Genomic DNA, 57,165 nt, shown 5'->3' with positions numbered 1-57,165 from the left:
CTTGCCGTCGTCGCCGTCCTCCCACTGCACGGACCAGACCTGACCGGGGTGGGCGGCGAGGGCCGCCTTCATCGCCCCTTCGGCGGTGACCTTGGCGGAGACCAGGGCCTTGTTCTCGCCGGCGTTCTCGTCGGTGTCCCGGTTCTGCTCGGTGACGGCGCCGCTCGCGGACACCTCCAGCTCGGCGTGGCCCTTGCCGTCCTTGCTGATCACGTCGACGTGCCAGACGGAGCCGTCCTTGTCGAGGGACTCGATCACGCCCGGGTAGTGCTTCAGGGCGGCCGCGGCAGCACCCTGCGCCGTCACGTCGGCGCGCAGGGCGGGGGCCGCGGTGACGGTTCTCGCCGCGTCGGAGGACATCGCGGCGGCGGCGGTCACCGGACCGCCGACGATCAGGACGACGGACGCGGCCGCAGAGACGTACCGGGTGCGCTTCATGGAAGGACCTCCTCAGGCCGGCCATGGCGCTCACAGTTGCCCGGCGGCGGCCGGCAGCGGGCGGATACCGCCCATTGTCCGGCCTGCCGCCCCGCGGGGCGCGCCGAGCGTCCCCCTCAGACCTTCCCGCGGGTGCCGCGCAGGTGCTCCGCCACCGGCGTCAGCGAGGCGCGAAGCGCCGCCAGGGCCTCCGGCGGCAGCAGGTCGATGAAGTGCTGGCGGACGGACGCCACGTGGTGCGGGGCGACCTTCCGCATCGTCTCCATGCCCTCGTCGGTGAGCACCGCGTACAGGCCGCGGCGGTCGGACTCGCAGTTGACCCGGCGGACCAGGCCCGCCGTCTCCATGCGCGTGATCTGGTGCGACAGCCGGCTCTTGGACTGCAGGGTGGCGGTCGCGAGATCGCTCATCCGCATCCGGTGGTCCTGCGACTCCGAGAGGTTCACGAGGATCTCGTAGTCGTTGTTGGTGAGTCCGAAGGGCTGGAGATCCTTTTCCAGCTGGTGCATGAGCAGCCTGCTGACGTCCAGGTGGGTGCGCCAGGCGCACTGCTCCGCGTCGGTGAGCCAGCGCGTGGCCGTCTCGGTCTCCATGGTCTCCATGAATGAACTCTACCTAAAAAGTTGAATTGCGTACAAAGGTCGAAAGTCCCGGCCGTCCGTCACAGTCCCAGGCGCCGCTGGAGATCACCCAGCTGTCCCGGCATCCGAGGCACGCCCATCTGCCCCAGTGGTCCCTGGCCGGCACCCGGCACGCCCTGTGCGTTGCCCGTGGCCGCCCCGGCGCCCACCGCGCCGACCGACTGCTCCGCCATCAGCATCTCCGAGGACTGCAGGAGCACAGTGCCGGCTCCCACGAACTCGAACTGGTGCTCCTCGCCCGAGGTGCCCCCGATGCCGGTCAGTGAACGCAGTCCGCCCATCACGCCGGACATGTAGCCGTGATCGTAATGGTGACAGGGGGACGGGCAGTCCGCCCAGCCGACGAGCGCCTGGGGGTCCACGCGCAGCGGCGGCTCCATGAACACCACCGGCCCGTTGGAGGCCGCCACGAACTTCCCGGTCCCGATCAGCGTCAGGAAGCCCGGGACGATCGACTGCTTCAGGGCGAGCGAGGGCTGGTACGCCAGCAGGTTGCCCGAGCGGATCGTCAGGTTGCCGTCGTCCAGGTCGTACGAGTTCACGTCGAAGGCCCGGTCGGCCAGCAGCATCTTGCCCTGGCCCTCGGCGACCACCCAGTCGCTGGCGTGCAGCGGCGAGTGGAAGCTGGTGCGCAGCAGGCGGTCGAAGCGTCCGTTGCCGATGCCGTTGAACTCGATGCGCCCGTAGTACGAGATCATCTTGCCCTTCTGCAGGAACCACTGGCTCCCCTTGAGCTCCACGCAGAAGGTGTACGCGTTCACGTTGTCGTCGGACGGCAGCGTGTACGGGTCGAAGACCGTCGGGCCGCCCGGTCCGCCCATCACGGGGCCAAAGTTCACAGCTTCTCCTCGGAGGCCTGTACGTACACCGCGCCCTGACCGGACAGTTCCAGCTGGAACGCCTCGCCCGAGCCGCGCCCCACCATGTCCCGCCACCCGAGGGCGGTGGAGAGCTTGTTCCTGACGTCCCCGTGGTGGGCCACGTAGGCCTGCGGGTCCACGTGGACCGGCCGGTTCGGGGTGATGGGGAGTTCGATGACCCCGCCGTGGGCCATCACGGCGACCGAGCCGTGGCCCTTGAGGGTGGTGGTGAACAGGCCCTGGCCGGTCACCTGGCCGCGGACCATGCCCATGACCCCGCCCTGCGAGCCCATGAACATCGTGCCCTGCTGCAGGGTGCCGTCGAAGGCGAGCAGCCGGTCGGCCTCGACGTAGAGGGTCTCGCCGGTCAGGTTGATCACCTGGATGTGGTGGCCGCCGTGGCCGAACATCACCGTGCCGCTGCCCTCGACCGTCATCAGCGGGGTCTGTTCGTTCGCCACGCGGCGCCCGATCATGCCCATGACCCCGCCCTGACCGCCCGTCAGGCTCGGGGTGAAGGAGACGTCGCCGCGGTACGCGAGCATCGCGCCGCGCTGGCTGAACATCCTCTGGCCCGGGATCACCTGGGCCTCGACCATCTTCGAGTTGATTTCGCGGAACGGCATCAGACGTCGCCCCCGATGGTGTTGCGCTCGCTGGGCTGCACGTAGACCAGGCCCTCGCCCTCGAAGCGGATCTGGAAGGCCTCGCCGGACCCCTCGCCGATCAGTGTGCGGAAGGTCACACCGGACTGGAAGGACTGCTGGAGGTTGCCGGTGTGCGCGATGTACGCCCCCGGGTCGACGGACAGCGGGTACTGGGCGCTCACGCGCAGCACCACGGCCGGACCGTCGGAGATGATGGCCGCCTGGCCCGAGCCCTCGACCGTCGTGGTGAACAGGCCGTTGCCCGTCGAGGCGCCGCGCAGCCCGGTGAAGGTGGTGCCGGTGCGCAGACCGGCGTCGGTGCACAGCAGGTTGCTGGACTCGACGTAGAGCTTCTCGCCGCGCAGATTGACCAGATTGATCTCACTTGCGCGGTCGGCGAAGAAGCAGGTGCCGTGCCCCTGCACTTCCATCACCGTCATCTGTTCGCCGGTCAGCCGGCGGGTCACCATGCCGCGGAGGCCTTCGCCGCCGCCGGTCATCTTCTTGAAGGCCATCTGCCCGTCGTACGCGACCATGGAGCCGTTCTTCGCTTTCACGGCGTCCCCGGTCAGGTCGACGGCCAGCACCTTGCTGCCTTGGAGTCGGAACTGAGCCACGGGAAGACGTTATCGGCAGCGGGCGGACCCGAACAGGGCCCGTGGCCGAGATATGCCACACCTCGGCGGTATGGGCGTGAAACCGGTGCGATCCGGGCCCACTCCGGGCGGGAGGGGCCGGGTCAAGATCCCGTAAAGCGGCTGAGACACTGGAGGCGACCCTGGCCTCCACCCCGAAGGTTCCACGTGGACATCAAGACCGCCTCCGCCCTGCACCGCCTGCGCCTCGTCTCCGTGCCGGAGGCGCTGTCGTTCCCGGCCCTGCTGATCTTCGGCTCGCTGCTGAGCCGGGTCTCGGACATCGACTACCTGTTGCTGCCGCTGGGTCTGCTGCACGCGTTCCTGTTCATGGTCTACGCGGTGCTGCTGCTGGACGTCTGGTACAAGGCGAAGTGGCCCTTCAAGAAGGTCGTGTTGTTCTTCGTCCTCGCGGTGGTGCCCCTGGGCGGCCTCTACGGCGACAAGCTCCTCAAGCGGGAAGAGGCCGACAGCGTGGTGGCGGCCCGTGCCCGTGAGGCGGCCCAGGCGTGATCGTCGCGTTCTCGGTGACCCCGCTGGGTGTCGGTGAAGAGGTCGGGGAGTACGTCGCCGACGCGGTCCGGGTGGTCCGCGAGTCCGGTCTGCCCCATCGCACCGACGCGATGTTCACGACGGTCGAAGGCGAGTGGGACGAGGTCATGGACGTGATCCGGCGTGCGGTCGCCGCCGTCGAGGAGCGGGCGCCGCGCGTCTCCTTCATCCTGAAGGCCGACATCCGACCCGGCGTCACCGACGGAATCACCTCGAAGGTCGAGACGGTGGAACGCCACCTCGGGCAGGGCTGACCCCCGCCCCCCTGTACGTCCCCAGCGCCCCCGGCCCATCCGGCCGGGGGCGCTTTCGCGTGCCATGCCCCTGCGGGGTGCTCGGCGGTGTCCCGGTGTGGGGCGGTGCCCCGTACGAGGGTCTCCTCGGCTCGGCGCGGCCGGGCATGTCGCGGTTGTGCCCGGTGGTTGCGCCTCGTCCTGCGGGGACCCTCCTACGCGTCCCCGCCCCACCGCCCGCCCCGGCCCCCCGGACCGGCCCTGCCGAGCAGCTCGCAGAGCAGGCCGCACCGTTCCAGCCCCGCCGGCGTTTGAGGTGCGGGTCCGGGCAGAGCCCGGCAGCCACCCGCAGGGCGACCTGCAAGGTAAGGGTTGAGCGATCGCTCAAATTCGCCTAGGGTCCGGATTGAGCGATCGCTCAAAAAGGGGGAAGGGGTGGGGCGTGGGCCTGTACGTCGAGACGGTGATCCGGGCCGGGATGGACGAGCTGTGGGAGCGCAGCCAGGATCCCGCCCAGCATCAGCGCTGGGACCTGAGGTTCACCTCCATCCACTACCTCCCGCGGTCCGAGGGCGAGCCGCAGCGGTTCCGGTACGCCACCCGCGTACTGCCCTTCGTCTCCGTCGACGGGACCGGCGTCTCCGCGGGGGAGCGCCGCCGGCCCGACGGGACCCGGGTGTCGGCCCTGCGGTTCGCCTCGGACCATCCGCTCTCGCTGCTCGCCGAGGGCAGCGGGTACTGGCGCTACGTTCCGGACGGCGACGGCGACGGCGCCGGGATCCGCTTCCTCACCGGCTACGACTACCGGCCCCGCTGGGGCCGCTTCGGGGCCCTGGCCGACCGGCTCGTCTTCCGGCCGCTCATGGGCTGGGCCACCGCCTGGTCCTTCGACAGGCTGCGGCTGTGGTGCGAACGCGGAACCCCGCCCGGCCCCGCCCTCGCCCGGGCGGTCGCCGAGAGCGCCCTGCGCGCCCTGCTGTCGGCGGCCGCCCTGCTGTACGCCCCCGCCGCCGTGGCCGTGCTCGTCCTGGCCGCCGCGCTGCTGCTGCCGCCGCTGCCCGGAACCCCGGCCGCGCGCCGCTGCCTGCGCACGCCGCCCGGCCGCACCCCCGTCGCCGCACCCCGTCTGCTCAGCACCCTGGAGCCGTCATGACCTCCATCTTCCGGGCCCACATGGGCTCCGACTTCGACCGTCTGCACCCGCAGATCCAGCGCCGCTTCTCGGTCGGGCTGGACAGCGGGGAGGGCTGTGTCGGCCGCGGGACCATGGAACGGATATGGCACGGCGGCAGCTTCGTGAAGCCCTTCCTCCGGCTCGGCGGGATGCGCAACATCCTGGTGCCGCGCGAGGGACGCGACGTCCCCTTCGTCATCGAGAACCTCCCGTACCTCGACTCCCACGGGCGCGAGACCGTCACCTTCGTACGGACCTTCCAGCTGCCCGGCGGGCCGCACCGGTTCGACGCCACGATGGTCCACAGCCCTGAGCGTGACTGCGTCCTCGACTACCTGGGCACGCACCAGCACCTCGCCAGCGACCTGCACATGAGCGCCGAGGCGGACGGTTCGCTGCTCATCCGCTCCGGTGAGCACCGCTTCCGCGAGGGCCCCGTCGACGTCCGCGTCCCCGAACTCATCGGCGGTGACGCCGAGGTGCGCGAGTCCTTCGACGACGCCACCGGCCGCTTCCGGATCAGGGTGCGGGTGGTCAACCGACGCTTCGGACCGCTCTTCGGCTACGAGGGGTCCTTCACCGCCCAGTACGTCGACGTCCGCACGCACGGGGTCCGCGGAGACCTGCGACCGGTCCGCGAGGAGGCCCGGGCATGAGCGCGGCCACCAAGGACAAGCTCCTCGAAGGAGCCCTGCGCACGCTCGTGGAGCAGGGCATCGCCAAGGCCTCGGCCCGCACCATCGCGGCCACCGCCGGAGTCGGCCAGGGCCTGATCTTCTACCACTTCGGTTCCGTCGACGAACTGCTCGCCGCCGCCTGCCGGTACGGCGCCGAGCAGCGGGTGGACCGCTACCGCGACCGGCTCGCCGCGCTGGGCAGCCTCGCCGAACTGGTGGAGTTCGCCCGCGCGATGCACGCCGAGGAGCGGGAGGCCGGGCACGTCGCCATGCTCGGGCAGCTGCTGGCCGCCGGTCAGACGTCGCCCGCCCTCGCGGCCGCCACCGCGGCCGGACTCGGCCTGTGGATCGAGGAGCTGGAGGAGGTGCTCACCCGGCTGCTCGCGGCGACCCCGCTGGACGGGTTCGCCGACCCCGCGGGGCTCGCCCGGGCCACCGCCGCCTCCTTCGTCGGCATCGAGCTGTACGAGGCGGTGGACCCGCAGGGCGCCGGCAGCGCGTTCGACGCGCTGGAGCAGCTCGCCGGACTGGCCGCGGTACTGGAGGGCCTGGGGCCGCTGAGCCAGCGCGCCGTACGCCACGGACTGCGCCGCGGCACCCGCGGCTGAACCGCGTGCGGCGGCTCAGTCGCGGGCGCGGCGGGCCAGGCCGAGGGCCTGTTCGGGCCACCAGGTGCCGGCCGCCGGGCCGCCGCGGCAGGTCCCGTCGGACTCGCCGGGCCGCTTCACCCAGAGGTACGCGTCGACGAGCGGGTCGCCGGTCCGGTCGGTCGGCGGTGTGCCGAGGGCGCGGCCGGGCGGGTTGCAGGAGGCCCGGATGCGGTCGCCCGGCAGCGGCCCGGCGCCGTTGCGGCCGGTGTCGATGACGAAGTGCCGGCCCTTGGTGGCCCGGGAGAGTTCGGCGCCGTAGGCCCGGACGGCCGCGTCCGGCTGGAAGCCGGAGACGTTGAGGGCGAAGCCGTCGGCGCGGTCGAGGCCCGCCTCGCGGAGGGGGCCGACGAGGTCCGCGGGATCGCGGATCCACGCCGGATCGCCTGCGTCCAGATAGACCTTCGTATTGCGGTTCCGCTTGAGCCGGTCGACGGCCTCGGAGAGCAGCCGGTAGCGCTCGGCGCGCTGCCCGTCGCGCACGCAGCCGTCGACGGCCTGCGCGACGGCGTGCGGCTCCAGCACGACGAGGGCCCGGGCGTCGCCGATCGCGTCGGCGAATGCGCCGATCCAGCCGCGGTAGGCCCGGGCGTCGGCGGCGCCCCCGGCCGGCCGGCGTCCGCAGTCGCGGTGCGGGATGTTGTGCGCGGCCAGCACCAGGGTCCGCCCGGCGGCCTTCGCGCCCGCGCGGGCCCGGCGGATCCCGGGGCCGGGATCGCCCGGCCGTCCCCACAGGGCCACCGGCCGGTCCGCGATCCGGCGCAGCACCTGGGCGTCGTCGTAGCGGCCCCTCGCCTCCCACGCCACGACCTGCCGGGCGGCGTCGCCGTCCGGGTCCACCCAGAAGGCGGACCCGCCGTCGGCGGCGGCCGGGGCCCCGGGGCCGGCGGCGGGCGGGCGCGGCCCGGACTCCGGTGCCGTGGTGCAGGCGGGAGCGGCCGCGAGGAGCAGGAGCAGGCCGAGGACGGCGGCGGGCCGGGGACGGCGCGGCCTGGGACACGGCCTGGGAGCGACGGGGGGCATCCGGTTTCCTCGGGACGAAGGGTCGGGCGGCAGACCGTAAGACCGGAATATGGTGACATGACGGACCGTCGGCTCGGCCGTGCGACACCGCCCGCCCCGGTCAGCCGACGGCGTCCCCCGTGGTGAGGGCGATGGCCAGCGGGGTGCGTTCGTAGAGCACCTGGTGGCCCCGGCGGGCGGAGATGAGCAGCCCCGCCGCGTGCAGGACCCCCAGGTGGGCCGAGACGGTGGACGGAGCCAGGCCCAGGCGGTGGGCCAGGGCCGTGGTGGACGCCGGTTCGTCCAGCGCGCACAGCACGTCCGCCCGGGCCCGGCCCAGCAGCCGGGCCAGCGCGGTCGGCGTGTCCTCGCCCGCCGGGGTCCACAGGGCGCCGACGCCCCGGGCCGGGTAGACGACCGTCGGCTGCCACGGCGGGTCGAAGCCGCCCGCGATCTGCGGCCAGACGAAGGCGCTCGGCATGAGCAGCAGCCCCTGTCCGCCCAGGACGCGGTCGTGGTGGGTGGGCCGCTCGATGGTCAGGGTGAGCGAGGCCGCGTCCCAGGCGAGTTCGGGGTGCAGGCCGTCGAAGAGGGACTCCAGCCCACCCGCGGCGAGGCGGCGCGTGTGGAAGAGGATGTCCGCCTCCAGCAGGGCCCTCAGCCGCGGCCAGTGCGGCTCGACCAGCACGGCCCAGGCCCGCTCCAGCAGGTCCGCCAGCTCGCGCACCGCCCGCGCCGGATCGGCGAGCAGGTACCGCCCCGGGTCGCTGTCGAGCGCACCCGGCGTGCACGCCAGCGACCTGCGCATGTCCTCGCGCGCCGCGGCCGGATCGGCCGCTCGGATCACCGCGAGCTCCTCCTCGAAGGAGACGCCCGGCCCGCTCGGCGGCGGGCTGATGAAGTCCGTACTGTGCCCCCGGCGGGGCATCAGCAGCCACAGCGGCCGCAGGTCCAGCCCGTCGGCGGCGGCCCGGATCCGCTGGAGCCACGGCAGGTGGTAGCCCTGCCGGTCCGGGCGGCTCAGGGTCCGGATCGCCTCCTGCGTCTCCCACGCCGGCGACAGCGCGAACCGGCAGCGCAGCAGGTCCTCGTGCCCGAAACGATGGTGCAATCCCATGCCGCACCCTCCCCGCTCCGCGGACCGTCCCGCCCGACATTCGTCCCAGGCCGAATCTCTACGCCGGCCAGCCTAGGCCCCCGACGCTGCCGTCATGGCAACCGTCACCCCGGCCCCGGCCGAAGCGGGCTCCGCCGGCTACCGCAGCGTCTTCCGGACCCCGGAATTCCCCGCCGTCTTCGCCGCACACCTGATGTCCGTACTCGGCCTGGTCGTCGCCGAGATCTCCCTCTCCGTCCTCGTCTACCGCCTCACCGGATCACCCCTGATGAGCGCGCTCACCTTCGCGCTCGGCTTCCTCCCCTACGCCCTCGGCGGCACCCTGCTCGCCGGGATCGCCGACCGCCTCCCCGCCCGGCGGGTGCTCGTCACGTGCGACCTCGTCTGCGCGGCCTGCGCCGCGGCCATGGTGCTCCCCGCCACCCCCGTCGCCGCGCTCCTCGTCCTGCGCTGCGCGACGGCCTTCGTCGCACCCCTCTTCCAGGGCACGCGCAACGCCTCCCTCCCCGACATCCTCGGCTCCGGCGAGGCGTACGTCCTGGGCCGCTCGCTGCTGCGCCTGGTCGCCCAGAGCGCCCAGCTCATCGGCTTCGGCCTCGGCGGGCTGCTGCTCACCGTGCTCGCCCCGCGCGGCGCCCTCGCGCTGACCGCCGCCGGATTCCTCGGCTCGGCCCTCCTGCTGCGGCTGGGCACCCGCGCCCGCCCCGCACGGACGGCCGTCCGCACCTCACCGCTCGCCGGGATGCGGGCCGTCCTGGGCCGGCGCCGGCTGCGGGCGCTCACCCTGCTGTTCTGGCTGCCGCCCGTCTTCCTCGTCGTCCCCGAGGCCCTGCTCGCCGCGTACGCCGACGGCATCGGCGCGGGGACCGCCGTGCTCGGACTGATGATGTGCGCCATGCCCGTCGGCACCATCGCCGGCGAGCTCTGGGCGGGATCCGCGCTCAGCGCGCGGACGCGTTCGCGGATCGTCGCCCCGCTGGCCGCCGCAGGCCTGCTGCCGTTCCTCCTCTACGCCGGCCGGCCGGGCGTACCCCTCGTCCTGCTCGCGCTGCTGCTCGCCGGGCTGGCCCACGCCCACACCCTGGGCCTGGACCAGTGGTACGTGGAAGCCGTCCCCGACGAGCTGCGCGGCCGGGCGATGACCCTGCTCAGCACCGGCCTGATGACCCTCCAGGGAGTCGGCATGGCCCTGGCCGGGGTCGCCGCGGAGTTCTTCCCGGTGCACGTGGTCGTCACCGGGTCCGGGGTGCTCGGCACCGCCGTCGTGCTGGCGCTCCTGGCCGAACTGCGGTCCGCCGTCCGGCAGGAGGAGCGACTGAGGGATGAGACGGCCCGCGCCGGGAAGTGACCTCCCGGTAGGGTCGGAGGCGTGCCCAAGCCGCTCAGCCTTCCCTTCGACCCCATCGCCCGCGCCGACGAGCTCTGGCAGCAGCGGTGGGGGCCCGTGCCCTCGATGGCCGCGATCACCTCGATCATGCGCGCCCATCAGATCCTGCTCGGCGAGGTCGACGCGGTCGTCAAGCCGTACGGGCTGACCTTCGCGCGCTACGAGGCCCTGGTGCTGCTCACCTTCTCCAAGGCGGGCGAGCTGCCGATGTCGAAGATCGGCGAGAGGCTGATGGTCCACCCGACCTCGGTGACCAACACCGTGGACCGGCTGGTGAAGTCCGGCCTGGTCGCCAAGCGGCCCAACCCGAACGACGGCCGGGGCACCCTCGCCTCCATCACGGAGAAGGGCCGGGAGGTCGTCGAGGCCGCCACCAAGGACCTGATGGCCGTCGACTTCGGCCTGGGCGCCTACGACGCCGAGGAATGCGGGGAGATCTTCGCCCTGCTCCGCCCGCTGCGGGTGGCCGCCGCGGACTTCGAGGAGTCCTAGGTCGTGTCCGCGAAGTCCCGCCTGCGCGCCCGCCCTCCGGGCGGCCGACGCTACTGTGCGGACACTCCCTAGGGGGTGTCCGGGCGGTGTGCCCCCGTTCGGACCCGTCCCGCGATCCCGGGGCCGCGTCAAGATCGAGCAAAACGGACGGTTAGGCTCGTCCGCATGAAACGAAGCGTGCTGACCCGCTACCGCGTCATGGCCTACGTGACCGCGGTCATGCTCCTGATCCTCTGCGCCTGCATGGTGGCGAAGTACGGCTTCGACACCGGCGCCGAGCTGACCTTCTTCGTGTCGCAGGCCCACGGTGTGCTCTTCATGATCTACCTGGTCTTCGCCTTCGACCTGGGCTCCAAGGCCAAGTGGACCTTCGGGAAACTGCTCTGGGTGCTCGTGTCGGGCACGATTCCGCTGGCCGCGTTCTTCGTCGAGCGCAAGGTGCGTGCCGAGGTCGAGCCGCTGGTCAGCGACTCCCTCGCGACCGCCCGGGCCTGATACGAGGCGAGCGTCACCCACCCCCGGGGCGAGTCCCCGGGGGTTTGCCATCGACATTTACTAGGACGTCCTAGTAAATTCGTGGGTATGGACGCTGACGCCATCGAGGAGGGCCGCCGCCGCTGGCAGGCCCGTTATGACAAGGCCCGCAAGCGCGAGGCAGACTTCACCACGCTCTCCGGCGACGAGGTCGAACCGGTCTACGGGCCCCGGCCCGGCGACGCGTACGAGGGCTTCGAGCGGATCGGCTGGCCGGGGGAGTACCCGTACACCCGCGGTCTGCACGCCACCGGCTACCGCGGCCGGACCTGGACCATCCGCCAGTTCGCCGGCTTCGGCAACGCCGAGCAGACGAACGAGCGCTACAAGATGATCCTGGCCGCCGGCGGCGGCGGGCTCTCCGTGGCCTTCGACATGCCGACCCTCATGGGGCGCGACTCCGACGACCCCCGCTCGCTCGGCGAGGTCGGCCACTGCGGCGTCGCCATCGACTCCGCCGCCGACATGGAGGTCCTCTTCAAGGACATCCCCCTCGGTGACGTCACGACCTCCATGACCATCTCGGGCCCCGCCGTGCCCGCCTTCTGCATGTACCTCGTCGCCGCCGAGCGCCAGGGCGTGGACCCCGCCGTCCTGAACGGCACGCTCCAGACGGACATCTTCAAGGAGTACATCGCCCAGAAGGAGTGGCTCTTCGAGCCCGAGCCGCACCTGCGCCTCATCGGCGACCTCATGGAGTACTGCGCGAAGGGCATCCCGGCCTACAAGCCGCTGTCCGTCTCCGGCTACCACATCCGTGAGGCCGGGGCCACGGCCGCGCAGGAGCTGGCCTACACCCTCGCCGACGGCTTCGGCTACGTGGAGCTGGGCCTCTCCCGCGGCCTGGACGTGGACCACTTCGCCTCCGGTCTCTCCTTCTTCTTCGACGCGCACCTCGACTTCTTCGAGGAGATCGCCAAGTTCCGCGCGGCCCGCCGGATCTGGGCGCGCTGGATGAAGGAGGTCTACGGGGCCAAGAGCGAGAAGTCGATGTGGCTGCGCTTCCACACGCAGACCGCCGGCGTCTCCCTCACCGCGCAGCAGCCGTACAACAACGTCGTGCGCACCGCCGTGGAAGCCCTCGCGGCCGTCCTCGGCGGCACCAACTCGCTGCACACCAACGCCCTCGACGAGACGCTCGCGCTGCCGAGCGAGCAGGCGGCCGAGATCGCCCTGCGCACCCAGCAGGTGCTGATGGAGGAGACCGGAGTCGCCAACGTGGCGGACCCGCTGGGCGGCTCCTGGTACGTGGAGCAGCTCACCGACCGCATCGAGGCCGACGCCGAGAAGATCTTCGAGCAGATCAAGGAGCGGGGCCTGCGCGCCCACCCGGACGGCCGGCACCCGATCGGGCCGATCACCTCGGGCATCCTGCGCGGCATCGAGGACGGCTGGTTCACCGGCGAGATCGCCGAGTCGGCCTTCCAGTACCAGCGGTCGCTGGAGAAGGGCGACAAGCGGGTCGTCGGCGTCAACGTCCACCACGGTTCGGTCACCGGCGACCTGGAGATCCTGCGGGTCAGCCACGAGGTGGAGCGCGAGCAGGTCCGCGTGCTCGCCGACCGCAAGGGCCGCCGCGACGACGCCAAGGTCGCCGCGTCCCTGAAGGCCATGCTGGACGCCGCCCGCGACGGGTCGAACATGATCCCCGCCATGCTGGACGCGGTGCGGGCCGAGGCCACGCTGGGCGAGATCTGCAACGCGCTGCGCGAGGAGTGGGGCGTCTACACCGAGCCCCCGGGCTTCTGACCCCGGGACCCCGAGGTCCGCGGCGAAGGCCGGTCATGCCACTCCCATACGCTGGGGGCGTGACCGGCCTTCCCGTTTCCGTGCCCGGGGTCAGCGTCCGTGTGGTGATGCAGACCGGCTGCGGACCGTACGCGTACATCGTCGCGGACTTCGAACCGCCCGGCGCGGACGGCGAGTCGGAGTTCCTGCACACCGTCTCCGACAACCGGCTCCCGCACGAGTTCCTGCCCGCCGTGTGGGAGGGGATCCAGGAGGGGCTGAACGGGGTGGCGGCCGCCGTGGTTCTCACGGACGGGGGCTTCCACGAAGTGGACTCCCGCGACTTCGGCTACCGGCTCGCCGGCCGGTACGCCGGTACGGCGGCACTCGCGGCCGCCGGCCTGGGGGAGCCGCCCGTGGACCGCGGCCGACAGATCCGGGTGGACTGGCCCGGCAGGCGCCGGCCGCATGCCGGGCCCGTGGTGTGAGCGGACCCGCCGGAGGGTCAGGCGGCGGCGGACGGGCCGCGCAGTCCGTGCATCAGCAGCGCGGTGAAGGCGCCCACCCAGAGCTCGTCCACCGGCTCCGAGCTCACCAGGGCGCGGTGCACGACGGTGCCCGCGATCACGTCGAAGATCAGGTCAGTGGTGCGGCCCGCGAGGAACTCGTCCTCCTCGTAGGGGAGTTCGCCGCGGGCCTGGGCCCGTTCGCGACCCAGTACGACGAGACGTTTCTGCCGGTCGACGATCGCCGACCGGATCCGGTCACGCAGGGCCTCGTCCCGGGTGGACTCGGAGACGACCGCCATCAGGGCCGTACGGGCCTCCGGGCGCCGCAGCAGCTCCGCGAAGCGCAGGACCACGTACTCGATGTCGGCTTCCAGGGAGCCTCGGTCCGGCAGTTCGAGGGAGTCGAAGAGCTCCGCGACGGCGTCCACGACCAGCTCGCTCTTGCCCGCCCAGCGCCGGTACAGGGTGGTCTTGGCGACGCCCGCGCGGGCCGAGACGTCGCCCATCGTCAGCTTCGACCAGCCCAGCTCGACCAGCGCGTCCCGGGTGGCGGCGAGGATGGCGGCGTCCGCGGCCGCGCTGCGGGGGCGACCGGTGCGGCCGGGGCTGGGGTTGCGCATGGCCGAGACCATACCCGTCGGTAGCCGAACGGGCCGCTGTGGTTCAGATCACGGGCGCCGCGGGGGCGCGCAGGGCCGCCGGGGGAGTTACGCTACGGCTCGTAGCGTAAGAGCGACAACCACGCGAAGAGCTACTGGCGCCAGGTGGGGACCCGGCGCCGCCCAGCAAGACGATCGCGGCGGATGCGACGGCACGGCCAATTCACGCGATCTTTTTCGTCGGCGCGCGCACACGGGGGAGGATGTACGCATGCAGCCCAGAAACATGTCCATGAGCGGCGTCGTCGACCTCGCCGCTGTGAAGGCGGCCGGCGAGGCCAAGGCCAAGGCCGAGCAGGCCCGCGCCGAGGCGGCCCGCCAGGCGAGCCAGGGCGGCGGGTCCGCCCCGTCCGCCGGCGCCGTCCCGCCGTCCGCGCTCGTCGTCGACGTAGACGAGGCCGGCTTCGAACGTGATGTGCTCCAGCTCTCCGCGGAAGTCCCGGTCGTCCTGGACTTCTGGGCCGAGTGGTGCCAGCCGTGCAAGCAGCTCAGCCCGCTCCTGGAACGCCTGGTCATCGAGGCGAACGGCCGCCTCGTGCTGGCCAAGGTCGACGTCGACGCCAACCAGATGCTGATGCAGCAGTTCCAGATCCAGGGCATCCCGGCCGTTTTCGCCGTGGTCGCCGGTCAGGTGCTGCCGCTCTTCCAGGGCGTCGCCCCCGAGCAGCAGATCCGCGAAACCCTCGCCCAGCTGGTCCAGCTCGCCGAGGAGCGCTTCGGGATCATCGGCATCGAGGTGGACCCGAACGCCGAAGGGGCCGCCGGGCCCGTCGAGACCGAGGCCCCGGCCGGTCCGCACGACGCGCTGCTGGAGGCGGCCGTCGTCGCACTGGACGCCGGTGACCTGGGCGGCGCGGTGCAGGCGTACAAGAACGTACTCGCGGACGACCCGGGCAACACCGAGGCCAAGCTCGGCCTCGCCCAGGCGGAGCTGCTCGCCCGGGTCCAGCACATGAACCCGCAGGAGGTGCGCGCCGCCGCGGCCGAGAACCCGCGCGACCCGGCGGCGCAGATCGCCGCGGCCGACCTCGACCTCGTCGGCGGGCACGTGGAGGACGCCTTCGGCCGCCTGGTGGACACCGTCAAGGTCACGTTCGGTGACGATCGGGATGCGGTGCGGCTGCGGCTGCTGGAACTGTTCGAGGTCATCGGCGCCGACGACCCGAGGGTGACGGCGGCGCGGACGGCGCTGGCGCGCGTGCTCTTCTAGACCGGCTCCCGACCGGCTCCGCAGCCGCTCCGGACCGGTCCCGCGAAGGGTCCCGGACCCCGTCGGGCCGCCGCCGATTTGTTGACACGTAGATAAACAGCGGCCGCACTTTGCCAAAACTTGGCAATTGCGGCCGCTGTTACTCGCAGTAAATCGAACCCCGTGAACTGTCCGGTGTGTTCACCATTTCACCGTTCTGTCATGGCCCCTGGTGGCACCCTGCGTTGCCGACGGACGGTTACCGGCAGCATTCAGGTTATCTGGCCGTTACCCGCCAGTAACGAACCCCCTTGTGCCCCGGCCGGGAATGGACCACGATCGGCGACGCTCGGTCCTTCCCGCAGAGCCGCTCACTCGGAGCCGCGGTGGAGGGTCCCCACCGGGCCGGCCGGTGGCAGTGGCACCGGCCGTGGGACAGGGGGGTCTCTGCCACACGGCGGGGCCTGTCCTCCAGGTTGCGCGAACGCGTGGCCCAGTGGTTGTCGCTCGGGGGTGAACGCCGGTGTATCGGACGTGGCACGGCCGCGGCCCGGCCGCCTGCGCTCCTTCCCGAGGACGTAGCACTTCTCCCATCCCAGGACGGGCACGGCCCGGACCGGAGATGTACGTCCGAGAAGGAGGAACGAAATGAGTTCTCAGGTTCGTGGCGGGACCAGATGGAAGCGCTTCGCGCTCGTCATGGTGCCGAGCATCGCGGCCACGGCCGCGGTCGGTGTGGGTCTGGCGCAGGGTGCCCTCGCGGCGTCCTTCAGCGTCTCCGGCCAGGACTTCAAGGTCTCGGCCGACAAGCTCGACGGTGACAACCTCATCCAGTACGGCGGCATCGCCGAGGGGCACGACCTCAAGGGCAATGCGCAGCACCACCCGGTGACGATCTCCGGGTTCAGCCACGCCGAGATCACCAACATGTGCCAGTCGCTGGTGACCCCGACGCCGCTGGGCAACATCACGCTGCAGCTGCGCACCGGCCACAAGGGCAAGCCGGCCGTCGCCGACAACATCTACCTGGATGTTGCGGAGCTCGACACCGACGCCGAGTTCAAGAACCTGGACATCGGTGTCGCGGTCGGCGACCCGAACCACAAGACCAAGCCGCAGGCCGGCACGGTCAGCAGCCCGTACGCGTTCTCGCAGCGCGCCGACAAGGCGATCCTGACCAACGTGCGCCAGAAGGCGTGGGCGACCACGGCCGGCACGTTCAAGCTGCCCGACCTGAAGCTGCGTCTGCTCGGTGGCGACCAGCCGTGCTACCAGGACATCAAGGACTGATCCGGTCCTGGTGAATGACCGGACGGGCGGGCGTCGGCGGCCGTTGCCGCCCGCCCGTCCGGGCTCCACAGAGTTCTCCGTACCACCGTTTCCAGGGAGCTGTTGTCCATGAACCCCCAGGCCCCGGTTTACGTTCGCGCAGAAGACGACGCCTGGCTCACCGTGGTGTACTACCACTTCCGCGCCTGGCGCGGTCGCCGTCCCTTCTGGGCCGGGCTGTTCACGCTCCTCGGTGGCTTCCCGATCGCGTACTTCCCGTATGCGGACCTCCGGTTGGGCAACGTCAGTCTCGCCATGGCCACCACCGGCGGCGCGGGCGCACTGATCATCGGTGTACTGCTCATCACGCTGGGCCTGGCCCTCTGGTTCCAGCAGACCATCCGTGTCTTCGCCGGCGTCGCCTCGATCCTGCTGGCGCTGGTGTCCCTGCCGGTCTCCAACCTCGGCGGATTCGGGATGGGCTTCATCTGCTCCCTCATCGGCGGCGCCCTGGCGCTGTCCTGGGCCCCCGGACAGCCGGTGGACGAGGAGCCGGCGGACCAGCCGCCGGCCGCGGTCGCCCTGGCCAAGTCGGAGGCGATGGCGGGTGCCCCGGGCATCCCGGGACCCCGTGAGACGGAGACGGCAAACGCGAGCGAGACGACTGCCCACGCCGATGGCGGGAGGAACAGTGCGGGGTGACGAGACGCAGCGGGCAGTGGCCCCGGGCGCAGAGTCCCGTGAGAGGAAGGGCCCGCGCCACGCGGCGCCCAGGAAGTCGCTGCTGAACAAGATCCAGATACCCGTCGGCAAGACCATGGCGCTGGCGGCGATGCCGACGGCCGTGTTCGTCGGGATGGGCATGGCGCCCAAACTGGCCGTGGCCGACGACAAGGAGATCCCCTTCGCGCCCGGCCCGTGCGTGACGCGGTCCGACGAGCCGGCGGAGACCGAGTCGAAGTCCCCGTCCCCCAAGCCCTCGACGACGGCCTCGCCGAGCGCCTCGCCGAGCGCGTCCCCCGCACCGTCCACCGCCGCGAAGCCGAAGGCGAGCGCCTCCCCGGAGGCGGCCAAGTCCCCGTCGGCGAACGCCCCGGCCCCGGCGGCCACCACGCCGGCGCCGACCAAGTCCGCGAACCCGCTGGACCCGCTGGGCGTCGGCGACAAGCTCAAGGACCTCGTCGACGGTCTCGGCCAGCCGCTCAAGGACACCAAGGCGACCCCGACGCCCACGGCCACGCCGTCCACGACGGCCAAGCCGACCACCCCGGCTCCGGACCCGGCCGCCGAGGCGATCCGGGACGCCGCCAAGCAGGCGGGTGCCAAGGTCGAGGAACTGCCCGACGCGGTCAAGGACACCGTCAAGCAGCCCAAGGACGAGACGCCCGAGAACGAGGGCGACGAGGACAAGGCCGACAAGGACGACGCCGACAAGGACGGGGCGAAGAAGGACCCGGACGGGAAGGAGCCCTTCCCCTGCCCGACCTACGACGCCGAGGCCCTCGCCAACGCCGAGCTGGAGCAGGGCATCCCGCTCCTGCCGGACGAGCCCTGGTACCTCGACAGCTCCCTGCTGACCCTCTACGGCCTGGACTACCACGGCATCGTCGAGGTGAAGACCGCCGGCGGCAAGGTCAAGAAGGTCCTGAAGTTCACGGCGGACTCGCTGGACATCAAGGACCTCTACCAGACGGTCGGCAAGGGCGGGAACGTCGCCCACCTGAAGTCCCGTCCGGGCTCCACGTCCAAGATCCGCGGCGGCACGGTGACGATGTACACCGAGAGCCTCAAGGGGAACCTCTTCGGTCTGATCCCGATCGAGTTCACCCCGAACAGCCCGCCGCCGCTGAACGTCCCGTTCGCCTTCTTCACGGACGTCAAGGTCGTCCAGGCGGCGCAGTTCGGCGGGACCCTCACGGTCCCGGGCCTGAAGAACTACATCGGCCCGCCGGAGTAGTCCCCGCAGCGCCGTACACACCGAGGGCGGCACCCCGCATCACTGCGGGGTGCCGCCCTCGGTCTCTGTGCGGCAGAGTCGGGTGCGGCGCGGCGACGTCAGTCGCGCGCGACGCCGCCCAGGTGGTGGACCCGGACCATGTTGGTGGTGCCCGGGACGCCGGGGGGCGAGCCGGCCGTGATGATCATGGTGTCGCCGTCGTTGTAGCGGCCCAGCTTGAGCAGCTCGCCGTCCACCAGGTCGACCATCGCGTCGGTGGTGTCCACGTGCGGGACGATGTACGACTCGACGCCCCAGCTCAGCGTGAGCTGGTTGCGGGTGTTGACGTCGGTGGTGAAGGCCAGGATCTGCTGCGTGGCGCGGTAGCGCGACAGACGGCGGGCGGTGTCGCCGGACTGGGTGAAGGCGATGAGCGCCTGGCCGTCCAGGAAGTCCGCGATCTCGCACGCCGCGCGGGCGACGGAGCCGCCCTGGGTGCGCGGCTTCTTGCCCGGGACCAGCGGCTGGAGGCCCTTGGAGAGGAGCTCCTCCTCGGCCGCCGTGACGATCTTCGACATCGTCTTGACGGTCTCGATCGGGTAGGCGCCGACCGAGGACTCGGCCGACAGCATGACCGCGTCCGCGCCGTCGAGGATCGCGTTGGCGACGTCGGACGCCTCCGCGCGCGTCGGGCGGGAGTTGGTGATCATCGACTCCATCATCTGGGTCGCGACGATCACCGGCTTGGCGTTGCGGCGGCACATCTCGATGAGCCGCTTCTGGACCATCGGGACCTTCTCGAGCGGGTACTCGACGGCCAGGTCGCCGCGGGCCACCATGACCGCGTCGAAGGCGGCGACCACGGCCTCCATGTTCTCGACGGCCTGGGGCTTCTCCACCTTGGCGATGACGGGGACCCGGCGGCCCTCCTCGTCCATCACCTTGTGGACGTCCTTGACGTCGTTGGCGTCGCGGACGAAGGACAGGGCGACCATGTCGCAGCCCATCCGCAGGGCGAAGCGCAGGTCGTCGACGTCCTTCTCCGACAGGGCGGGGACGTTCACGGCGGCACCCGGCAGGTTGATGCCCTTGTGGTCCGAGATGACACCGCCCTCGATGACGATGGTCCTGACCCGCGGGCCGTCGACCTCGGTCACCCGGAGCTCGACGTTGCCGTCGTTGATCAGGATCTGGTCACCCTTGGCGACGTCACCCGGGAGGCCCTTGTAAGTGGTGCCGCAGATGGACTTGTCGCCCGGGACGTCCTCGGTGGTGATGGTGAACTCGTCACCGCGCACCAGCTCGACCGGACCCTCGGCGAAGGTCTCCAGACGGATCTTCGGGCCCTGGAGGTCGGCGAGGACGCCGACGGCGCGCCCGGTGTCCTCGGAGACCTGCCGGACGCGGTCGTACCGCTCCTGGTGTTCTGCCTGGGACCCGTGGCTGAAGTTGAATCGGGCCACGTTCATACCTGCCTCGATGAGCGCTTTCAGCTGCTCATACGAGTCGACGGCGGGGCCCAGCGTGCAGACAATTTTGGAACGGCGCATGACTGGATCCTATCGGTTTGTTTCGCAGCGGAATATTCCGGCTGGTGGAAAGTCCAAGTGACTACTGGGTAACCAGCGCGTACGCCTGGGTGGCGATCTCCAGTTCCTCATCCGTCGGGACCACCGCCACGGCCACCCGGGCATAATCCGCCGAAACCAGGCGCGGCTGCGGGGAACGCGCCGCATTGGCTTCGAGATCCAGCGCCAGGCCCAGCTCGGCCAGGCCGTCGAGCGCGGCCTCCCGGACCTGGTAGGCGTTCTCGCCGACCCCGGCCGTGAACGCCACCGCGTCCACCCGCCCGAGCACCGCCGAGTAGGCCCCGATGTACTTCTTCAGCCGGTGGACGTACGCGTCGAAGGCCAGGCGCGCCGTCGCGTCGCCCTCGCCCGCCCGCCGCAGCACCTCGCGCATGTCGTTGTCGCCGCACATGCCCAGCAGACCGCTCTTCTTGTTCAGGAGCGAATCGATCTCATCCACCGAGAGGCCGCCCACCCGCGCCAGGTGGAAGACGACCGCCGGGTCGAGATCGCCCGAGCGGGTGCCCATGACCAGCCCCTCCAGCGGGGTCATGCCCATGGACGTCTCCACGCAGACCCCGCCGCGCACGGCCGAGGCGGAGGCGCCGTTGCCCAGGTGCAGCACGATCACGTTCACGTCCTCCACCGGCCGGCCGAGCAGGCCGGCCGTCGCCCGGGAGACGTAGGCGTGGGAGGTGCCGTGGAAGCCGTACCGCCGGACGGAGTACGCGTCCGCGGTCGCGGCGTCGATCGCGTACCGCGCCACGTACTCCGGCATGGTCGAGTGGAAGGCGGTGTCGAAGACGGCGATCTGGGGGATGTCCGCGCGCAGCGAGCGCGCCACCTCGATGCCCGTGACGTTCGCCGGGTTGTGCAGCGGCGCCAGGGGGATCAGGTTGCGGATCTCCGTGAGCACCTCGTCGTCGATCACCGTCGGCCGGGTGAACCTCGTCCCGCCGTGAACCACCCGGTGCCCCACCGCGGCCAGCTCGGGGGAGTCCAGACCCGTCCCGTCGGCGGCGAGCTCGGCGGCCACGGCCTTCAGCGCGGCCTCGTGGTCCGCGATCGGGCCGGTCCGCTCGCGCTTGCCGCCGGCCGCCGCCGGGCCGGCGAGCGGCTCGTGCACCAGCCGGGAGGTCTCCTCGCCGATGCGCTCGACCAGGCCGACGGCCAGACGCGACCGGTCCGCCATGTCGAGGAGCTGGTACTTGACGGACGAGGAGCCGGAGTTGAGGACGAGTACGCGCGATGCGGTCACGGTGCGGGTCTTTCCTTGTCGCGGGCGGTGAGGAGGGGAGGGGGAGGGGAAGGGGTCAGGCGGTGGCGGCGGGACCCGGCGCGCCCTGCGCCTGGATGGCGGTGATGGCCACGGTGGTGACGATGTCCTGGACGAGCGCGCCGCGCGAGAGGTCGTTGACCGGCTTGCGCAGACCCTGGAGCACCGGGCCGACCGCGACGGCGCCCGCCGAACGCTGCACGGCCTTGTACGTGTTGTTGCCGGTGTTGAGGTCGGGGAAGATCAGCACCGTCGCCCGGCCGGCCACCTCCGACCCCGGCAGCTTCGTCGCGGCGACCGAGGGCTCCACGGCCGCGTCGTACTGGATCGGGCCCTCGACGGCCAGATCGGGGCGCTGCTCGCGGACGATCTCGGTGGCCTTGCGCACCTTGTCGACGTCCGCGCCCGAACCGGAGGTGCCGGTCGAGTACGAGAGCATCGCGATCCGCGGCTCGACGCCGAAGGCGGCGGCGGTCGCGGCCGACTGGACGGCGATGTCGGCGAGTTGCTCGGCGTTCGGGTCCGGGTTGACCGCGCAGTCGCCGTAGACGAGGACCCGGTCGGCCAGGCACATGAAGAAGACCGAGGAGACGATGGACGCCTCCGGCTTGGTCTTGATGATCTCGAAGGCCGGGCGGATGGTCGCGGCGGTGGAGTGCACCGAGCCGGAGACCATGCCGTCGGCCAGGCCCCGCTGGACCATCAGGGTGCCGAAGTAGTTGACGTCGGTGACGACGTCGTGGGCCAGCTCGACGGTCATGCCCTTGTGGGCGCGGACCTGCGCGTAGTACTCGGCGAAACCTTCCCGCAGCGGGGAGGTCGCCGGGTCGATGAGCTGCGCGCCCGAGATGTCGACGCCGAGGTCGCCGGCCTTCTTCAGGATCGCCTGCTCCTCGCCCAGCAGGGTCAGGTCGCAGACGCCCCGGCGCAGCACCACGTCCGCGGCGCGCAGCACGCGCTCCTCGGCGCCCTCGGGCAGCACGACGCGGCGGCGCTCGGAGCGGGCCCGCTCCAGCAGCTCGTGCTCGAACATCATCGGGGTGACGCGCTCGGAGCGGGCCACCGAGAGCAGGCCGCGCAGCTCGCCGGTGTCCACGTGCCGTTCGAAGAGGCCGAGGGCGGTCTCCAGCTTGCGCGGGGTCGCCGAGTTCAACCGGCTCTGCAGCGAGAACAGTTCGGCGGCGGTCGGGAAGCTGTTGCCGGCCACCGACACCACGGGCGTGCCGGGCGCCAGCTTCGAGGCCAGCGTCAGCACGTCCTTGCTCGGGCGCTCGTTCAGGGTGAGCAGGACGCCGGCGATCGGCGGGGTGCCCGAGGTGTGCGCGGCCAGCGCGCCGACGAGGAGGTCCGAGCGGTCGCCGGGGGTCACGACCAGGCAGCCGGGGGTCAGGGCGTTCAGGAAGTTCGGCAGCATGGCGCCGCCGAAGACGAAGTCCAGGGCGTCGCGGGCCAGGCCCGCCTCGTCGCCGAGCAGCACCTCGCCGCCGAGGGCCCGGGTGATCTGGGCGACGGTCGGGGCGGACAGCGACTTGTCGTCCGGCAGCACGTAGCAGGGCACGGGGAGGCGGGCCGCCAGCCGCTCGGCTATCAGGTCGCGGTCCTCCGCGGCCACCCGGTTGACGACCATCGCGACGACGTGGCAGCCCAGGCTCTCGTACGCGCGGTAGGCGTTGCGGGCCTCGGCGCGCACGGTCTCTGCGGGGTGCTTGGTGCCGCCCACGACGGGGACGACGACCGCGCCCAGCTCGTTGGCGAGGCGGGCGTTGAGCGCCAGCTCGTCGGGGAGGTTGGTGTCGGCGTAGTCGGTGCCGAGGACGAGCACGACCTCGTAGTCGCGGGCCAGCCGGTGGTAGCGGTCGACCAGCTGGGAGACCAGCTCGTCGGCGCCCTTCTCGGCCAGGATCGCCGAGGCCTCGCGGTACTCCATCCCGTAGGCCGTCGAGGCGTCCTGGTCGATCCGGTAGCGGGCCTTGAGGAGGTCGAAGAGGCGGTCGGGTGCGTCGTGGAGCAACGGTCGGTAGACGCCGACCCGGCCCGTCTGCCGGGTCAGGAGTTCCATGATCCCGAGTTCGACGACCTGTCGGCCGTCCCCCCGCTCGATACCGGTCACGTACACGCTGCGCGTCACGCGTGCTCTCCGTCTCTTGGTGTGGTCGATCGACCCGGTTGGGGTGGCTTGCCCTCTTGACAATACCTCTGTCAATGGATAGGGCGCCCGATGGAACAAAGCCCTGGTCCGGGGGGTCGGAAGGCCCTCCGGGGCGAGTGGCGCGGAGCGCGCCCCACCCGGAGCGCATGGAACAATCGGACAGGCGGCACCAATACGCCCTACATATGTACGGGCCGGCGCAGGCACCCTCGCACACGGCCGGGTGCGACCAGGAGCAGGAGACACAGCACGATGCGTATCGGAGTTCTCACCGCGGGCGGCGACTGTCCGGGCCTCAACGCTGTCATCCGTTCGGTCGTACACCGCGCCGTGGTCGGGCACGGCGACGAGGTCATCGGCTTCGAGGACGGCTTCAAGGGCCTCCTCGACGGCCACTTCCGCCCCCTCGACATCAACGCCGTCAGCGGCATCCTCGCCCGCGGCGGCACGATCCTCGGCTCGGCGCGCATGGAGCGGGCCCGGCTCCACGAGGCCGCCGAGAACGCGCAGGAGCTGGCCACCCGCTACGGCATCGACGCCCTCATCCCGATCGGCGGCGAAGGCACCCTGACCGCCTCCCGGATGCTGTCCGACGCCGGGATGCCGGTCGTCGGCGTACCGAAGACCATCGACAACGACATCTCCTCCACCGACCGCACCTTCGGCTTCGACACCGCCGTCATGGTCGCCACCGAGGCCATCGACCGCCTCAAGACCACCGCCGAGTCGCACCAGCGCGTGATGGTCGTCGAGGTCATGGGCCGGCACGCGGGCTGGATCGCCCTGGAGTCCGGCATGGCCGGCGGCGCGCACGGGATCTGCCTGCCGGAACGCCCCTTCGAGGTGGACGCCCTGGTGAAGATGGTGGAGGAACGCTTCTCCCGCGGCAAGAAGTTCGCTGTGATCTGCGTCGCCGAGGGCGCGCATCCGGCCGAGGGCTCCATGCCGTACGAGAAGGGCGCGATCGACGCCTACGGCCACGAGCGCTTCGCCGGCATCGGCAACCGCCTCGCCATCGAGCTGGAGCACCGCCTGGGCAAGGAGGCCCGCCCGGTCATCCTCGGCCACGTCCAGCGCGGCGGCACCCCCACCGCCTACGACCGCGTCCTCGCGACCCGCTTCGGCTGGCACGCCGTGGAGGCCGTCCACCGCGGTGAATTCGGCAACATGACCGCCCTGCGCGGCACCGACATCGTGATGGCCCCCCTCGCCCACGCGGTCACCGAGCTGAAGACGGTCCCCGAGGGCCGCATGTACGAGGCCGAATCGGTCTTCTGACCCGCGCGGCCCGGACCCGCCCGCCCCACCGCCCCACCCGCCGAGCCGGGACTCCGGTCCCTCCCTTCCCGCCGAACGGCCCCCCGACACACCGCTCCGGGCCCCGCCGATTGCTCCGGACCCGCTGGATATCATTCCGGCGGGGGGATGGGTCAGCTGAGTCGTGTGCACGTGTAGGGCCCGCATGTCCGGGGCTCGTCCTCCGTTCGCACGCACTCGATGGAAAGGTGACCCACTCCCGTGGCGACCAGCTCTGCCGTCCTGACCCCCGAACCGGTCCTGACCAGACCGGAAACCGTGGTCACCGGCCCCGCCCCACGGCGGAGTCCCTCCGTCCTCGCCGCAGCCCTCGCCGCGTCCTGGGCGGTGCCGCTGCTGCTCCACGCGGTCGCCCTCGACGTACTGCTCCTGCCCGTCCTGATCCTGACGATCGCCGCCCTGATCCGGGTGGGCGGCGGGCTGCTCGACCGCCTCGTGGTCTCCGCCTTCCTGCTCTGCGGCGCCGTGATGGCCCTCGGCCTGCTCTTCTCCGTCTGGCCGTGGGGCCTGGCCCCCGTGCCCGGGGCCGGCCTGCTGCTGACGACCGCCTCCGTGTCCGGCTGGCTGGCCCGCCGCCGACCCCGCATCCCGCTGCGGCTGCGCGGCTCGGACGCGCTGGTCGTCGCCACCGTGGCCGTGGTCTGGCACTACGTCCACCACCCGGTGGCCGGCAAGTCCGCCGCCGACCGGCTGGCCTACTTCGTCACGTCCGAGGACCGGATGGGGCACTTCTCGTACTTCACCGGCATCCGGCAGGTCGGCGGCTACGCCTTCCTGCACCAGGACGCCGCCAGGACGTACATGATGACCCCGTCCGAGGCGGTCTACCCCCAGGGCTCCCACTTCCTGCTGGCCTGGATCGACTCCCTGGTGACGTCCTCGGCCCAGGCGGGCTCCGCCCTCGCCATGACGAACCGGTACTTCCTCTATGTACTCGCCGCCTACGCGCTGTTCTGCGGGGCACTGGTCTGGGCAGCCCGCTGGATCGGCGGCCCGCGCCTGCGCGGCTGGCGCGCGGCCGCGGTCTGCGCCACCGTCGCCGCGGTGATGATGTCCGGCTCGATGGCGGAACTGATCGAGCGCGGCTTCGACTCCGAGACCATCGGCCTGCTGTTCCTGGCCCTGGCCCTCGCCCTGCTGGTACGCCCCGCGACGGGCAGGGCCGAGTTCGTCCTCGTCGCGATGGCCGGGCTGATCGCCGTCACCTACGTCTACAACCTCTACGGCGCCCTCGTCGGCCTCGCCCTGACCGCGGTGCTGCTCGTCCACCGGCGCCGGTTCACCGGACGCTGGGTCCCGGTCCTCGCGGCACTCGCCGGCGCCGCCCTCGTGGCGGCACTGCCCAGCGTCTTCTCCGTCCTCACGAAGCTGGACGTCGCCAAGACCTCGAACCTGGCCGGCCCGATGGTCATACCCGACCGACCGGTCTTCATCGGACTCGGGCTGCTGGCGCTGGTCGTCGCCACCCTCCCGGTGAACCGCCGGACCGGCACCGGCCGGATGGTGCTGGCTGTCGTCCTCGGCGCGGCCACGGTGATCGGCGTCTTCGGCGCCTGGCAGAAGGCCACCATCGGCTACTACTCGTACTACTTCGAGAAGCTGACCGCCGCAGGGCTGGTGATCGCCCTCCTTTCGCTCGGCCTCACCGGGCTGATGCTGCCCGCCGCCGGGAGCACTGCGGGAACCGCGCTGCGTCGCCGGGCGGACCTGCTGCTGCGCTCCGGCCTCGCGGCGGCGGCGGCGCTGGCACTGTTCGGCGGCGTCCAGTGGGGCGTGCCCTCCGGCTGGGGCCACCCCTCGGCCTGGTACGACAGCCCCATGCTCAAGTGGACCCGGGGCGAGGCCAGGAGCGCCGACATCGCCCGGCCCGCCGCCGCCCTCACCGAACGCGACCTGCGCGGGGCCACCTCGCCGGTGATCGCCCTCTACAGCAACGACGCCTACCTCAACCTCAGGTCGACCTTCCTCGCCCAGATCCTCACCAAGCAGGGGGGCGGCATGGTCGGGCTGTACGAGGTCTTCTACGTCAAGGTCGGCGGACCCGTCGCCGTCGAGGAGAAGGAGTACCAGGCTTCGCTGGGCCACCTGAAGACCGCGATCGCCTCGTGCCCGGCCCCGCCCACCGTCCTCGTGGGCGACCCGAAGACCGCCGACCGGATCAGGCACGACCTGGCGGCCGGCGGCATCGCCGCCACCGTGGTCGACGCGCCACTGCCGTAGCTCCGGGCGGCGCGGACACGACCTAGGCCGCGCCGCCCGCGAGCTGCCAGAAGCGGTCCACGATGCCCGTGAGGAACTCGCGGCCCGCGTCCCCGCTGGCGGCCTCGCCCTGGCCGCCCCAGCTCAGCGTCGCCACCATCCGCGACTGGTAGTCCCCGTGCAGCTGCTCCAGCACCCGCTCCAGGTGCTGCTTGGGGATCGGCAGCAGCTTGCCCAGCGGCTTCACGTACGCCTGCCAGCGCGTGGTGACCGCGCTGCGCAGCAGCTCGGCCAGCTCCTCGTGCTTGCCGGTCGCCGTCACGAACTGGGCCAGGGTCAGCCCGAGCACCGTGGCGAGGGCGGCGGACTGCCGCTCGTTGCCCTTCCAGCGCCCGGTGTCCTCCATCTTCTGGTAGGAGCTCGTCTCCAGGCCGATCCGCCGGGCCAGTTCGTCCGCACCCAGCCCGCGGGCCATCCGGTGCTCCCGCAACGTGACCGGCTCGGCGAGCAATTCGCCCGGCGCACACCACAGGACGCCCGCGAGCGCCGTGAGCTCGGCGGACGACGGTGATATCTCCCCGCGCTCCCAGGCCATCACCGTCTCGGGCGTGACGACGAGTCCGTACTGGGCCCGCAGGCCGTAGGCGACATGTCCGGGAGCCATGCCCAGGGCCGCGCGCAGGCGCCGCGCGGCGGGGGCATTGAATGGTGGGCTGGAGTGCACACCGCACACCGTAGAAGTGGCCGGGCTGCGCCGCCTACAGACCAAACAAACAAGCCCATACCTCGTAGGAACGTCCTATGAAGTAGCGGGCTTTTGGCGAGTTTTCCGGCGACTGTCCGGTAATCGGGGCACTCGAAGATCCAGTACTGAGTACGGTTCCAGCCAAGTCCCCGCGACGCAAGACCCCACACACGGCCTCCACGGAATGTGAACCGGAACCCCCTCCCGTACGTGGTTCCTGTGGGGCCCTCGCATACGGGGGTGGCGAGGGCCCCGCCCTGCGCACCCCTTGCCTTGACGTCGGCGTCAACGCATACGGTCGGGCCATGCGCATCGGCGAACTGGCGAAACGGGCCGGGACCAGCACCCGGACGCTCAGGTACTACGAGGCGCGCGGGCTGCTGCCCGCGCGGCGTGCGGACAACGGCCACCGGACCTACGACGAGGACGACCTGCGGCTGCTGCGGGAGATCCGCACCCTCCAGGACTTCGGCTTCGAACTGGAAGAGACCCGGCCGTTCCTGGAGTGCCTGCGGGCCGGTCACCCGGCCGGGGACTCCTGCCCCGCCTCGCTCGCCGTCTACCGGCGCAAGCTCGCCGAGCTGGACGACCTGATCGGCCGGCTCGCAGACGTACGGGACCAGGTCGAGCGGCAGCTCGCCGGCGCCGAGGAGGCGGCCGGCGGGGCCGCCGCCCCGCGCTGCGAAATGACGCCCTGACCCCACGAGAGAGGAATCGACATGGTGCACGCCCACGGAGTGGCCGAGGTGACCGACACGGACTTCGAGGCCGAGGTGCTCGCCGAGCGCGGCAGGGCCGTCCTCGTCGAGTTCACGGCCGACTGGTGCGGCCCCTGCCGCCAGCTCGCACCGGTGCTGTCCGCGATCGCCGCCGAGGAGGCCGACCGCCTGAAGGTCGTGCAGATCGACGCGGACCGCAACCCCGAGGCCGTGACCCGGTACGGGGTGCTGTCCATGCCGACCCTGCTCGTCTTCCGCGACGGCGAACCCGTCCGCCAGATGGTCGGCGCCCGGCCCAAGCGCCGCCTCCTGCAGGAACTGGAGGACCAGCTCGCTACGGCCTGAGCCAGATCGTCGCCAGCGGCGGCAGCGTCATCCGCAGGCTCGCCGGGCGGCCCTGGGCCGGCACCGGCTCGGGCCGCAGCGCCTGCCCGTGGTGGACCCCGCTGCCGCCGTACGCCTCCATGTCGGTGTTGAGGACCTCACGCCACAGCGGCACCTCCTCCGGCACCCCGATCCGGTAGCCATGCCGGACCACGGGCGAGAAGTTGGACACCGCCAGCAGCTGCGAGCCGTCCTGCGCGTACCGCAGGAAGGCGAAGACGTTGTCCTCCGCCGCGTCCGCCTCCACCCAGGCGAAGCCCTCCGGCACGGTGTCGCGTTCCCACAGCGCCGGCGCCGCCCTGTAGGTGCGGTTCAGGTCGCGCACGAGGTCGCGCACGCCCCGGTGGTCGCCGGCCGCCGCATAGGAGGAGTCCAGCAGCCACCAGTCCGGCCCGTAGCTCTCCGACCACTCCGACCCCTGGGCGAACTCCTGCCCCATGAAGAGCAGTTGCTTGCCCGGGTGGGCCCACATGAAGCCCAGGTACGCCCGGTGCGCGGCCCGCTGCTGCCACCAGTCGCCCCCCGGCATCTTCGACACGAGCGAACGCTTGCCGTGCACCACCTCGTCGTGCGAGATCGGCAGCACGTAGTTCTCGCTGAAGGCGTAGATCATCCCGAAGGTCATGTCGTGGTGGTGGTACTTGCGGTGCACCGACTCCTTCGACATGTAGCGCAGGGTGTCGTGCATCCAGCCCATGTTCCACTTCAGCCCGAAGCCCAGCCCGCCGCCGTCCGTCGGCCGCGTCACGCCGTTCCAGGCGGTGGACTCCTCCGCGATGGTCACCACCCCCGGGCAGCGCCGGTAGACGGTGGCGTTCATCTCCTGCAGGAACCCCACCGCGTCCAGGTTCTCCCGGCCGCCGTGCTCGTTGGGCGTCCACTCGCCCTCGCTGCGCGAGTAGTCCAGGTAGAGCATCGAGGCCACCGCGTCCACGCGCAGCCCGTCCACGTGGAACTCCTCGCACCAGTACACGGCGTTGGCGACGAGGAAGTTGCGGACCTCCTTGCGCCCGTAGTCGAACTCCAGCGTCCCCCAGTCCGGATGCGCGGCCCGCCGCGGGTCCTGGTGCTCGTACAGCGCCCGCCCGTCGAACTCGGCGAGCGCCCACTCGTCCCGCGGGAAGTGCGCCGGCACCCAGTCGACGATCACGCCGATCCCGGCCCGGTGCAGCGAGTCCACGAGGAAGCGGAAGTCGTCCGGCGTGCCCATCCGCGAGGTCGGCGCGTAGAAACCGGTGACCTGGTACCCCCACGAGCCGCCGAAGGGGTGCTCGGCCACCGGCATCATCTCCACGTGCGTGAAGCCCAGCTCCTTGACGTACGCGGGGAGCTGCTCGGCGAGCTGCCGGTAGGACAGTCCGGGCCGCCAGGACGCCAGGTGCAGCTCGTACACCGAGAAGGGGGCCTGGTGCGGGGCGCGGGCTCCGCGCCGCGCCATCCACTCCGCGTCCTGCCACTCGTACTGCGACGCCGCGACCACCGAGGCGTTCGCCGGCGGGACCTCCGCGGACCGGGCCATCGGGTCGGCGCGCAGCGTGTGGCTGCCGTCCGGGCGCGTGATGTCGTACTTGTAGAGCGTCCCGGCGCCCACGCCGGGCAGGAACAGCTCCCAGACGCCGCTCGCGCCGAGCGAGCGCATCGGATGGGCGACGGAGTCCCAGTAGGAGAAGTCCCCGGTGACCCGCACCCCCTGCGCGTTCGGCGCCCACACCGTGAACCGGGTCCCCGCCACGCCCTGGTGCTCCATCGGCTGGGCGCCCAGCGCCGTCCACAGCTGCTCGTGGCGGCCCTCGCCGATCAGGTGCAGGTCCAGCTCGCCGAGGGCGGGCAGGAACCGGTAGGGGTCGTGGATCTCGATCTCGTCGTTGTCGTACGCCACCAGCAGCCGGTAGTCCGGCACCGCCGTCAGCGGCAGCAGCCCCGAGAACAGCCCGTCGCCGTCGTCGTGGAGCTCGGCCCGCAGCCCCTTGGCGATGACCGTGACCGCCTTGGCGTAGGGGCGCAGCACCCGGAAGGCCACCCCGCCGCGCTGGGTGCGCGCGCCCAGTACCGCGTGCGGGTCGTGGTGGCGGCCCTCCAGCAGCCGGGCCCGTTCCTCGGAGCCGAGCACCGGCGCCGGCCGGACCCCGTGCGGAGGGGCGGCGCGGCGGGCCCGGGGAGTGCGGGGCTTCTTGGCCGCCGCCGGGGCGGGTGCGGCATCGTCGCGGACGGTCGGTGACGGCTGTCGTGCGGCGCTCACGCGAGCGGCCTCCTCGGGGGCTTCGGGTGGGGAAGCGGGTGGGCGGAGAGGGTGCCCGGGGCGGGCGGGGTCGGCGGCACGCGGTGGGCGGGCCGCGCGGGCTCCGAGAGCCGCCGGATCGCGGCCATCGGGACGTGCAGCCAGTCGGGACGGTGCCGGGACTCGTAACGGGCCTCGTACACGGCCTTGTCGGTCTCGTACGCCCGCAGCAGTACGGGGTCCTCGCGCGGGTCCCGGCCGGTGGTGCGGGCGTAGCCCTCGCAGAAGGCCGCCCGGCAGTCGTCCGCCCAGGCGGGGGCGAACGGCCGGTGCGAGCGGGCGGCGTAGTCGAAGGAACGCAGTATCCCGGCGATGTCGCGCACCGCCGGTTCGGGGCGGCGCCGGTCGGCCAGGGGCCGGGCCGGCTCGCCCTCGAAGTCGATCAACGACCAGCTGCCGTCCAGGGTGCGCAGGGTCTGACCCAGATGGAGGTCACCGTGGATGCGCTGGGCCGCCACCCCCGTCCCGCGGGACGCGGCCAGTGCGTCGAACGCCCCCCGCAGCCCGGCCTCGTAGGGCCGCAGCGCCGCCACCTCCCGGGCGGTGGCCGCCAGTCGAGCCGTCATCCCGGCGGCCAGCCGGGCGGTCTGCTCGGGGCCGAGCGCGACGGTGGGCAGGGCCGCGGCGAGCGCGCTGTGCACCTCGGCCGTGGCCCGGCCGAGCGCGTGCGCCTCGGCGGTGAAGTCCTCGCCGGCGCCGAGCCGACGCAGTGCGAGCTGCCAGCCGTCGTCGGAGCCGCGCAGGTACGGCTGGAGCACCCCCAGGGTCAGCGCTTCGCCGCCGGGCGGCTCGGCCTCGTACCAGGCGACGGGCGCCGGCACCCGCGCGCAGCCGGCGGCGGCCAGCGCCCTGGGCAGCTCCAGGTCCGGGTTGACGCCGGGGCCGACCCGGCGGAAGACCTTCAGGATGAACGAATCTCCGTAGATCAGGGAGGAGTTCGTCTGTTCCCCGGACAGCGGCCGGGGAGTGAGCCCCGCCGGGATGGGCGTGGCCGGGTCCCGGTCGAAGCGCAGCGGGCCGAGCGCCCCGGGGGAGCGCAGCCGTTCCAGCAGCATGGCCGCGAGCCGGGGGTCCCCCAGCGCCTCGTAGATCACGCGGCCGGCGTACGGCCCCTCCTCGGCGTGGCCGATCAGGGTGGGCGCGAGGGCGGGCGGCAGGGACGGGCGGATGCCCAGCAGCAGCTGGTAGCAGTCCCCGTCCACGTCGAGGAGCACGTGCAGCAGTCCGGGGGTGGAGCCGGGGGGCAGCAGGTCGGCCGCCGAGACGGTCGTGAGTCTGCTGATGGCCCGGCCCTTGCCCGCGAACCAGCGCTGGGCGGGCAGCCAGGCCCGCAGCATCGGTTCCAGCGGGGCGATCCCGGCGGCCCGGTCGGCAGTGAGCCGGCTCCGGGCGGATGCAGCCTCCGACATGGCGTCGCGTCCTTTCCCCGGGCCGTCACAGAATGCGCAGAGTGTCCCGGATGCGCGGCAGTTGCTTCTCCGGCATGTGCGAGTGTCGGGTCAGGATGATCCGTACAGGGGCGGGCGATTGACCCGTTCGAGCCGCCCGCCCCTTGGTCGAGGCGTGTCCGCCTGTGACCGTGCCGGCTATTCGGCGCGGCGGTCACCGCGCTGTTCGGCACGCAGCCGGAACCAGTAGAAGCCGTGTCCCGCCAGGGTCAGCAGGTACGGCCACTCGCCGATCGGCGGGAAGCGCACATCACCCGTGAGCTCCACCGGTACCCGCCCGTTGAACGACTGCAGGTCCAGCTCGGTGGGCTGCGCGAAGCGCGAGAAGTTGTGCACGCACAGCACCAGGTCGTCCCCGTACTCGCGCAGGAACGCGAGCACCGCCGGGTTGGACGACTGCAGTTCGGTGTACGAGCCGAGGCCGAAGGCGGGGTTCGCCTTGCGGATCTCGATCAGCCGGCGGGTCCAGTGCAGCAGCGAGGAGGGCGACGCCATGGCCGCCTCGACATTGGTGACCTGGTACCCGTAGACCGGGTCCATGATGACCGGCAGGTTCAGCCTGCCCGGATCGCACGAGGAGAAACCGGCGTTGCGGTCCGGGGTCCACTGCATGGGGGTGCGCACGCCGTCGCGGTCGCCCAGCCAGATGTTGTCGCCCATGCCGATCTCGTCGCCGTAGTAGAGGACCGGCGAGCCGGGCAGCGACAGCAGCAGGGCCGTGAACAGCTCCATCTGGTTGCGGTCGTTGTCCAGGAGCGGCGCGAGGCGGCGGCGGATGCCGATGTTGGCCCGCATCCGCGGGTCCTTGGCGTACTCGGCGTACATGTAGTCGCGCTCTTCGTCCGTGACCATTTCGAGGGTGAGCTCGTCGTGGTTGCGCAGGAAGATGCCCCACTGGCAGTTCTTCGGGATGGCCGGGGTCTTGGCCAGGATCTCGGAGACCGGGTAGCGCGACTCTCTTCGCACCGCCATGAAGATGCGCGGCATGACGGGGAAGTGGAACGCCATGTGGCACTCGTCGCCGCCCTTGGCGAAGTCCCCGAAGTAGTCGACGACGTCCTCGGGCCACTGGTTTGCCTCGGCGAGCAGCACCGTGTCCGGGTAGTGCGCGTCGATCTCCGCCCGGACTCTCTTCAGCAGCTGGTGGGTGCGCGGGAGGTTCTCGCAGTTGGTGCCCTCCTCGGCGTACAGGTAGGGCACGGCGTCGAGACGGAAGCCGTCGATGCCGAGGTCCAGCCAGAACCGGAGGGCGGAGATGATCTCCTCCTGGACGGCCGGGTTCTCGAAGTTGAGGTCCGGCTGGTGGGAGAAGAAGCGGTGCCAGTAGTACTGCTTGCGGACCGGGTCGTACGTCCAGTTCGAGGTCTCGGTGTCGACGAAGATGATCCGGGCGTCCTGGTACTGCTTGTCGTTGTCGGCCCACATGTAGTAGTCGCCGTAGGGGCCCTCCGGGTCCTTGCGCGACTGCTGGAACCACTCGTGCTGGTCGCTCGTGTGGTTCATGACGAAGTCGATGATCACCCGCATGCCGCGGGTGTGCGCGGCGTCCACGAACTCCACGAAGTCGGCGAGGTCGCCGAACTCGGGCAGCACGGAGGTGTAGTCGGAGACGTCGTAGCCCCCGTCGCGCAGGGGAGAGGCGAAGAACGGCGGCAGCCACAGGCAGTCGACGCCGAGCCACTGGAGGTAGTCCAGTTTGGCGGTGAGGCCCTTGAGGTCCCCGACGCCGTCGCCGTTGCTGTCGTGGAAGGAGCGGACGAGGACCTCGTAGAAGACGGCCCGCTTGAACCAGTCGGGATCGCGGTCCTTGGCGGGGGTGTCCTCGAAGGTGTCGTGGACGGGATCGTTGATCATCATGTGGTGGGTGACCCTCCGGTGGGCGGGGACGGTCGCAGAGCGGCCAGTACGTGCGCGGGCGTGCGGCCCGGCTCTAGGCGCACGTAGTTCGCCCTGCCCCAGTGATAGGTCTCGCCGGTGAGCTCGTCGCGCACCGCGAGGGACCCGTGCCAGTCGAGGCCGAGTACCGGCATGTCCAACGAGACCGTCGCCTCCTGGGTGTGGTGCGGATCGAGGTTGACGACCACCAGTACGGAATTGGCGCCCGCGTGCTTCGAATAGGCGATCACCTGTTCGTTGTCGGTCGGGTGGAAGTGGATGTCGCGCAGCTGCTGGAGCGCGGGGTTGCGCCGGCGCAGCCGGTTCAGGGCGGTGATCAGCGGGGCGATGGTGCGGCCCTCGCGGTCGGCGGCGGCCCAGTCGCGCGGCCGGAACTCGTACTTCTCGGAGTTCAGGTACTCCTCGCTGCCCTCGCGCACCGGCGTGTTCTCGCACAGCTCGTAGCCGGAGTAGATCCCCCAGGTGGGCGACATGGTGGCGGCGAGGACCGCGCGCACCTCGAAGGCGGGACGGCCGCCCTTCTGGAGGTACTCGTGCAGGATGTCGGGCGTGTTCACGAAGAAGTTCGGCCGCATCACCGAGGCGGAGGCGGTGGCGGACAGCTCGGTCAGGTACTCGGTCAGCTCGGCCTTGGTGTTGCGCCAGGTGAAGTACGTGTACGACTGCTGGAAGCCGACGGCGGCGAGCGCGCGCATCATCGCGGGCCGGGTGAAGGCCTCCGCCAGGAAGATCACGTCCGGGTCGGACTTGTTGATGTCCGCGATCACCTTCTGCCAGAAGACGACCGGCTTGGTGTGCGGGTTGTCGACACGGAAGATGCGCACCCCGTGGTCCATCCAGTGCCGCAGGATCCGGCAGGTCTCCTCGACGATGCCGGCCATGTCGGTGTCGAAGTGGACCGGGTAGATGTCCTGGTACTTCTTCGGCGGGTTCTCGGCGTACGCGATCGTCCCGTCGGCGCGGTGGCGGAACCACTCCGGGTGCTTCTCCACCCACGGGTGGTCGGGGGAGCACTGCAGGGCGAAGTCCAGCGCGATCTCCATGCGCAGCTCGCGGGCGCGCGCGACGAAGGCGTCGAAGTCCTCGATGGTGCCCAGTTCGGGGTGGACCGCCTCGTGCCCGCCCTCGGTGGAGCCGATGGCCCACGGCACGCCCGGATCCCAACTCCCGGCGGAGAGCGTGTTGTTCGGGCCCTTCCGGTAGGTGCTGCCGATCGGGTGGATGGGCGGCAGGTAGACCACGTCGAAGCCCATCGCGGCGATCGCGGGCAGCCGCTCGGCGGCGGTCCGGAAGGTGCCGCTGACCGGAGCCTCGCCGGGCTCCACCACCGCTCCCTCGGAGCGCGGGAACATCTCGTACCAGGAGCCGAAGAGGGCCCGCTTGCGCTCGACGATCACGGGCAGCGGCTTGGACGCGGTGACCAGCTCCCGGTAGGGGCGCCTGGCGAGCGCGGCGGTCACCGCGGGGGCGAGGGCGGCCTCGTACCGCTCGGCGGCCGGCAGGTCCTCGTCCCGCATGATGTCGGCGGCGGCCAGGACGGCCTCGCGGCCGTCGCGCTTGGGGATCCGGGCGGCGGCCCGCTCGTAGAGCTCCGAGCCCTCCAGCAGCACCAGCCCGGTGTCGATCCCGGCGGGGATCTTGATCGCGGCATGGGCCCGCCAGGTGCCCACCGGGTCGCTCCACGCCTCGACGGTGTACGTCCACCTCCCCTCGACCTCGGCGGAGACCCGGGCGCCCCACCGGTCGGTGCCGGGAGCGAGTTCGCTCATCGGCACGGGGGGCCGCAGCCGCCCCTTCGGATCACGCAGGACGACGTGGGCGGAGAGGGCGTCGTGTCCTTCGCGGAACACGGTGGCGGAGATCTCGAAGACCTCGTCCACGACCGCCTTGGCGGGTCTGGCGCCGCAGTCGACGGCGGGGCGGACGTCCAGCACGGGAATGCGACCGATCATGATGGGATCACCTGGGGGCAGTTCGCAGGGCTCGGTGACAACAGGCCAGCCGGTATCACGACTGGTAGTGCACGCTCTGTTCGCTCTGTTTCTAGCCGCTCAAGAGACGGCTGGGCTGCGGGCATGGCCGCTCCTGTCCGCGTTCACTCGGGTGGCGGGGAGAGGGTTTGTGGGCGGGTGCGCCGTGCGTGTACCACGTGTACCCGGGGAGCCCTTCCCACTCTCCTCCCGCCCAATCCGCGCACTTGGTTAACTACTCGTACGTAGTGGCACGGGCAATACCAAGGCTCCGCTCGACATCCGGCGGGGCTCCGTCAAGTCGGCTGGGACTAGGTGACGTAGGAGCCCGAATCATCGGTCACAGCGGTCTCCGGAGCCTCTCGGGAACCACCCGCGCGGGGGTACGGGAGACAGCGGGTCGCCGGCGCCGTGGGGTGGGAGTGACCCCTGTTTCACAGGATTTGAGAGATGTGGCCGAAAAAAGCCCGCCTTGGCGTGCCGTGCCGTGCCGTGCCGTGCCGTGCCGTGCCGTGGCGTGGCGACGGCCGTCGTGCGCGGGACGCTGCCGGCGCTCCGTGCGCACGGGACCGCAGGCCCGATGCCGCCTCCGGGCCGCCGCTCGGCGTCACCGCGTGGGCCCGGCCCGGCGCCGAGGCCGACCGGGTGGGCGCCCGGTGCGCGGGACGCTGCCGGGGCTCCGTGCGCACGGGACCGCACCCTCCTGCCGCAGGTGCCGGAGACCTACCGGTCCGAGCCGGACCGGGGCTCCGCACCGGGCGCGGTCGGCCGTGAGCCGGCGGACGTCCCGGACGAGCTCGGCCGGGACGTCGACGGAAGGCTCCGGCTCCGCGGCGGCGGCGGGGCACGGCGCCATGCCCGTCAGCGCCGCCGGCCTGCCGGCCGGGACGCCCGAGGACGGCTGCGAAGTCGGCAACGAGCTCCGGGGGCAGCGGCTCGCTGCCGTGGCCGACCCGCCCGTAGCCGGAGGCGACCCGGGGCGTGTCTTTCGGATCGTGCCGGGCCCGCGTGCCCGGCACCGGGCCTCGCCGCGTTGTCGGGGCTCCCGCGTACGTCCGGTACGCGGGGGGCTCCTCCGCCTTGCAATCGCACGCACCGGACCCCGCCGCGCCCGCCCTCCGGGCGGTCGGTGCTACTGCGCGGACACTCCCTGGTACCGGCCGGTGGGCAGCAGAAAGGTCCTGGCCGTCGCCGACCGGCTGAGGTTCCGGTTCCGCGCCATGCGCACCGGCGCACCGCCGCCCGCCGCCCGCCGCCCGCCGCCCGCTGCTCGGGCGCCAGGGCCGGCGCATGCCGTACGGGCCGGGGAACGCTCCACCCGGCGCTCGCGTCCAGCGCCGCCAGGCCGTCGGGGACGGCCACCCCGGCCGCCGCGAACAGGTCCGCCACATGGACCCCCTGGGGGCGCGAGAGCCGCCGGAGCAGGATCCCGTCAGGCGCTGCGCCGTGGAACACCGCTGCCACCTCGGACTCGGCGACACCGGTGAGCGGGGCCGGCGAGGCGACGTCCAGCCGCGACGCGCACCGGCCGGTCCGGCGACTCACCGAAGCCCGCCTACCCGGCCACCCGCACCCCCCGGACCACGCCGCCCGCCGCAGGCGGCATGGCCGGAATGCGGGGGCGTCGCTAGCCTTCCCGGGGTGATGCGCGGGTGCACAGCGTGGTGCGGCCGCTCCGATCCGCAATCCCCTGCGAAGGTGGAACGTGTGAAGGCTATCCGTCGATTCACCGTGCGCCCCGTCCTCCCGGAATCCCTGCTGCCGCTCACCGATCTCGCGCGCAACCTGCGCTGGTCGTGGCATGCCGAGACCCGCGAACTCTTCCAATCCGTCGACCCCGAGGGCTGGCAGGCCGCCGGCGGAGATCCCGTCCGGCTGCTCGGCACGGTCTCCGCCGCCAGGCTCGAGGAACTGGCCGCAGACCGCCGGTTCCTGCGGCGCCTCGCCGTCGCCGCCGCCGACCTCGATGACTACGTGAACGGCGGGAGGTGGTACCAGAGCCGGGAGAACGGCGCGGAACTGCCCGCCGCCATCGCCTACTTCTCCCCCGAATTCGGCATCACCGCCGCCCTGCCCCAGTACTCCGGCGGCCTCGGCATCCTCGCCGGGGACCACCTGAAGGCCGCCAGCGACCTCGGGGTCCCGCTCATCGGCGTGGGACTCCTCTACCGGCACGGCTACTTCCGCCAGTCGCTCTCCCGCGACGGCTGGCAGCAGGAGCACTATCCCGTCCTCGACCCCAACGAACTCCCGCTCGGCCTGCTCCGCCAGGACGACGGCACCCCCGCCCGCGTCTCGCTGACCCTGCCCGGCGGCCGCGCCCTGCACGCCCACATCTGGCAGGCACGCGTCGGGCGCGTACCCCTGCTGCTCCTGGACTCCGACGTCGAGGACAACGACGCCGCCGCACGCGAGGTGACCGACCGGCTCTACGGCGGCGGCAGCGACCACCGGCTCCTCCAGGAGATGCTGCTCGGCATCGGCGGGGTGCGCGCGGTGCGCGCCTACTGCGGGATCACCGGCCATCCCGAGCCCGAGGTCTTCCACACCAACGAGGGCCACGCCGGCTTCCTGGGGCTGGAGCGCATAAGGGAACTGGAGCGGGAGCGGGGCCTCGGCTTCGACGCCGCCGTCGAGGCGGTGCGCGCCGGGACCGTGTTCACCACGCACACCCCCGTCCCGGCCGGGATCGACCGCTTCGAGCGGAGCCTGGTCGCCCGGCACTTCGGCGAGGGCGGGGAGCTGGCCGGGGTACCGGTCGAGCGGATCCTGGAACTCGGCGCGGAGTCCTTCCCCGGCGGCGACCCAGGCGTGTTCAACATGGCGGTGATGGGACTGCGGCTGGCCCAGCGGGCCAACGGCGTGTCCACCCTGCACGGCGCGGTCAGCCGGGAGATGTTCGCCGGGCTGTGGCCCGGCTTCGACCCGGCCGACGTGCCCATCACCTCCGTGACCAACGGCGTCCACGCCCCGACCTGGGTGGCACCCGAGGTCGTCCGGCTCGGCGCCCGCCAGATCGGAGCGGGCCGCACCGAGGACGCCCTGTCGGTCGGCGGCTCGCGGCGCTGGGACGCGGTCGCCGACATCCCCGACCAGGACGTGTGGGACCTGCGCCGGGTGCTGCGCGAGCAGCTGGTGCAGGAGGTGCGGGACCGGCTGCGGGCCTCGTGGCTCCAGCGCGGGGCCGCCGCCGCCGAACTGGGCTGGGTGGACTCCGTACTCGACCCCGACGTGCTGACCATCGGCTTCGCCCGGCGCGTGCCCTCGTACAAGCGGCTGACGCTGATGCTGCGCGACCCGGACCGGCTGCGCAGACTGCTGCTGGACCCGGAGCGGCCCGTGCAGATCGTCGTGGCGGGCAAGGCGCACCCGGCCGACGACGGCGGCAAGCGGCTCGTGCAGGAACTGGTGCGCTTCGCGGACGACCCGAGGGTGCGCCACCGGATCGTCTTCCTGCCCGACTACGGCATGGCCATGGCGCAGAAGCTCTACCCGGGCTGTGACGTCTGGCTGAACAACCCGCTGCGCCCGCTGGAGGCGTGCGGTACGAGCGGGATGAAGGCCGCGCTGAACGGCTGTCTCAACCTGTCCGTCCTGGACGGGTGGTGGGACGAGTGGTTCGAGCCGGACTTCGGCTGGGCCATCCCGACCGCCGACGGGCTCGGTGCGGACGAGGACCGCCGGGACCACCTGGAGGCGAGCGCCCTCTACGAGTTGATCGAGGGCCGGGTCGCGCCCCGCTTCTACGACCGGGCCGGGCGCGCCGGGCTCCCGGTGCGGTGGATCGAGATGGTCCGGCGCACGCTCGTGTCGCTGGGGCCGAAGGTCCTCGCCGGACGGATGGTGCGCGAGTACGTGGAGCGGCTGTACGCGCCGGCCGCGCTCGCCCACCGCGCCCTCACCGCCGACGCGGCGCGGGACCTCGCCTGGTGGAAGGGCCGGGTCCGGGCGGCGTGGCCGCGGGTCGGCGTCGAGCACGTGGAGGCGCTGGCCGCGGCTCCCGTGAACGGCACCGCCGAGCTGGGGTCCACCCTCACGCTGCGGGTGCAGGTGTCCCTGGACTCCCTCGCGCCCGAGGACGTGGAGGTGCAGGCGGTCGCGGGCCGGGTGGACCCGCAGGACGTGATCCGGGACGGGCGGACCTTCCCGCTCAAGCCGGCCACCGGTCCCGACCTGGAGGGCCGCTGGGTGTACGAGGGGCCGCTCGCCCTCGACCGCACCGGGCCCTTCGGCTACACGGTCCGCATCCTGCCGACGCACCCGCTGCTGGCGACCCCGGCCGAACTGGGCCTGGTCGCGGCCCCCGCGGACACGGACAACGGCGGCGGGGTACTGCTGCGCTAGGTCGTGTCCGCGAAGTCCCGCCTGCGCGGTCCGGGCTTCGCGGGCACTTCCCAGGCCCCGTCGTGGAGGCGGGCGCGCGGGCGGCGGGTGCAGCCGCCGCCCGCCGCCCGCCGCCCGCGGCCTCGGAGAGGCGCACGACGGGGGACCTCCTGGGTGAACCTGCGTACGCGCCGGTATGCCGAATCGTTTCGGCACCCTCCTCCGCTCCTACGCTGCCCGCGGACGCCACCGGATCCGGCGTCCGCGGAACCCGAGGAACCCGAGGAACGGACTCTCCCCCATGCGTCTTGGCACCACCGCCGCCGTGTTCGTCGGCGCGCTCGCGCTCGCCCTGCCCACGGCCGGCCCGGCGCCGGCCGACGACCACGGTGACCGCCTCGGCACGCTGAACTACCGGTACTTCGACGACGCCGGCCGTGAGCGGCAGGGCCGGATCCGGCCCGCGGACGACGGCACCTGCTACCTGCTCACGGGCACGTCCCGCCGAGACCCCGCCGTCGAGGTCACCAACCGGACGCGGTCGCGGGCCCTGCTGTTCGACAACCCCGGCTGCGGCGGCAGGGCCGTCGCGACGCTGGGGCCGAACGGGTCCGTGTCGGACGTGGAGGTCGTGGCGGCCTTCTTCAAGCCGGCGGACGAAGCCGGTCAGGGTCCGGGACGCGGCGACTGGAACGACGGCGGCGACCAGGAGGAGGGCCGCGGCGACTGGGGTGACGGCGGCGAACAGGGCCAGGGCCGCGGTGACCAGAACGACGAGGACGCGGCCGGGGAGGACGACCAGGGCCGCGGCGACTGGAGCGACGGCGGCCAGGGCCAGGGCCGGGGCGAACCGAACGACGCGCAGGACGTGGAGGACGTGGAGGACGTGGAGGACGTGGAGGACGTGGACGCGGCGCAGGAGGACTTCGTCTCCATGGTCCTGCGCGCCATCGGCTGACCGGCCGGACTCCCGCCCCGGTCCCGCCGCGCCGTCCAATGGGACAGGGCCGCCCGGGGAGGTCTACTCCCGGGCGGCCCCGTGTCTATCTATCTGTTCGGCTGTGGCTCACGCTGCCCCGACGGGGTCAGAAGGTGAGCTTCCAGCTGTTGATGTAGCCGGTGTCCAGGCTGGCAGCGTCCCTGACGCGAAGCTTCCAGGTGCCGTTGGCGACCTCGGAGGAGGCGTTCACGGTGAAGGTCTGGACGATGTTGTCCGCGCTGCCGCCGGTGCGGTTGCGCAGGTTGTACACGCTGCCGTCGGGGGCGACCAGGTCGACCACCAGGTCACCGACGTAGGTGTGGACGATGTTCACGTCCACCTTCAGCGTGCTCGGGGCGTTGCCCGTGCGGGTCACGTTGATCGGGGACTCGACCGTGGCGTTGTCCGTGATCTGGTAGTCGGCCGTGTTCTCGAAGACGTTCTGCTGTCCGGTGCCGACGGTCCAGGTGAAGGACGCCGTGCCGGTCTTGCTCTGCGAGTCGGTCACGGTGACGGTCACGTTGGACGTGCCCGCGGTGGTGGCCGTACCGGAGATGAGACCGGTCGAGGAGTTGATCGACAGGCCGGCCGGCAGGCCGGTCGCCGCGTAGCTCAGCGCACCCGGGTTGGTGCTCGTGGCCTGGACCTGCAGGCTCACGGCGGTGTTGATCTGGGTGTTCTGGTTGGCGATCGGGGTGACCGAGACGCCGCTCACGATGCGCGGGCCGACGTTGATGGCCGCCCAGGCGTTCGCCGCGTTGTTGTAGGTGGTCGAGCCGGCGCCGTACAGGTCGGCCGCCGCCTGCAGGGTCGCCGTACGGGCGGCCGCGTAGTTGGTGTTCGACTTGAACAGACCGGTGGTCAGCGCGCGGAACCAGATCTTCGAGGCGGCGTCGCGGCCGATCGCGGTGACCGGGAGACCGTCGGAGGTCGGCGAGTCGTAGCTCACGCCGTTGACGACCTTGGCGCCGGAGCCCTCGGAGGCCAGGTAGTACCAGTGGTTGGCCGGGCCCGAGGAGTAGTGGACGTCGATCGAGCCGAGGCCCGAGTACCAGGCGTCCTTGGACGCGCCGTCCTTGCTCGGCTTGTCCATGTAGCGCAGCGGGGTGCCGTCGCCGTTGATGTCGATCTTCTCGCCGACCAGGTAGTCACCGACGTCCTGGGGGTTGGCGGCGTAGAACTCGACCGCGGCCGCCATGATGTCGGAGGTGGCCTCGTTCAGGCCGCCCGGCTCACCGCTGTAGGTCATGTTGCCGGTGACCGAGGTCAGACCGTGGGTCATCTCGTGCGCCGCCACGTCGGTGGAGGTGAGGGGCTTGTTGTTGCCCTCGCCGTCGCCGTACGTCATGCAGAAGCAGGAGTCGGACCAGAAGGCGTTCACGTAGGAGTTGCCGTAGTGGACCCGGCTGTACGGGGCCACGCCGTCGTTGCGCAGGCCGTTGCGGCCGTGCACGTTCTTGTAGTAGTCCCACGTGACCGCGGCGCCGTAGTGGGCGTCGCCGCCGGCCGTCTCCAGGTTGGAGGGCAGGCCGTTGCCCCATACGTCGTCCGGGCCGGAGAAGAGCGTGCCGGTGCCGGAGCCGGTGCCGCGGTTGAGGTTGTAGGTCTTGTGGCTGCCGCGCGCGGCGTCGGTCAGGTTCCAGGTGCTGCCCGACTGCGTGGTCCCGAGGGTCACTTGGCCGCTGTACATGGTGTTGCCGGTGCCGGTCTCGATGGCCTGCCACTCGGTGATCTTGGCGCCGGTCTTGGCGTTCGTCACCACGTGCAGCTCGTTCGGGGTGCCGTCGTGCTGGATTCCGCCGACGACCGTCTCGAACGCGAGGACCGGAGCGCCTTCGGCGGCCCAGATCACCTTGCGGGCGTTCTTGGAGGGCTTGGCCTCCTTGGAGCCCTCGGCGCCGGCGGCGGCGACGGCCTGGCTCTCGGCGGCCGCCGGGGTGACGGAGGCGTCCGTGTCCGCGACCTTGATGTCGTGGTGGGTCGCCTTGGTCACACTCTTGGTGACGCCGTCCTTGGCGTGGACCGTGAGGTCACCGCCGAGCACGGGCAGGCCGTTGTAGGTCCGCTCGTATGTGGTGTGCGTCGTACCGTCCGCATCCTGGACGACGTCGCGGACGATGAGCTTCTCGCCACTGCCGAGGCCGAGCGCCTTGGCGGCCTGCGCGGTGGTCGAGTTGGCTTCGGCGAGGAGCGTCGCACGCTCCGATGCGCTGAGTACGCGGTTGGCCGCGCCCGGATTGGACTGGGCGGCCTTGGGTGCCTGTGACGCGGTGGCGTCGGCGGTGGCGGTTCCGGTCTGTATACCTACGGCGAGCAGGGCTGCCGCGGCAACGAGCGCGCCCGCCGCGGTGGCACGCCTCTGGGGGGTGGACCTCAACGCAGACTCCTTCTGCAAGGGGGGTTCCGGATGGCTGGGTGGGCCTCCGGGCAGAGCAGGTGCGGTGCGATGAACGGTCGAAGATTGCCACTTGGCGCGTCGGATGTCAGGGCCGCGTCAAAAGGTTGGCCGGAAACGGTTCGTTGTCCGAAGATACGTATCCGGTATCCGGACCATTCACCTTCGTGTGCGTCGCACGACGTCCGGGATTCGGAACGCCTGCTACCGGTTGCTAACACTTGCGCAACAAGAGGCTGGGTTGACCGAAACGGCATTTACCGTACGGGTGTTTGTCGTACTGTTTGCCGGTGCGGCGATGTCCGTTGCCAGGGGAAGCCATGGACACTTGCCACTGTCATAGACCACGTGCCAGGGGGGCCCATGAGGCATGTTCATTTTCCTGCGCAAAGAGTGGCCAGGGCGGCCCATGAGTCCCTGGCTCCCGTGCGGCGCCTCGGGGACAAGGCCCGCTGGTACCGTCCGGCCGCCATGGCCGCCGACTTCTTCGGCGCAGCCGTCCCCGTCGGACTCGTCTTCGACGCCGCTCAGCAGGTCCGACCCGTCTACTGCGCGCTGGCCGCCGCCGTGGCGTGGACCGGGATACAGGCGCTGCGCCGCCGGTACGCCACCCGGGCGCTCGGAGAGTCCCGCGGAGTGCTGCCCGTCCTCCACGACTGGCTGATTCTGATCGGCGTCCTGGCCGTGGCGCGCGTGGTGACCGAGGAGGACACGCCCCGGCTGTCCGCCCTCGGGGCCCTGCTGCCCGCCCTGCTGATCACGGTCGCCTGCCACAAATTGACCTACCGTCACCTCTCGGCCGCCCGCCGCGAGGCCCAGGCCGTGAGCCGCGTGCTCGTCATAGGGGAGCCCGACGCGGCCGAGGACGTCATCGCGCACCTCGCCGCCCGCACCGACCACCCGTACGTGGTCGTCGGCGTCGTCCCCGTCGGCACCGGCCCGCTCGCCAGCGGGGTCCCCGTGGCGGCACGGCTCGACGCAGACGCCCCCGAGGCCCCCGGCGTCGACTCCGCCGCCGTGCTCGGCGCGGTCCTGAGCCACCACGCCGACCTGGTGCTGGTCGCCCCCGGCGTGCGCATCACGGGGGAGCGGCTGCGCCGCATCGCCTGGGCCCTGCACGACGCGGGACTGGAACTCGCCGTCTTCCCCGGACTGGTGGAGGTCTCCGTCAAGCGACTGGAGACCCTGTCCGCCGGCGGACTCGCCGTGCTGCGCGTCGCGCCGCCGGTCAGCCGCGGCGTGCAGACGCTGCTGAAGTCGGCCCTGGACCGGGTGGGCGCCGCGGCCGGGCTGCTGCTGCTCTCCCCGCTCTTCCTCGGACTCGTGCTCGCCATCCGCTTCGGCTCGCGCGGCCCCGCCTTCTACCGCCAGCGGCGCATAGGCCGCGACGGGGTCCCCTTCGTCATGTGGAAGTTCCGCACGATGGTGGTGGACGCCGACGCCCGCAAGGCCGAGCTGGCCGGGGCCAACGAGAACGACGGCCTGATGTTCAAGATGCGGCGCGACCCCCGGGTCACCCGGGTGGGCCGACTGCTGCGCCGCACCTCCCTGGACGAGCTGCCGCAGCTGGTCAACGTGCTCATCGGCGACATGTCGCTGGTCGGCCCGCGCCCGCCGCTGCCGGACGAGGTGGCCCAGTACGACGAGGTCGAGCTGCGCCGGCTGACCGTGCGGCCCGGAATGACGGGGCTGTGGCAGATCAGCGGCAGGTCGGACCTGTCGTGGGACGAGACGATCCAACTGGACCTGCAGTACGTCGACAACTGGTCCTTCACCAGTGACGTCGACGTGATGGGCCGTACGCTCCGCGCCGTCGTCGACGGTCGCGGAGCCTACTGAGGGGCCGAGGCCGCCTGTGCGATCAGCTCTGCTCGCGCCACCACTTGTACGTGGAGGCGATGCCGTCCCGCAGCGGGATGCCGGGCTTCCAGCCGAGCGCGGTCAGGCGGCCGACGTCCAGCAGCTTGCGCGGCGTCCCGTCGGGCTTGGAGGTGTCCCAGGCCAGCTCGCCCCGGAAGCCGGTCACTTCGGCGACCGTCTCGGCCAGCTCGCGGATCGTCAGGTCCTCGCCGCAGCCGATGTTGACCGGCTCGTCGCCGTCGTAGGTGTTCAGCAGCACGGCGCAGGCCGCGGCCAGGTCGTCCACGTGCAGGAACTCCCGCCGCGGGGTGCCGGAGCCCCACAGGGTGACCTCCTCGCGGCCCTCGGCGGCGGCCTCGTGGAAGCGCCGGATGAGGGCGGGCAGGACGTGCGAGGACTCCAGGTCGAAGTTGTCGCCGGGCCCGTAGAGGTTCGTCGGCATGGCCGAGATGTACGAGGCCCCGTACTGCTTGCGGTACGACTGGACCTGGACGATGCCGGCGATCTTCGCGAGGGCGTAGGCCTCGTTGGTCGGCTCCAGCGGGCCGGTCAGCAGGGCGTCCTCGTGGATCGGCTGCGGCGCCAGCTTCGGGTAGATGCAGGACGAACCGAGGAACAGCAGACGGCCCACGCCGGCGGCGTGGGCGCCGCCGATCACACTGAGCTGGATCTGCAGGTTCTCCTCCAGGAACTGCACCGGGTACGTGCTGTTGGCCATGATCCCGCCGACCTTGGCGGCGGCCAGCACGACGGCGTCCGGGCGGACGTCCTTCAGGTACGCCCCGGTGGCCGCGGCGTCGCGCAGGTCGAGGTCGGCACGGCCCCGGGTGAGCACCTCGTGGCCGTCGGCGGTGAGCCGGCGGGCGACCGCGGACCCCACGAGGCCGCGGTGGCCCGCGACGAAGACGCGGGCGTTCGGGGGCAGGAGCGGCAGCGAACTTGTCATACCGCCGATGATGCCAGTCCGCTCCCGCGCGGGGCGCAGTGGTCCAACGGCCTCGGGCCGCCCCGCCGACGCGACCCCGGGACCGGCCTCGGCGGGCCCCGCGGTCCTGGCCGACGGCCGGGACGTGGCACTCGGCGCCGCCGGTGGCGCCGGCTCCGGAACCGGGGCCGTGCCGGGCGGCGTCCGCACCACAGAGCGGCGGGCGCCCCGCAAGGGGTGCGCAGGGGCGGCCGTGTACGGTACGCATCCAGCCCCCGGGCCGCGACCCGACCGCTCCGTACGCCGCCCCGCAGGGCTCACTCCGCACCCACCCCGAGGCAACGCCTCACCACGACACACAGCAACCACCAGCAAGGGGACCCCATGGGCAAGACCGCACTGATCACCGGAGTCACCGGACAGGACGGCTCGTACCTCGCCGAGCTCCTGCTCTCCAAGGGCTACACGGTGCACGGTCTCGTGCGGCGGTCCTCCAGCTTCAACACGGAGCGGGTCGACCACATCTACCAGGACCCGCAGACGGCCAACCGGTCCTTCGTCCTGCACCACGCCGACCTCTCCGACGGCGTCGCGCTTGTGAACCTGCTGCGCGACATACGCCCCGACGAGGTCTACAACCTCGGCGCGCAGTCCCATGTCCGCGTCTCCTTCGACGCCCCGCTCTACACGGGCGACGTGACCGGCCTCGGCGCGCTGCGGCTGCTGGAGGCCATCCGGGCCAGCGGTGTCGACACCCGCATCTACCAGGCCTCGTCCTCCGAGATGTTCGGATCCACCCCGCCGCCGCAGAACGAGCAGACCCCGTTCCACCCGCGCAGCCCGTACGGCGCGGCCAAGGTCTTCGCGTACTGGACCACGGTGAACTACCGCGAGGCGTACGACATGTTCGCCGTCAACGGGATCCTCTTCAACCACGAGTCCCCGCGCCGCGGCGAGACCTTCGTGACCCGCAAGATCACCCGCGCGGTCGCCCGCATCAAGGCCGGTCTGCAGGACCACCTCTACCTCGGCAACCTCGACGCGGTGCGCGACTGGGGCTACGCCCCCGAGTACGTCGACGTCATGTGGCGGATGCTGCAGCAGGACGAGCCCACCGACTACGTGGTCGCCACCGGAGTGGCCGCGACCGTCCGGGAGTTCGTCGAGTCGTCCTTCTCGCACGCCGGACTCGACTGGACCGAGCACGTCCGCTACGACGCCAAGTACGAGCGCCCCAGCGAGGTCGACGCCCTCATCGGCGACGCCTCCAAGGCCCATGACCTGCTCGGCTGGAAGCCGTCGGTCCTGGTGGCCGAATTGGCGCAGATCATGGTCGACGCCGACATCCGCCAGGTCGAGGACCAACTGGCGGGCGCAACGGTCCGTATCGATCGCTGAGGCCTTATATTTCCCCTACGATTTGCCGTGTTCCGGTCATGCAGGCGGTTCTGCGCCAGCGTGACCGGGGCAAACGTGCCGTATGTCCCTAGTGCACCCTCCATGCTGAACCTTTGATTCCAAGTTGGTATGCAATGGGTCAAGGGAGGTGACCAGGCCCCCGCGTGAGCCCTAGTCTGCGCCAGATACATATGGCTGTTCGGATAGTTCCAGCCATCAAACCGGGCGATTGCCCTGGGGGGCTCATGCGTAGATCCAGAGGGCTGACTGCCGCCCTCGTACTGTCACTGGCCGGTGCGGGCACCGGTATAGGCCTGGTGTTGATGCCGCAGGCGTCCGCCATCACGGCACCAGTGGCATTCACCGCCGACGAGCTGCCGACCTGGCAGCCGGACGGCATCGTCTGGGCGATGGCCCAGGCCAACGGCACCGTCTTCGCCGGCGGCACCTTCTCCGCCGTCCGCCCGCCCGAGGGCGTGGCGGGTGCCGAGCGGGAGGCCGTGAACTTCGTCGCGCTCGACGCCGCGACGGGCAACCCCACCTCCTGCAAGCTGGCCTTCACCATCGGCGACGGCACCGCGACGGTGCGCACGCTGGTCGTGTCGAAGGACAAGAAGACCCTCTACGCGGGCGGTTACTTCGGCGCCGTCAACGGAACCCCGGTCTCCAGCCTCGCGGCCATCGACATCGCGACCTGCACCCCCAAGGCAGCGTTCCACCCGGGCTTCCCCGCCACCGTGCGCGGACTCGCGGTCACGGACGACACCCTTTACGCGGCCGGTGACTTCACCACCGTCGAGGGCCAGACCCGCGAGCGGTTCGCCGCCGTGGACGCGTCCTCTGGCGCGCTCAAGCCGTTCGTCGCCAACGTCGACGAGCCGGGCCGGGCGGTCGAGGTCACCCCCGACGGCAAGAACGTGCTGCTCGGCGGCGACTTCTTCACGGTCAACAACGCCAACAGCCACGCGCTGGCCGTCGTCGACGCCGCGTCCGGCGCCGTGAAGAAGACCTACACCAACATCCCGTCGAACTCGGTCGTCAAGGACATCTCCACCGACGACACCGGCTTCTACACGGGCCACGAGGGCTCCGGCGGCGGTGTCTTCGACGGTCGCATCGGCCTGCGCCTGAGCGACTTCACCGAGAAGTGGCGCGACCGCTGCCTCGGCGCCACCCAGTTCGTCCTGCCGTACGAGGGCGTCCTCTACAGCTCCTCGCACGCGCACGACTGCTCCACCGAGCTGGAGTTCCCCGACGGAAAGCGGAACTTCCTGCTGGCCCAGCCGACCAACCACGAAGGCGCCGCCCCCGCGCCCGTGGACGGTTTCGTCCGCGGCCCGGCCAAGCTCGGCTGGCACCCCACGGCCAACGACGGTCTCGGCGAGGGCATCGGCCCGCGCGTCATGGCCGTGGCCGAGAAGAACGACGTCAAGTACATGTGGGTCGGCGGTGAGTTCACCCTCATCAACGGCAAGGCCCAGCAGGGTCTGACCCGCTTCGCCTCCACCGGCGACGTCGGCGCCCCGACCACCCCGGTGGCCAGCGCCTCCAGCGTCAAGCCCGGCGAGGTCCAGGTCCGCTGGCGCACCAGCTACGACGCGGACGACAGCAAGCTGACGTACCGCATCTACCGCAACGGCTCGGCCACCCCGGCCGCCACCGTCACCGCCAGCTCGCTGGAGTGGGAGCGCCCGCAGGCCTCCTGGAACGACACCACGGTCAAGGCCGGACAGTCCTACACCTACCGGGTGACCGCGACCGACGCCGCCGGCAACACCAGCGCCCTGTCGGCCACCACCTCGGTGACCGTCCCGACCTCGGTCCAGTCCTACCCGAACCAGGTCCGCACCGACGGCGCCGATCTGTACTGGCGCTACGACGACGCGGTCAGCCCGTACACCGCCGACTCCTCGGTGTCCGGCAACCGCAGCGGTGTCCAGGTCAACGCCCCCGCCCTGAAGCAGTCGCCCGGCGCCACCCCCGGCAGCACGGCGATGGGCTTCAACGGGACCAGCCAGCAGGTGCACAGCGACCGCCGTCAGTCGGTCGGCAACGCCTTCACCATCGAGACCTGGTTCAAGACCAACACCACGCGCGGCGGCAAGCTCATCGGCTTCGGCAACAACACCACGCGCAGCAGCGGGTCGAACGACCGCCACATCTACATGACCAACACCGGTCGCCTGGTGTTCGGCGTCTACAACGGCTCGACCCGGACGGTCTCCACCGGCCTGTTCGAGACGTACAACGACAACAAGTGGCACCACGTGGTCGGCACCCAGGGCCCCGGCGGCATCACGCTGTACGTCGACGGCCAGAACAAGGGCTCGCTGAACGCCACCAGCAACAGCACCTACGCGGGCTACTGGCACGCCGGCGGTGACAACCTCTCCGGTTGGCCGACCCGCCCGACGAGCAACTTCTTCGCCGGTCAGCTCGACGAGACCGCCGTGTACCCGACGGCGCTCACCCAGGCCCAGGTCAAGAACCACTTCGACCTGGCCAAGGCCCCCACCGACACGGTCTCCACGGTCAAGACGACCGAGGACACCTACGTCAACCAGGGCGCCCCGAGCACCGCCTACGGCACCGCCACCTCGCTGGCCGTGCGCGGCAGCGGCTCGCTGTACCAGGCGTACATGCGCTTCGACCTGCCGGCCGCCCCGGCCGGCCAGGTCCTGAAGTCCGCCTCGCTGCAGTTCAAGACCAGCACCCAGGCCAGTGCCGGCACCGCCGACACCGTCTCCGTGGTCCCGGTCACCGGCAACTGGAGCGGCGCGAGCACGTCGTTCAACACCAAGCCCACCCTCGGCACCACCCCGCTCGGCACCATCGCGGGCGTGCCGGAGGGCTCGGCGGTGCACAACGTCGAGCTGGACACCGCCGCGGTCACCGCGGTGCTGGGCAGCAGCTACAGCCTGGGCCTGACGAGCAGCGGCACCGACCCGCTGTGGATCTGGTCCTCGGAGTCCACGGCCGCGGAGGGCACTCCGCAGCTGGTCCTCACCTTCGGCGCGAAGTAGCACCACCGAAGCAACCGCCTGACGGATGCGGGGCCCGGCTGCGTGGCCGGGCCCCGCATTCCTGTGCAGATCCTTTTGAGTACGGGAGCCATCCGATGTACCGACGCTCCGCAGCGGCCGCTGTCCTGCTCGCCGCCGCCCTGACGCTGACCGCCTGCAGTTCGGGCGGGGACGGCGCCGACGCAGACGCCAAGGCGAAGCCCCCGGCCTCGTCGGCGGCCCCCGACCCGGCGGACACCCCGGCCCCGTCGGCGCCCGCCGCCGACGCCAAGCCGACCGGCCCGGTCCTGCCCGACGCCAAGCTCACCCCGAAGACGGGCAGCTTCACGGCGGAGGAGAAGAAGTACCTGAGCGGGCGCGTCCCGGAGAAGATGGACCCGGCGGCCGTCCTGCAGACCGGCCAGGAGGCCTGTCAGCGGGTGGCGCGCACGGCCAAGCGCGACAAGGACGCGGCGACCGGCGCCGTCATCACCGGGGAGATCGCGGGCGCCAAGGACGCGATCACGCACCTGTGCCCGGACCAGAAGCCCGTCCTCGCCGCGGCCGAGAAGGGCTTCCCCGAGGGACCCCGGCAGTCGCCCGCCGCGGGCAACTACCGGGCACTGACCCAGGCCACGAACTGCACCTGGGAGGCCAAGGGCAAGGACGGCTCGGTCCTCGCGTCGGGCCCCGAGACCCCGCCCAAGGCCGGCGACAAGATCACGGCCACCATCCCGGCCGGCACCGCGGAGTTCAACTCCTCCGGCTGCTACGCCTGGATCCCCGCGTAACACCACAGCAGTCGCGAAAACGCCCCTCGGGGCCGGTACTTCCGGCCCCGAGGGGCGTTTTGCTGCCCGATACCCGGGTACCCGCGCGGTCACAGTCACCACACCGGAAGGCGGACCCATGGGCATCGGCGGATGCATAGGCCTGATCGTGGTGGGCGCCATCCTCACCTTCGCCAGCGACTGGGAGATGGAGAGCGTCAACCTCGACCTGGTCGGTCTGATCATGATGGCGGTGGGCGGGATCGGCCTCGCCGTCTACACCAGCATCTACAAGCGGCGCCGGGCGGCGGGCGCGATCCCCGTGGTGGAGGAGCGCCGCCGGGACGTCATCTGACCCGGCGGCACGGCCCGGCGGCGCCTCACCTGCGCAGCGCGGCCTCGTACACCGGCAGCAGCGTGTCGAGTACTGCGTCCATGGAGAAGGAGCCGTCGGCCAGCTTCCGCGCCGCGAGCGAGGCCTCGCGGCCCGCCTGCGGGTCCAACAGCTCCAGGACCGCCGCGGCCACCCCCGCCGGACCGGGGTCGACCGCGCGGCCCGCCCCGGCCCCCGCGATGTCCCGCGCCAGGCCGTTGGAGTGCGTCACCACCGACGGGACGCCCACGGCGAGGGCCTCCAGGACGGACATCGGGAACGGCTCGTCCACCGAGGGCAGGACGTAGACGTGGGCCCGGCGCAGCTCCTCCAGCACCTGGGCGCCGGACAGCGCCCCGGGGACCGTGAACCGGTCCGTGAGGCCGAGTGCCACGATCCGGTCGCGCACGGCTCCCAGTTCGCCCTCGTCCGGGCCCGCGACGACGAAGTGCGCGTCCGGGTGCTCCGCGAGCACCGCCGGGGCCGCGTCCACGAAGTCCACCGGCCGCTTACGGGCCTGCAGCCGCGCGGAGTACAGGACGCGGGGCGCCCCCTGCGGAGCGGGCCGCTCCTCCTGCGCCGGGGTCCCGTTGACCAGCCGGACCGTGTTCGCCAGCGGCGCGCCGACCACCGCGTCCAGGCCCTCCCGCTCGTGCGGGGTCAGGTACAGCACGGCGTCCGCGCCGCGCAGCAGCCGGCGTACCGCCACCGCGTCCAGCACCTTCGCCAGGAGCTTCTCGCTCGGGTCCACCATGCCGTGGGTCTGGAGCACCAGCGGCTTGCCCGCGCGCAGCGCCGCCAGCGCCACCGGCAGCGTCACCAGGTCGCGCGCCAGGTGGACGTGCACCACGTCGGCGTCGCGCACCAGGCGTCCCGCCGAGGCCAGCAGGGCCGGCGAGGTCATCCCGCTGAAGCCGAGCGGCAGCAGCCGGCGGGCCGGGAACAGCTTCGCCGGTACGCCCTCCACGGACGTCGGCCACTCGTCGAAGCCGTCGCCCAGCGCGAGCAGCCGCGCCTCGTGGCCGCGGGCCCGCAGCCCCTTCGCCAGGTTCAGCGCGACCCGCACCGGCCCGCCGAAGGCGTGCGTGGGGGAGTGCAGGGTGACGGCGTGCAGGACTCTCACAGCGGCACTCACTTGGGCTCCTCCACCGGGCGGCGCCGCCCGTCCTGCGTCTGCAGGGTCAGTTCCGGCAGGTCCTTGTGCACGACGGCCCCCGCGCCCGCGACGGCGCACCGGCCGACGGTCACCCCGGCCAGCACGGTCGCCCGTACCGCCACCCAGGCGCCGTCCTCGACGGTGATCGGCGCGTTGCGGTAGCGGAAGTCCGCGGCCCGGTGGTCGTGCGAGCCGGTGCACAGCATCGCCTCCTGCGAGAGGCACACGTGCGAACCGATGGTCACCGGCTCCAGGTTCAGCACCCAGACGCCCTCACCGATCCAGGCGTGGTCCCCGACGGTGAGCTTCCACGGCCACAGCACGCGGACCTTGTGACGGATCAGCACGCCCTCGCCGATCTTCGCCCCGAAGGCACGCAACAGCGAGACCCGCAGCCGGGGCGGACAGAACCAGGCCATGAAGACCGTGTTCATCACGGCGAACCAGAGCGCCTGCGTCAGCAGCCCGCGCCCCTTGTCGTACCCGGCCAGCGTGAAGGAAGGAAGATCACGCAACAGATGCCCCCATCGTGCTCTCGGCCACGGCCTCCCCGGGCGCGGCCCGCTCAGACTAGACTGCGCGCGGACCAGGCACATCGGGTGGGGGCGGCAGTGACGACGGACATACGCAAGCCCTCCGCAACACCCGCCAGGCCCGCCGTCCCGTCCCCCTTCGAGGACGAGAGCATGTGGGGCCGCGAAACCCTGCCGCGCACCCTGCTCTCCCGCGCGCTGTCCGTACCGCTCGCGCTCGGATTCACGGTCTTCCTGCCGCTGTTCGTCGCCGTCCAGACGGGCGCGGGCACCCGCGACGCGGCCTTCTGGCTGCAGCTGCTGCTCACCATGTACGCGGGCGCCCGGCTCTCCGCGATGGTGCTCACCAGCCGCCGCAAGCTCCTCCAGGGCTCCTTCTGGCTCTTCGTCTACATGGCCATGGGCGTGGCCCCGCTCGCGCAGGCCGTCCTCGGCCAGGTCCCGACGCCGGTCGTCGGCCCGCGCTCCGACCTGACCGTCGCCATCGGGCTGGTGCTGCTCGGCTGCACGGCCTTCGACGTCGGCGTGCTGCTGGCCCGTCACCGCCCGGCCGGGCGAGCGGGCGGCTCCCAGAAGGAGTCGAGGCCCGTCATGGCGCACCGGCGCCGGCTCCAGCTGCTGACGATCCTGTCGTTCCTGTGCAGCGCCGCCTTCATCATGAAGCTGGGCGGCCCCGCGGTCTTCTTCTCCAGCCGGCAGGAGATCATCGCCGGCATCGAGGAGGCGGGCGTCTCCAACGGCGACGGCCAGGCCGGCCAGGCCCTGCTGCGCGGCTTCGGCACCGTGCCGGCCCTGCTCGCGCTGCTCCTCTACACGCGCTGGCTGATCACCTCGAAGTTCGCCCGCCGCAAGGTGTCGATCATCGTCACGTGGGGGGCGCTCGCCTGCCTCAACCTGATCGTCAACAACCCGATCTCGAACCCGCGGTACTGGTTCCTGACGGTCATGTTCGCGCTGCTCTTCACCGTCTTCCCGGTGAGCGCGGCGATGTACCGGGTGGCGCTGTCGATGGCCGTGGTCGTCGCCCTCCTGATCTTCCCGTTCGCGGACCGCTTCCGGTACGACGAGAAGAACTACCGGCCGGTCGAGACCACGTCCTTCCTGGAGCCGATGGCGCTCAAGGACTACGACCAGATCGGCATGTTCGCGAACACCATCACCTTCTCGGAGTCGGGCCCCGGGCACTTCTACGGCCGCCAGCTGGCCGGATCGATCTTCTTCGCGGTGCCCCGCTCGGTCTGGGAGGGCAAGCCGAGGGACACGGGCGTGATGGTCGGGCAGTGGATGGGCACGGTCAACACCAACCTCTCCTCCCCGATCTGGGCGGAGCTGTGGCTCGACTTCGGGCCGCTGGGCATGGGGGCCGGGCTGCTGGGCATGGGGTACGCCGCCGCCCGCGTCGACCGGCGCTACGCGAAACGGGCCACGCGCAGGTCGCCGCCGGGCAGCCTGATCTCGGTGGTCGTCCCGCTGGTCGCGGGCTACTCCTTCATCCTGCTGCGCGGGCCTTTGCTTCAGGCGTCGGGGCGCGTCGCGATCGCGGCCCTCTGCCTCGCGCTGGTCGCGACCCACCGCACGGACAAATCCACCACCCTCCGCTGACGCGCCGCCCTTTCAGCCCCGCCGGCGTTTGAGGCGCGGGTCCGGGCGGAGCCCGGGAAACGGAGAAAGGGCGGGGCGGGGAGAGGCTCCGCGCAGCGGGTCAGGCCGCGGAGGCGGGCAGGGGCTCGCTGTCCAGCCGGGCACCGGCAACCGGCAGGCGGGCCACCCGAAGCCAGGCGGCCAGCGCCTTGATCGCGGAGCCGGCCGCCAGGGCCCAGGCGGCGCCCGCCACCCCCCACACCGCGTAGCCGCCCAGCAGCAGTCCCACCGACAGCAGCGAGAAGACCACCTGCAGGGACAGCGTGGCCTTCGGGGCGAGCACCCGCAGGGTCAGCAGCGCACACGTCCCGAGCCCCATCACGGCGTACTGCGCACCCGTCGCCGGCAGCAGCGCGGACGCCGCCGCCCAGGTGTCGCCCAGCAGTTCCCGGCCCAGCCGGTCCGGCAGCAGGTACAGGGCCGTCGCCCAGCCCGCGCCCACCGCGGCCAGCACCAGGCCCAGCGCCGCAGTCGCCCGCACCGTGGCCCGCTTGCCGCCGAGCCGCCCGAGCACCGGGGGCCCGAACGCGTTCGCGGAGTTGAACAGCACGTTCAAAGGCCCGAAGAGGGTGGTCGCACCCCGCAGCGCACCGACGGCCAGCGGCGTCGCGAAGACACCGAGGCCCAGCACGGCGAGCTGGCTGGAGCCGTTGCCCACCGCGAACTCGACCACGAACCGCTGCCCCAGGTGACCCCGCCGCAGGTACGGCCGCAGGTCGGCGCGGGAACCGCGGACGTACGGCCGCAGCAGCCACAGGCCCACCGCCAGCGCGGGCAGCGCGGACAGCCCCCACACCAGCACCAGCCGCCCCGCCGACGCCCCTTCGGGCTGCAGGGCCAGGGCGGCGACCACGCACACCAGCCGCAGCGCGTCCGCGGCCAGCGCCCGCTCGGGGGCGCGCAGCGCGGAGAAGCAGTAGCGCAGCCCGTCCTGGAGGAGCACCAGCGGCAGGACGAGGCCCAGCGCGAGGAAGGCCCGCCCGGTGGCCCCGGGGAGGGCGAGGCCCACCACCGCGAGCAGCACGCCCACGGCGGCCGACGCGGCCGAGGTGAAGCCGGCGGCCGAGCGGCAGGCCGCACCGAGCCCGTCGCCCTTCTCCAGGACCAGGCTCTGGCCGACGTAGGCCATGTTCAGCCCGAGGAGCACGCTGAAGGCCACGTACACCATGGAGAAGTCGGCGAACCCGGAGGCCGAGGACAGCCGGGCGGCCAGCACCAGCACCAGGATGTTGGTGGCGCTGGAGGCGGCCTGGTCCAGTACCGAGGCGACGGCGGCGAGGCCGCGTCGGCTCATCTGCGGCCCATGCGTACGGTGCGCAGCGCGACGGTGTCGGTGCCGTCACCCGGGATGTGCTGCTCGGGCTCGGCCACCTCGTACGGGATCGGCTGGGGCTGCGGCGCGGCCTTCCCCGGCTTCGCGGGGGCGGCCGGACCGGCGGCGGCCGGGCCGCCCTTGTCCTTGCCCTTGCCGCGCTTCTCGCCGGGCAGCGGCGCGTGCAGCACCGCGCCGAGCACCGTGCCGCCGGCGCCGCTGA

General features: G+C 71.9%; 48 protein-coding genes (2 of these 48 only partly in view). 26 read left to right on the top strand and 22 right to left on the bottom strand.

Features of this window, described 5'->3' with window-relative positions; genetic code table 11:
• From IG86_RS39815 to IG86_RS0110450, 5 genes are all read right to left on the bottom strand, one after another.
• Positions 1-438, bottom strand: partial view of a PepSY domain-containing protein gene (locus IG86_RS39815; RefSeq protein ID WP_051785081.1) — the 5' portion only. It extends 129 nt beyond the left edge of the window; the window shows 438 of its 567 coding nt (coding positions 1-438); it begins with the start codon at positions 436-438; its stop codon lies off the left edge, out of view.
• 116 nt (positions 439-554) lie between these two features.
• Positions 555-1,031, bottom strand: a complete 477-nt coding sequence (locus IG86_RS0110465; RefSeq protein WP_030660375.1) for a MarR family winged helix-turn-helix transcriptional regulator — start codon at positions 1,029-1,031, stop codon at positions 555-557.
• Positions 1,032-1,099: 68 nt separating this feature from the next.
• On the bottom strand, positions 1,100-1,900 hold the full coding sequence (locus IG86_RS0110460; protein ID WP_030896458.1) for an AIM24 family protein: 801 nt from the start codon (positions 1,898-1,900) through the stop codon (positions 1,100-1,102).
• Between the two features lie 14 nt (positions 1,901-1,914).
• A complete protein-coding gene (locus IG86_RS0110455; RefSeq protein WP_030660381.1) occupies positions 1,915-2,565 on the bottom strand; it encodes an AIM24 family protein in 651 nt (216 codons plus the stop codon).
• Positions 2,565-3,203 carry an AIM24 family protein gene (locus tag IG86_RS0110450; protein ID WP_030826794.1) on the bottom strand — a complete coding sequence of 213 codons (639 nt, stop codon included), beginning with the start codon at positions 3,201-3,203 and terminating at the stop codon, positions 2,565-2,567. Before IG86_RS0110450 ends, IG86_RS0110455 begins: the two co-directional genes overlap by 1 nt.
• Positions 3,204-3,389: 186 nt before the next feature.
• Here IG86_RS0110450 and IG86_RS0110445 point away from each other — a divergent pair, with 186 nt between their 5' ends.
• The 5 genes from IG86_RS0110445 to IG86_RS0110425 all read left to right on the top strand — a co-directional run bounded on the left by IG86_RS0110445 (position 3,390) and on the right by IG86_RS0110425 (position 6,465).
• Entirely contained in the window at positions 3,390-3,734 is a 345-nt protein-coding gene (locus IG86_RS0110445) for a DUF3817 domain-containing protein (RefSeq protein ID WP_030826792.1), read from the top strand.
• Positions 3,731-4,027, top strand: a complete 297-nt coding sequence (locus tag IG86_RS0110440) for an MTH1187 family thiamine-binding protein (protein ID WP_030826789.1) — start codon at positions 3,731-3,733, stop codon at positions 4,025-4,027. The genes IG86_RS0110445 and IG86_RS0110440 overlap by 4 nt, the downstream gene beginning before the upstream one ends.
• Positions 4,028-4,448: 421 nt before the next feature.
• Entirely contained in the window at positions 4,449-5,159 is a 711-nt protein-coding gene (locus tag IG86_RS0110435; RefSeq protein WP_030896453.1) for a hypothetical protein, read from the top strand.
• Positions 5,156-5,836 carry a DUF4166 domain-containing protein gene (locus IG86_RS0110430; protein ID WP_030826782.1) on the top strand — a complete coding sequence of 227 codons (681 nt, stop codon included), beginning with the start codon at positions 5,156-5,158 and terminating at the stop codon, positions 5,834-5,836. The genes IG86_RS0110435 and IG86_RS0110430 overlap by 4 nt, the downstream gene beginning before the upstream one ends.
• Positions 5,833-6,465 carry a TetR/AcrR family transcriptional regulator gene (locus IG86_RS0110425; RefSeq protein ID WP_030896450.1) on the top strand — a complete coding sequence of 211 codons (633 nt, stop codon included), beginning with the start codon at positions 5,833-5,835 and terminating at the stop codon, positions 6,463-6,465. The genes IG86_RS0110430 and IG86_RS0110425 overlap by 4 nt, the downstream gene beginning before the upstream one ends.
• Positions 6,466-6,480: 15 nt before the next feature.
• Here the strand turns inward: IG86_RS0110425 and IG86_RS0110420 are convergent, their stop codons facing one another.
• Both IG86_RS0110420 and IG86_RS0110415 read right to left on the bottom strand, forming a co-directional pair.
• Complete coding sequence (locus IG86_RS0110420; protein ID WP_030896448.1) at positions 6,481-7,527, bottom strand: glycoside hydrolase family 6 protein; 1,047 nt, start codon at positions 7,525-7,527, stop codon at positions 6,481-6,483.
• A 100-nt stretch (positions 7,528-7,627) separates the two neighbouring features.
• Positions 7,628-8,623, bottom strand: a complete 996-nt coding sequence (locus IG86_RS0110415) for an ArsR/SmtB family transcription factor (RefSeq protein ID WP_030826773.1) — start codon at positions 8,621-8,623, stop codon at positions 7,628-7,630.
• Between the two features lie 94 nt (positions 8,624-8,717).
• On the opposite strand from IG86_RS0110415, the gene IG86_RS38570 reads away from it, so the two are divergent.
• The 5 genes from IG86_RS38570 (at position 8,718) to IG86_RS0110390 (ending at position 13,252) form a co-directional block, all read left to right on the top strand.
• Positions 8,718-9,971 carry an MFS transporter gene (locus tag IG86_RS38570; protein WP_107056223.1) on the top strand — a complete coding sequence of 418 codons (1,254 nt, stop codon included), beginning with the start codon at positions 8,718-8,720 and terminating at the stop codon, positions 9,969-9,971.
• A gap of 21 nt (positions 9,972-9,992) precedes the next feature.
• Positions 9,993-10,502, top strand: coding sequence for a MarR family winged helix-turn-helix transcriptional regulator (locus IG86_RS0110405; RefSeq protein ID WP_030826769.1), 510 nt, complete (start codon positions 9,993-9,995; stop codon positions 10,500-10,502).
• A gap of 165 nt (positions 10,503-10,667) precedes the next feature.
• Positions 10,668-10,997 (top strand): DUF3817 domain-containing protein, encoded by a 330-nt coding sequence (locus IG86_RS0110400; protein ID WP_030826763.1) that lies wholly within the window; start codon positions 10,668-10,670, stop codon positions 10,995-10,997.
• Positions 10,998-11,084: 87 nt separating this feature from the next.
• Complete coding sequence (locus IG86_RS0110395) at positions 11,085-12,785, top strand: coenzyme B12-dependent isobutyryl-CoA mutase large subunit (protein WP_030896446.1); 1,701 nt, start codon at positions 11,085-11,087, stop codon at positions 12,783-12,785.
• A 59-nt stretch (positions 12,786-12,844) separates the two neighbouring features.
• A complete protein-coding gene (locus IG86_RS0110390; RefSeq protein ID WP_030826758.1) occupies positions 12,845-13,252 on the top strand; it encodes a hypothetical protein in 408 nt (135 codons plus the stop codon).
• A 17-nt stretch (positions 13,253-13,269) separates the two neighbouring features.
• Here the strand turns inward: IG86_RS0110390 and IG86_RS0110385 are convergent, their stop codons facing one another.
• A complete protein-coding gene (locus IG86_RS0110385) occupies positions 13,270-13,893 on the bottom strand; it encodes a TetR/AcrR family transcriptional regulator (protein ID WP_030896443.1) in 624 nt (207 codons plus the stop codon).
• A 250-nt stretch (positions 13,894-14,143) separates the two neighbouring features.
• Between IG86_RS0110385 and IG86_RS0110380 the strand changes: the two genes are divergently transcribed.
• From IG86_RS0110380 to IG86_RS0110365, 4 genes are all read left to right on the top strand, one after another.
• The gene (locus IG86_RS0110380; RefSeq protein ID WP_030896441.1) at positions 14,144-15,142 is read left to right on the top strand and encodes a tetratricopeptide repeat protein; all 999 of its coding nucleotides are present in this window, start codon (positions 14,144-14,146) and stop codon (positions 15,140-15,142) included.
• Positions 15,143-15,769: 627 nt separating this feature from the next.
• Entirely contained in the window at positions 15,770-16,411 is a 642-nt protein-coding gene (locus IG86_RS0110375) for a DUF6230 family protein (protein ID WP_030826750.1), read from the top strand.
• Positions 16,412-16,519: 108 nt separating this feature from the next.
• The gene (locus IG86_RS0110370; protein ID WP_030826747.1) at positions 16,520-17,092 is read left to right on the top strand and encodes a DUF6114 domain-containing protein; all 573 of its coding nucleotides are present in this window, start codon (positions 16,520-16,522) and stop codon (positions 17,090-17,092) included.
• A complete protein-coding gene (locus tag IG86_RS0110365; RefSeq protein ID WP_030896439.1) occupies positions 17,082-18,347 on the top strand; it encodes a hypothetical protein in 1,266 nt (421 codons plus the stop codon). Before IG86_RS0110370 ends, IG86_RS0110365 begins: the two co-directional genes overlap by 11 nt.
• Positions 18,348-18,445: 98 nt before the next feature.
• Here IG86_RS0110365 and pyk read toward each other — a convergent pair whose 3' ends face one another.
• The 3 genes from pyk to pta form a co-directional block, all read right to left on the bottom strand.
• Positions 18,446-19,876 carry a pyruvate kinase gene (gene pyk / locus IG86_RS0110360; protein ID WP_030826741.1) on the bottom strand — a complete coding sequence of 477 codons (1,431 nt, stop codon included), beginning with the start codon at positions 19,874-19,876 and terminating at the stop codon, positions 18,446-18,448.
• Between the two features lie 61 nt (positions 19,877-19,937).
• Positions 19,938-21,152 (bottom strand): acetate kinase, encoded by a 1,215-nt coding sequence (locus IG86_RS0110355; RefSeq protein ID WP_030896437.1) that lies wholly within the window; start codon positions 21,150-21,152, stop codon positions 19,938-19,940.
• 55 nt (positions 21,153-21,207) lie between these two features.
• Positions 21,208-23,298, bottom strand: a complete 2,091-nt coding sequence (gene pta, locus IG86_RS0110350; RefSeq protein ID WP_030896435.1) for a phosphate acetyltransferase — start codon at positions 23,296-23,298, stop codon at positions 21,208-21,210.
• Positions 23,299-23,571: 273 nt separating this feature from the next.
• Between pta and IG86_RS0110345 the strand changes: the two genes are divergently transcribed.
• On the top strand, positions 23,572-24,597 hold the full coding sequence (locus IG86_RS0110345) for an ATP-dependent 6-phosphofructokinase (RefSeq protein WP_030896432.1): 1,026 nt from the start codon (positions 23,572-23,574) through the stop codon (positions 24,595-24,597).
• Between the two features lie 240 nt (positions 24,598-24,837).
• Positions 24,838-26,856, top strand: a complete 2,019-nt coding sequence (locus IG86_RS0110340; RefSeq protein WP_030896430.1) for a hypothetical protein — start codon at positions 24,838-24,840, stop codon at positions 26,854-26,856.
• Between the two features lie 22 nt (positions 26,857-26,878).
• Here the strand turns inward: IG86_RS0110340 and IG86_RS0110335 are convergent, their stop codons facing one another.
• Positions 26,879-27,499: a helix-turn-helix domain-containing protein gene (locus tag IG86_RS0110335; protein ID WP_078905873.1), complete on the bottom strand. Its 621-nt coding sequence runs from the start codon at positions 27,497-27,499 to the stop codon at positions 26,879-26,881.
• 386 nt (positions 27,500-27,885) lie between these two features.
• On the opposite strand from IG86_RS0110335, the gene IG86_RS0110330 reads away from it, so the two are divergent.
• Both IG86_RS0110330 and trxA read left to right on the top strand, forming a co-directional pair.
• Positions 27,886-28,278 (top strand): MerR family transcriptional regulator, encoded by a 393-nt coding sequence (locus IG86_RS0110330; RefSeq protein WP_030826724.1) that lies wholly within the window; start codon positions 27,886-27,888, stop codon positions 28,276-28,278.
• A gap of 21 nt (positions 28,279-28,299) precedes the next feature.
• Positions 28,300-28,644 carry a thioredoxin gene (gene trxA / locus IG86_RS0110325; RefSeq protein ID WP_030896423.1) on the top strand — a complete coding sequence of 115 codons (345 nt, stop codon included), beginning with the start codon at positions 28,300-28,302 and terminating at the stop codon, positions 28,642-28,644.
• On the opposite strand, the gene glgB is transcribed toward trxA, so the two are convergent.
• The 4 genes from glgB to IG86_RS0110305 all read right to left on the bottom strand — a co-directional run bounded on the left by glgB (position 28,634) and on the right by IG86_RS0110305 (position 36,257).
• Entirely contained in the window at positions 28,634-30,922 is a 2,289-nt protein-coding gene (glgB, locus tag IG86_RS0110320) for a 1,4-alpha-glucan branching enzyme (protein ID WP_030896421.1), read from the bottom strand. The genes trxA and glgB overlap by 11 nt on opposite strands.
• Positions 30,919-32,370: a maltokinase N-terminal cap-like domain-containing protein gene (locus IG86_RS0110315; protein WP_063761507.1), complete on the bottom strand. Its 1,452-nt coding sequence runs from the start codon at positions 32,368-32,370 to the stop codon at positions 30,919-30,921. Before IG86_RS0110315 ends, glgB begins: the two co-directional genes overlap by 4 nt.
• Positions 32,371-32,547: 177 nt before the next feature.
• Positions 32,548-34,266 (bottom strand): maltose alpha-D-glucosyltransferase, encoded by a 1,719-nt coding sequence (treS, locus tag IG86_RS0110310; protein ID WP_030826712.1) that lies wholly within the window; start codon positions 34,264-34,266, stop codon positions 32,548-32,550.
• Positions 34,263-36,257 (bottom strand): alpha-1,4-glucan--maltose-1-phosphate maltosyltransferase, encoded by a 1,995-nt coding sequence (locus IG86_RS0110305; RefSeq protein WP_030826709.1) that lies wholly within the window; start codon positions 36,255-36,257, stop codon positions 34,263-34,265. Before IG86_RS0110305 ends, treS begins: the two co-directional genes overlap by 4 nt.
• A 1,725-nt stretch (positions 36,258-37,982) precedes the next feature.
• On the opposite strand from IG86_RS0110305, the gene glgP reads away from it, so the two are divergent.
• Both glgP and IG86_RS0110295 read left to right on the top strand, forming a co-directional pair.
• Positions 37,983-40,619, top strand: coding sequence for an alpha-glucan family phosphorylase (gene glgP, locus IG86_RS0110300; RefSeq protein ID WP_030896420.1), 2,637 nt, complete (start codon positions 37,983-37,985; stop codon positions 40,617-40,619).
• A gap of 280 nt (positions 40,620-40,899) precedes the next feature.
• On the top strand, positions 40,900-41,556 hold the full coding sequence (locus tag IG86_RS0110295) for a hypothetical protein (RefSeq protein WP_030896416.1): 657 nt from the start codon (positions 40,900-40,902) through the stop codon (positions 41,554-41,556).
• A gap of 127 nt (positions 41,557-41,683) precedes the next feature.
• On the opposite strand, the gene IG86_RS0110290 is transcribed toward IG86_RS0110295, so the two are convergent.
• Complete coding sequence (locus IG86_RS0110290; protein WP_030896411.1) at positions 41,684-43,954, bottom strand: M4 family metallopeptidase; 2,271 nt, start codon at positions 43,952-43,954, stop codon at positions 41,684-41,686.
• Between the two features lie 381 nt (positions 43,955-44,335).
• Here IG86_RS0110290 and IG86_RS0110285 point away from each other — a divergent pair, with 381 nt between their 5' ends.
• Complete coding sequence (locus IG86_RS0110285; RefSeq protein ID WP_030826695.1) at positions 44,336-45,811, top strand: sugar transferase; 1,476 nt, start codon at positions 44,336-44,338, stop codon at positions 45,809-45,811.
• Positions 45,812-45,833: 22 nt separating this feature from the next.
• Here the strand turns inward: IG86_RS0110285 and IG86_RS0110280 are convergent, their stop codons facing one another.
• Positions 45,834-46,778 carry a GDP-L-fucose synthase family protein gene (locus tag IG86_RS0110280; RefSeq protein WP_030826690.1) on the bottom strand — a complete coding sequence of 315 codons (945 nt, stop codon included), beginning with the start codon at positions 46,776-46,778 and terminating at the stop codon, positions 45,834-45,836.
• A gap of 363 nt (positions 46,779-47,141) precedes the next feature.
• Here IG86_RS0110280 and gmd point away from each other — a divergent pair, with 363 nt between their 5' ends.
• From gmd to IG86_RS0110260, 4 genes are all read left to right on the top strand, one after another.
• Entirely contained in the window at positions 47,142-48,155 is a 1,014-nt protein-coding gene (gene gmd, locus IG86_RS0110275; RefSeq protein WP_030896410.1) for a GDP-mannose 4,6-dehydratase, read from the top strand.
• A 245-nt stretch (positions 48,156-48,400) separates the two neighbouring features.
• Positions 48,401-51,178: a CBM96 family carbohydrate-binding protein gene (locus tag IG86_RS0110270; RefSeq protein ID WP_030826687.1), complete on the top strand. Its 2,778-nt coding sequence runs from the start codon at positions 48,401-48,403 to the stop codon at positions 51,176-51,178.
• Between the two features lie 95 nt (positions 51,179-51,273).
• Complete coding sequence (locus IG86_RS0110265; protein ID WP_030896409.1) at positions 51,274-51,948, top strand: hypothetical protein; 675 nt, start codon at positions 51,274-51,276, stop codon at positions 51,946-51,948.
• 118 nt (positions 51,949-52,066) lie between these two features.
• On the top strand, positions 52,067-52,282 hold the full coding sequence (locus IG86_RS0110260; RefSeq protein WP_030655766.1) for a DUF6458 family protein: 216 nt from the start codon (positions 52,067-52,069) through the stop codon (positions 52,280-52,282).
• 25 nt (positions 52,283-52,307) lie between these two features.
• Here IG86_RS0110260 and IG86_RS0110255 read toward each other — a convergent pair whose 3' ends face one another.
• A complete protein-coding gene (locus tag IG86_RS0110255) occupies positions 52,308-53,423 on the bottom strand; it encodes a glycosyltransferase (RefSeq protein WP_030826680.1) in 1,116 nt (371 codons plus the stop codon).
• 8 nt (positions 53,424-53,431) lie between these two features.
• On the bottom strand, positions 53,432-53,971 hold the full coding sequence (locus IG86_RS0110250) for a WcaF family extracellular polysaccharide biosynthesis acetyltransferase (RefSeq protein ID WP_030896408.1): 540 nt from the start codon (positions 53,969-53,971) through the stop codon (positions 53,432-53,434).
• 171 nt (positions 53,972-54,142) lie between these two features.
• Between IG86_RS0110250 and IG86_RS0110245 the strand changes: the two genes are divergently transcribed.
• On the top strand, positions 54,143-55,591 hold the full coding sequence (locus tag IG86_RS0110245) for a hypothetical protein (protein ID WP_234379232.1): 1,449 nt from the start codon (positions 54,143-54,145) through the stop codon (positions 55,589-55,591).
• Positions 55,592-55,691: 100 nt separating this feature from the next.
• On the opposite strand, the gene IG86_RS0110240 is transcribed toward IG86_RS0110245, so the two are convergent.
• Complete coding sequence (locus tag IG86_RS0110240) at positions 55,692-56,924, bottom strand: MATE family efflux transporter (protein WP_030826674.1); 1,233 nt, start codon at positions 56,922-56,924, stop codon at positions 55,692-55,694.
• Positions 56,921-57,165 carry the 3' end of an LPS biosynthesis protein gene (locus IG86_RS0110235; RefSeq protein WP_030826672.1) on the bottom strand. 1,510 nt of this gene lie beyond the right edge of the window, so 245 of the gene's 1,755 nt are visible here — the last part of the coding sequence; its start codon lies beyond the right edge, outside the window; its stop codon occupies positions 56,921-56,923. The genes IG86_RS0110240 and IG86_RS0110235 overlap by 4 nt, the downstream gene beginning before the upstream one ends.

Source organism: Streptomyces virginiae, from assembly GCF_000720455.1.
Classification (GTDB): Bacteria; Actinomycetota; Actinomycetes; order Streptomycetales; family Streptomycetaceae; genus Streptomyces; species Streptomyces virginiae.
The sequence above is the reverse complement of the archived record's forward strand: the minus strand, read 5'-3'. Positions and strand labels throughout refer to the sequence as shown.

What these genes read in the sequence shown, in the direction of transcription:
- trxA (WP_030896423.1), top strand. Translation starts at nt 28,300, where the DNA reads ATGGTGCACGCCCACGGAGTGGCCGAGGTGACCGACACGGACTTCGAG.
- IG86_RS0110260 (WP_030655766.1), top strand. Translation starts at nt 52,067, where the DNA reads ATGGGCATCGGCGGATGCATAGGCCTGATCGTGGTGGGCGCCATCCTC.
- IG86_RS0110425 (WP_030896450.1), top strand. Translation starts at nt 5,833, where the DNA reads ATGAGCGCGGCCACCAAGGACAAGCTCCTCGAAGGAGCCCTGCGCACG.
- IG86_RS0110270 (WP_030826687.1), top strand. Translation starts at nt 48,401, where the DNA reads ATGCGTAGATCCAGAGGGCTGACTGCCGCCCTCGTACTGTCACTGGCC.
- IG86_RS0110330 (WP_030826724.1), top strand. Translation starts at nt 27,886, where the DNA reads ATGCGCATCGGCGAACTGGCGAAACGGGCCGGGACCAGCACCCGGACG.
- IG86_RS0110415 (WP_030826773.1), bottom strand. Translation starts at nt 8,623, where the DNA reads ATGGGATTGCACCATCGTTTCGGGCACGAGGACCTGCTGCGCTGCCGG.
- gmd (WP_030896410.1), top strand. Translation starts at nt 47,142, where the DNA reads ATGGGCAAGACCGCACTGATCACCGGAGTCACCGGACAGGACGGCTCG.
- IG86_RS0110430 (WP_030826782.1), top strand. Translation starts at nt 5,156, where the DNA reads ATGACCTCCATCTTCCGGGCCCACATGGGCTCCGACTTCGACCGTCTG.
- pyk (WP_030826741.1), bottom strand. Translation starts at nt 19,876, where the DNA reads ATGCGCCGTTCCAAAATTGTCTGCACGCTGGGCCCCGCCGTCGACTCG.
- IG86_RS0110455 (WP_030660381.1), bottom strand. Translation starts at nt 2,565, where the DNA reads ATGCCGTTCCGCGAAATCAACTCGAAGATGGTCGAGGCCCAGGTGATC.
- IG86_RS0110265 (WP_030896409.1), top strand. Translation starts at nt 51,274, where the DNA reads ATGTACCGACGCTCCGCAGCGGCCGCTGTCCTGCTCGCCGCCGCCCTG.
- IG86_RS0110245 (WP_234379232.1), top strand. Translation starts at nt 54,143, where the DNA reads ATGTGGGGCCGCGAAACCCTGCCGCGCACCCTGCTCTCCCGCGCGCTG.
- IG86_RS0110240 (WP_030826674.1), bottom strand. Translation starts at nt 56,924, where the DNA reads ATGAGCCGACGCGGCCTCGCCGCCGTCGCCTCGGTACTGGACCAGGCC.
- IG86_RS0110460 (WP_030896458.1), bottom strand. Translation starts at nt 1,900, where the DNA reads ATGGGCGGACCGGGCGGCCCGACGGTCTTCGACCCGTACACGCTGCCG.
- IG86_RS0110315 (WP_063761507.1), bottom strand. Translation starts at nt 32,370, where the DNA reads ATGTCGGAGGCTGCATCCGCCCGGAGCCGGCTCACTGCCGACCGGGCC.
- IG86_RS0110370 (WP_030826747.1), top strand. Translation starts at nt 16,520, where the DNA reads ATGAACCCCCAGGCCCCGGTTTACGTTCGCGCAGAAGACGACGCCTGG.
- IG86_RS0110280 (WP_030826690.1), bottom strand. Translation starts at nt 46,778, where the DNA reads ATGACAAGTTCGCTGCCGCTCCTGCCCCCGAACGCCCGCGTCTTCGTC.
- IG86_RS0110335 (WP_078905873.1), bottom strand. Translation starts at nt 27,499, where the DNA reads ATGGCTCCCGGACATGTCGCCTACGGCCTGCGGGCCCAGTACGGACTC.
- IG86_RS0110295 (WP_030896416.1), top strand. Translation starts at nt 40,900, where the DNA reads ATGCGTCTTGGCACCACCGCCGCCGTGTTCGTCGGCGCGCTCGCGCTC.
- IG86_RS0110375 (WP_030826750.1), top strand. Translation starts at nt 15,770, where the DNA reads ATGAGTTCTCAGGTTCGTGGCGGGACCAGATGGAAGCGCTTCGCGCTC.
- IG86_RS0110305 (WP_030826709.1), bottom strand. Translation starts at nt 36,257, where the DNA reads ATGATCGGTCGCATTCCCGTGCTGGACGTCCGCCCCGCCGTCGACTGC.
- IG86_RS0110380 (WP_030896441.1), top strand. Translation starts at nt 14,144, where the DNA reads ATGCAGCCCAGAAACATGTCCATGAGCGGCGTCGTCGACCTCGCCGCT.
- IG86_RS0110385 (WP_030896443.1), bottom strand. Translation starts at nt 13,893, where the DNA reads ATGCGCAACCCCAGCCCCGGCCGCACCGGTCGCCCCCGCAGCGCGGCC.
- treS (WP_030826712.1), bottom strand. Translation starts at nt 34,266, where the DNA reads ATGATGATCAACGATCCCGTCCACGACACCTTCGAGGACACCCCCGCC.
- IG86_RS0110465 (WP_030660375.1), bottom strand. Translation starts at nt 1,031, where the DNA reads ATGGAGACCGAGACGGCCACGCGCTGGCTCACCGACGCGGAGCAGTGC.
- IG86_RS0110420 (WP_030896448.1), bottom strand. Translation starts at nt 7,527, where the DNA reads ATGCCCCCCGTCGCTCCCAGGCCGTGTCCCAGGCCGCGCCGTCCCCGG.
- IG86_RS38570 (WP_107056223.1), top strand. Translation starts at nt 8,718, where the DNA reads ATGGCAACCGTCACCCCGGCCCCGGCCGAAGCGGGCTCCGCCGGCTAC.
- IG86_RS0110345 (WP_030896432.1), top strand. Translation starts at nt 23,572, where the DNA reads ATGCGTATCGGAGTTCTCACCGCGGGCGGCGACTGTCCGGGCCTCAAC.
- IG86_RS0110400 (WP_030826763.1), top strand. Translation starts at nt 10,668, where the DNA reads ATGAAACGAAGCGTGCTGACCCGCTACCGCGTCATGGCCTACGTGACC.
- IG86_RS0110395 (WP_030896446.1), top strand. Translation starts at nt 11,085, where the DNA reads ATGGACGCTGACGCCATCGAGGAGGGCCGCCGCCGCTGGCAGGCCCGT.
- IG86_RS0110285 (WP_030826695.1), top strand. Translation starts at nt 44,336, where the DNA reads ATGAGGCATGTTCATTTTCCTGCGCAAAGAGTGGCCAGGGCGGCCCAT.